The organism is Trueperaceae bacterium (assembly GCA_036381595.1).
Classification (GTDB): domain Bacteria; phylum Deinococcota; class Deinococci; order Deinococcales; family Trueperaceae; genus DASVCN01.
The window spans coordinates 1-57671 of sequence record DASVCN010000012.1; the positions used below are offsets into that span (position 1 = coordinate 1).

42 protein-coding genes, 3 tRNA genes, 2 other RNA genes and 1 riboswitch are annotated in these 57671 nt (G+C 65.8%); of the genes, 10 read left to right on the forward strand and 37 right to left on the reverse strand.

The genetic code is table 11. The features are described 5' to 3' along the window. On the forward strand, positions 1–405 hold a 405-nt coding region (locus tag VF168_02840; protein HEX7003107.1), incomplete at its 5' end, for an EAL domain-containing protein. A gap of 73 nt (positions 406–478) precedes the next feature. Here VF168_02840 and VF168_02845 read toward each other — a convergent pair. The 13 genes from VF168_02845 to ugpC form a co-directional block, all read right to left on the reverse strand. Further along, positions 479–553, reverse strand: a tRNA-Thr gene (locus tag VF168_02845). 47 nt (positions 554–600) lie between these two features. After that, a tRNA-Phe gene (locus VF168_02850) sits at positions 601–676 on the reverse strand. Positions 677–709: 33 nt separating this feature from the next. Continuing rightward, positions 710–785: transfer RNA gene (locus VF168_02855), tRNA-Asp, on the reverse strand. 131 nt (positions 786–916) lie between these two features. After that, positions 917–1465 (reverse strand): hypothetical protein, encoded by a 549-nt coding sequence (locus tag VF168_02860; protein ID HEX7003108.1) that lies wholly within the window; start codon positions 1463–1465, stop codon positions 917–919. Positions 1466–1469: 4 nt separating this feature from the next. Then, positions 1470–3395 (reverse strand): 1-deoxy-D-xylulose-5-phosphate synthase, encoded by a 1926-nt coding sequence (gene dxs / locus VF168_02865; protein ID HEX7003109.1) that lies wholly within the window; start codon positions 3393–3395, stop codon positions 1470–1472. Positions 3396–3482: 87 nt separating this feature from the next. Further along, positions 3483–4184, reverse strand: coding sequence for a hypothetical protein (locus VF168_02870; protein ID HEX7003110.1), 702 nt, complete (start codon positions 4182–4184; stop codon positions 3483–3485). Between the two features lie 98 nt (positions 4185–4282). Continuing rightward, on the reverse strand, positions 4283–5206 hold the full coding sequence (locus tag VF168_02875) for an SIS domain-containing protein (protein HEX7003111.1): 924 nt from the start codon (positions 5204–5206) through the stop codon (positions 4283–4285). 10 nt (positions 5207–5216) lie between these two features. Continuing rightward, the gene (gene purD, locus VF168_02880; GenBank protein HEX7003112.1) at positions 5217–6473 is read right to left on the reverse strand and encodes a phosphoribosylamine--glycine ligase; all 1257 of its coding nucleotides are present in this window, start codon (positions 6471–6473) and stop codon (positions 5217–5219) included. Beyond that, entirely contained in the window at positions 6470–7099 is a 630-nt protein-coding gene (purN, locus tag VF168_02885; protein HEX7003113.1) for a phosphoribosylglycinamide formyltransferase, read from the reverse strand. The genes purD and purN overlap by 4 nt, the downstream gene beginning before the upstream one ends. Beyond that, complete coding sequence (locus VF168_02890) at positions 7096–8046, reverse strand: MBL fold metallo-hydrolase (GenBank protein HEX7003114.1); 951 nt, start codon at positions 8044–8046, stop codon at positions 7096–7098. The genes purN and VF168_02890 overlap by 4 nt, the downstream gene beginning before the upstream one ends. 28 nt (positions 8047–8074) lie before the next feature. Then, entirely contained in the window at positions 8075–8836 is a 762-nt protein-coding gene (locus tag VF168_02895; GenBank protein HEX7003115.1) for a fumarylacetoacetate hydrolase family protein, read from the reverse strand. A gap of 45 nt (positions 8837–8881) precedes the next feature. Continuing rightward, the gene (locus VF168_02900) at positions 8882–10777 is read right to left on the reverse strand and encodes an ABC-F family ATP-binding cassette domain-containing protein (GenBank protein HEX7003116.1); all 1896 of its coding nucleotides are present in this window, start codon (positions 10775–10777) and stop codon (positions 8882–8884) included. Positions 10778–10913: 136 nt separating this feature from the next. Further along, positions 10914–12011 carry a sn-glycerol-3-phosphate ABC transporter ATP-binding protein UgpC gene (gene ugpC, locus VF168_02905; GenBank protein HEX7003117.1) on the reverse strand — a complete coding sequence of 366 codons (1098 nt, stop codon included), beginning with the start codon at positions 12009–12011 and terminating at the stop codon, positions 10914–10916. A 115-nt stretch (positions 12012–12126) separates the two neighbouring features. On the opposite strand from ugpC, the gene VF168_02910 reads away from it, so the two are divergent. Together VF168_02910 and VF168_02915 are read left to right on the forward strand one after the other, a co-directional pair. After that, positions 12127–12393 (forward strand): type II toxin-antitoxin system Phd/YefM family antitoxin, encoded by a 267-nt coding sequence (locus VF168_02910; protein HEX7003118.1) that lies wholly within the window; start codon positions 12127–12129, stop codon positions 12391–12393. A 19-nt stretch (positions 12394–12412) separates the two neighbouring features. After that, complete coding sequence (locus VF168_02915; protein ID HEX7003119.1) at positions 12413–12739, forward strand: type II toxin-antitoxin system RelE/ParE family toxin; 327 nt, start codon at positions 12413–12415, stop codon at positions 12737–12739. Positions 12740–13066: 327 nt separating this feature from the next. On the opposite strand, the gene VF168_02920 is transcribed toward VF168_02915, so the two are convergent. From VF168_02920 to ssrA, 3 genes are all read right to left on the reverse strand, one after another. Further along, a complete protein-coding gene (locus VF168_02920) occupies positions 13067–13516 on the reverse strand; it encodes a type II toxin-antitoxin system VapC family toxin (protein HEX7003120.1) in 450 nt (149 codons plus the stop codon). Beyond that, on the reverse strand, positions 13504–13737 hold the full coding sequence (locus tag VF168_02925; GenBank protein ID HEX7003121.1) for an AbrB/MazE/SpoVT family DNA-binding domain-containing protein: 234 nt from the start codon (positions 13735–13737) through the stop codon (positions 13504–13506). Before VF168_02925 ends, VF168_02920 begins: the two co-directional genes overlap by 13 nt. Before the next feature lie 93 nt (positions 13738–13830). Continuing rightward, positions 13831–14190: a transfer-messenger RNA gene (ssrA, locus tag VF168_02930) on the reverse strand. Positions 14191–14374: 184 nt separating this feature from the next. Between ssrA and VF168_02935 the strand changes: the two genes are divergently transcribed. Then, positions 14375–15892 carry an ABC transporter ATP-binding protein gene (locus VF168_02935; GenBank protein HEX7003122.1) on the forward strand — a complete coding sequence of 506 codons (1518 nt, stop codon included), beginning with the start codon at positions 14375–14377 and terminating at the stop codon, positions 15890–15892. Between the two features lie 30 nt (positions 15893–15922). On the opposite strand, the gene metX is transcribed toward VF168_02935, so the two are convergent. From metX to VF168_02950, 3 genes are read right to left on the reverse strand one after another with little or no spacing between them, the layout of a single operon-like run. After that, a complete protein-coding gene (gene metX, locus VF168_02940; GenBank protein HEX7003123.1) occupies positions 15923–17119 on the reverse strand; it encodes a homoserine O-acetyltransferase in 1197 nt (398 codons plus the stop codon). Continuing rightward, on the reverse strand, positions 17116–18435 hold the full coding sequence (locus tag VF168_02945; GenBank protein ID HEX7003124.1) for an aminotransferase class I/II-fold pyridoxal phosphate-dependent enzyme: 1320 nt from the start codon (positions 18433–18435) through the stop codon (positions 17116–17118). Before VF168_02945 ends, metX begins: the two co-directional genes overlap by 4 nt. A 2-nt stretch (positions 18436–18437) precedes the next feature. Then, positions 18438–19754, reverse strand: coding sequence for an O-acetylhomoserine aminocarboxypropyltransferase/cysteine synthase (locus VF168_02950; GenBank protein ID HEX7003125.1), 1317 nt, complete (start codon positions 19752–19754; stop codon positions 18438–18440). A 274-nt stretch (positions 19755–20028) separates the two neighbouring features. After that, a riboswitch (SAM riboswitch) is annotated at positions 20029–20152 on the reverse strand. A gap of 270 nt (positions 20153–20422) precedes the next feature. Between VF168_02950 and VF168_02955 the strand changes: the two genes are divergently transcribed. Beyond that, positions 20423–21568, forward strand: coding sequence for a DegT/DnrJ/EryC1/StrS family aminotransferase (locus tag VF168_02955; GenBank protein HEX7003126.1), 1146 nt, complete (start codon positions 20423–20425; stop codon positions 21566–21568). On the opposite strand, the gene VF168_02960 is transcribed toward VF168_02955, so the two are convergent. The 3 genes from VF168_02960 to VF168_02970 form a co-directional block, all read right to left on the reverse strand. After that, entirely contained in the window at positions 21562–23280 is a 1719-nt protein-coding gene (locus VF168_02960) for an O-antigen ligase family protein (protein HEX7003127.1), read from the reverse strand. The genes VF168_02955 and VF168_02960 overlap by 7 nt on opposite strands. Positions 23281–23326: 46 nt before the next feature. Then, the gene (locus VF168_02965) at positions 23327–24814 is read right to left on the reverse strand and encodes an O-antigen ligase family protein (GenBank protein ID HEX7003128.1); all 1488 of its coding nucleotides are present in this window, start codon (positions 24812–24814) and stop codon (positions 23327–23329) included. Between the two features lie 116 nt (positions 24815–24930). Then, the gene (locus VF168_02970) at positions 24931–25305 is read right to left on the reverse strand and encodes a type II secretion system protein (GenBank protein ID HEX7003129.1); all 375 of its coding nucleotides are present in this window, start codon (positions 25303–25305) and stop codon (positions 24931–24933) included. Between the two features lie 298 nt (positions 25306–25603). On the opposite strand from VF168_02970, the gene ffs reads away from it, so the two are divergent. Then, positions 25604–25700, forward strand: an RNA gene (gene ffs, locus VF168_02975) — signal recognition particle sRNA small type. A 143-nt stretch (positions 25701–25843) separates the two neighbouring features. Here the strand turns inward: ffs and VF168_02980 are convergent. The 10 genes from VF168_02980 to VF168_03025 all read right to left on the reverse strand — a co-directional run bounded on the left by VF168_02980 (position 25844) and on the right by VF168_03025 (position 37476). Then, positions 25844–26725, reverse strand: a complete 882-nt coding sequence (locus VF168_02980; protein ID HEX7003130.1) for a fructosamine kinase family protein — start codon at positions 26723–26725, stop codon at positions 25844–25846. A 5-nt stretch (positions 26726–26730) separates the two neighbouring features. After that, positions 26731–27216 (reverse strand): low molecular weight protein-tyrosine-phosphatase, encoded by a 486-nt coding sequence (locus VF168_02985; GenBank protein ID HEX7003131.1) that lies wholly within the window; start codon positions 27214–27216, stop codon positions 26731–26733. Positions 27217–27311: 95 nt separating this feature from the next. Further along, complete coding sequence (locus tag VF168_02990) at positions 27312–29501, reverse strand: bifunctional (p)ppGpp synthetase/guanosine-3',5'-bis(diphosphate) 3'-pyrophosphohydrolase (GenBank protein ID HEX7003132.1); 2190 nt, start codon at positions 29499–29501, stop codon at positions 27312–27314. A 119-nt stretch (positions 29502–29620) separates the two neighbouring features. After that, a complete protein-coding gene (locus VF168_02995; GenBank protein ID HEX7003133.1) occupies positions 29621–30754 on the reverse strand; it encodes an LptF/LptG family permease in 1134 nt (377 codons plus the stop codon). Positions 30755–30841: 87 nt separating this feature from the next. After that, on the reverse strand, positions 30842–32803 hold the full coding sequence (locus VF168_03000; GenBank protein HEX7003134.1) for a hypothetical protein: 1962 nt from the start codon (positions 32801–32803) through the stop codon (positions 30842–30844). A 9-nt stretch (positions 32804–32812) separates the two neighbouring features. Further along, a complete protein-coding gene (locus VF168_03005) occupies positions 32813–33529 on the reverse strand; it encodes a hypothetical protein (protein ID HEX7003135.1) in 717 nt (238 codons plus the stop codon). A 101-nt stretch (positions 33530–33630) separates the two neighbouring features. Then, complete coding sequence (locus tag VF168_03010) at positions 33631–34875, reverse strand: pitrilysin family protein (GenBank protein ID HEX7003136.1); 1245 nt, start codon at positions 34873–34875, stop codon at positions 33631–33633. A 7-nt stretch (positions 34876–34882) separates the two neighbouring features. Continuing rightward, on the reverse strand, positions 34883–36127 hold the full coding sequence (locus tag VF168_03015) for a pitrilysin family protein (protein ID HEX7003137.1): 1245 nt from the start codon (positions 36125–36127) through the stop codon (positions 34883–34885). Between the two features lie 124 nt (positions 36128–36251). Continuing rightward, positions 36252–37142: an indole-3-glycerol phosphate synthase TrpC gene (trpC, locus tag VF168_03020; GenBank protein ID HEX7003138.1), complete on the reverse strand. Its 891-nt coding sequence runs from the start codon at positions 37140–37142 to the stop codon at positions 36252–36254. A gap of 52 nt (positions 37143–37194) precedes the next feature. Beyond that, positions 37195–37476 (reverse strand): acylphosphatase, encoded by a 282-nt coding sequence (locus tag VF168_03025; protein ID HEX7003139.1) that lies wholly within the window; start codon positions 37474–37476, stop codon positions 37195–37197. A 111-nt stretch (positions 37477–37587) separates the two neighbouring features. Here VF168_03025 and VF168_03030 point away from each other — a divergent pair, with 111 nt between their 5' ends. Together VF168_03030 and pckA are read left to right on the forward strand one after the other, a co-directional pair. After that, the gene (locus tag VF168_03030; GenBank protein HEX7003140.1) at positions 37588–47523 is read left to right on the forward strand and encodes a translocation/assembly module TamB domain-containing protein; all 9936 of its coding nucleotides are present in this window, start codon (positions 37588–37590) and stop codon (positions 47521–47523) included. Positions 47524–47689: 166 nt separating this feature from the next. Continuing rightward, a complete protein-coding gene (pckA, locus tag VF168_03035) occupies positions 47690–49270 on the forward strand; it encodes a phosphoenolpyruvate carboxykinase (ATP) (GenBank protein ID HEX7003141.1) in 1581 nt (526 codons plus the stop codon). Positions 49271–49409: 139 nt separating this feature from the next. Here pckA and VF168_03040 read toward each other — a convergent pair whose 3' ends face one another. Next, complete coding sequence (locus tag VF168_03040; GenBank protein HEX7003142.1) at positions 49410–50768, reverse strand: S41 family peptidase; 1359 nt, start codon at positions 50766–50768, stop codon at positions 49410–49412. A gap of 115 nt (positions 50769–50883) precedes the next feature. Here VF168_03040 and VF168_03045 point away from each other — a divergent pair, with 115 nt between their 5' ends. Both VF168_03045 and VF168_03050 read left to right on the forward strand, forming a co-directional pair. Further along, positions 50884–52269 (forward strand): glycogen/starch synthase, encoded by a 1386-nt coding sequence (locus VF168_03045; GenBank protein ID HEX7003143.1) that lies wholly within the window; start codon positions 50884–50886, stop codon positions 52267–52269. Beyond that, positions 52262–53047, forward strand: a complete 786-nt coding sequence (locus VF168_03050) for a tetratricopeptide repeat protein (protein HEX7003144.1) — start codon at positions 52262–52264, stop codon at positions 53045–53047. The genes VF168_03045 and VF168_03050 overlap by 8 nt, the downstream gene beginning before the upstream one ends. A 7-nt stretch (positions 53048–53054) precedes the next feature. On the opposite strand, the gene VF168_03055 is transcribed toward VF168_03050, so the two are convergent. From VF168_03055 to glmS, 4 genes are all read right to left on the reverse strand, one after another. Further along, a complete protein-coding gene (locus VF168_03055; protein ID HEX7003145.1) occupies positions 53055–54131 on the reverse strand; it encodes a M24 family metallopeptidase in 1077 nt (358 codons plus the stop codon). An 85-nt stretch (positions 54132–54216) separates the two neighbouring features. Then, the gene (locus tag VF168_03060) at positions 54217–54462 is read right to left on the reverse strand and encodes a GlsB/YeaQ/YmgE family stress response membrane protein (GenBank protein ID HEX7003146.1); all 246 of its coding nucleotides are present in this window, start codon (positions 54460–54462) and stop codon (positions 54217–54219) included. Between the two features lie 68 nt (positions 54463–54530). Next, positions 54531–55619 (reverse strand): Gfo/Idh/MocA family oxidoreductase, encoded by a 1089-nt coding sequence (locus tag VF168_03065; protein ID HEX7003147.1) that lies wholly within the window; start codon positions 55617–55619, stop codon positions 54531–54533. 105 nt (positions 55620–55724) lie between these two features. Beyond that, the gene (glmS, locus tag VF168_03070; GenBank protein HEX7003148.1) at positions 55725–57548 is read right to left on the reverse strand and encodes a glutamine--fructose-6-phosphate transaminase (isomerizing); all 1824 of its coding nucleotides are present in this window, start codon (positions 57546–57548) and stop codon (positions 55725–55727) included. Positions 57549–57671: the final 123 nt, after the last annotated feature.

Below are 57671 nucleotides of genomic sequence, written 5' to 3' on the forward strand. Positions count from 1 at the left end.
GCCACTCTCGCGCGCCTGCAACGCCACGGCGTTCGAATCGCTATCGATGATTTCGGGACGGGCTACTCGTCGCTCGCCTACCTACGCGACCTGCCCATCAACACGGTAAAGATCGACCGCACCTTCATCAACGACCTGGTATCGCCCATGCGCGGTCCGCGCTTCGCCCACGCGCTGGTCGAGGCGATCATCCGCCTCGCCGCCCACCTCGAACTCGATGTGCTGGCCGAGGGGATCGAGGAGAAGGAACAGGCCGACCTGCTGAAGGAGTTGGGCTGCGGGCTGGCGCAAGGGTTCCACTACTCGCGGCCGATGGCGCCGAGTGAACTCGACGCGTTCATGCAGGCTCGCGACTCCTCGATCCGCTCGGATGGCGAGTCCGCACCGCTGCTGGGGCCGAGTTGACGCCACCGTCTGACTGAACAGGAAAACGGCCGAATCATACGTTCGGCCGTTTCCTTCTATTGAGAGATGCAAGTGGAGCCAACGGTCGGATTTGAACCGACGACCTGCCGATTACGAATCGGCTGCTCTACCTCTGAGCTACGTTGGCACGCGCTTGCGGAGGGCCGCCGATCGCTCGGGGGCACCTCCGCAGTTTGGTGGCCAGAGGCGGAATCGAACCGCCGACACTACGATTTTCAGTCGTATGCTCTACCTACTGAGCTATCTGGCCTCGCGAGGGAGTGCTAGAGCAATCCCTCTCGCGTGGCGGAGCCGACGGGATTTGAACCCGCGACCTTCTGCGTGACAGGCAGATATGCTAACCGCTACACTACGGCTCCACGCTTGGACTTGCTGGGCGGATCCATCTCTGGAGCCGCCCTTCCGCCGGGGCCACGGGCTCCGAGCGAAGGGCATGATACCCGACCGCCATAGGGCTGTCAATTCGAGCGGCAGCCCCTCCCCTACGCCCTCAAGCCGGTCCTGAACGGCGAAACTGTGCTACCACCCCGACCGCGGCGAGGACCGTGACGACCACCAGGACCCAGGGGGCGGGATAGTCGAAACGGACCGCCGGCGCATCGACGAACCCGAGGAGCCCGGCGCCCGCCGTGACGGTGAACCAGGCGCCACTGAAGGCCGTGAGGAGCACTATCATCACCCGCTGGAAGATCACCGCCAGGATCCCCAGCACGACCGCGGCGAGCAGAGCCAGCAGAACCGCGTCCGTGGCGCCTGCTGCCAGCTGGAAGCCTATGCCGGCGCCCCAGAGGAAGACCACCGCCCAGTAGGCGAGCCAAGCCAGTAGGCCCAGGACGACGGCCGCCACGAGCGCTGCGGCGAGCGCCATCCACGGCTCTACCGGACGAGCAGTCAGGGCTGTGAGCAGTGAAGGTCCGTAGGCGAAACCGACCGCTGCCCCTCCGAGCACCACCAGGAAGCGGAAGAGCGGAAATCCGAAGAAGAGCAGCAGTAACCCGAAGGCGAGCAGCAGGAGAAGTTGCAGGGTTCCCGGGTCCAACTGCCTAATCTCCTACGTTCGCGATCCGCTCACCCGCTTCGTAGCCGAACTCGGCGAGAAGGGTCCGCATAGCCTCGGGGCCGTAGCCGAATTCCTCGTGCTGTTGAGCGGGATTGCCGTGCGGTACGACGGTGCTGGGTATTCCGAGGCGCCGCAGGCGAACGTTCGAGCCGTGGTCGGTCAGGAACTCCGCGACGGCCGACCCGAGACCCCCGCTGAGCGCATGATCCTCTGCGGTGATGAGCAGGTCGCTGCGAGCCGCCAGCTCCAGCAACAGCCGCTCGTCGAGCGGCTTCACGAAGCGGGCGTTGACGACGCCTACCTCAGGGAGGTCGCGAGTCGCTTCGAGGGCGTACTCGACGGTAGGTCCCAGGCCCAGGACGTAGGCGCCTTCGCCCTCTTTCACGACCTCCCAGCTCCCCCATTCGATCTCGGGCCACCGGTCGACGCCCATCTGGGCGGGTCGCTCCACCTTCCCCCGTGGCCAGCGGATGGCCTTGGGGCCGCCCAGTCGCAAGGCGGTCTTGAGCATCGAACGCTGTTCCTCCGCATCCCTGGGCATGGCGATCGAGAGATTCGGCAGCGTTCGCAGGTAGGCGAGGTCGTAGATCCCCTGGTGGGTTGCTCCATCGCCGCCCACGATGCCGGCGCGATCGATGGCGAAGACGACGTCGAGGTTCTCGAGGCTCACGTCGTGAACGACCTGGTCGTAGCCGCGCTGAAGGAAGGTGCTGTAGATGGCAACGACAGGCTTCTCGCCCCTGAGCGCCAGGCCGGTCGCCGTCGTCACGGCCACGTCCTCGGCTATCCCCACGTCCACGTAACGGTCGGGATGGCGCTTGCTGTACTCGACCAGACCGCTCCCTTCGCGCATCGCCGGTGTTATCACCCAGACCTTGTCGTCGGCGGCGGCGAGGTCGCTGATCGCGTCTCCGAAAGCGTTCGACCAGGTGTAGCCCTTGCCGGACACGACCGGATTCTCGGGATCGAACTTGGAAGCCCCGTGCCAGGTGATGGGGTCGGACTCGGCGATCTTGTAGCCTTTCCCTTTGGTGGTGACGATATGGACCATCGTCGGGCCATCGAGCTGCCGTACCCGGTCCAGATAGTAGAGGAGCTCACCCAGGTCGTGTCCATCTATCGGTCCCACGTAGCGGAGCCCCATCGCATGGAAGGGATTGGCGCTCACCGGATCGAAGAAACGCCTGGCGGCCTTCTTGGCGCGCGAGCCGAGGTCCGCCAACGGCTCCCAGACGCCAGAGAGCGCCCTCTTCCCGGTGGCTTCCGCTCGCTGGAACCAACGCTGCACCTGCAGCTGGCTCATGTAGTGGTTTAGGGCGCCGACGTTCTCGGAAATCGACATCTCGTTGTCGTTGAGCACTATCGTCATCCGTGGTCTGAGGTGCCCGATCTGGTTGAGCGCGGCCAGCGCCATGCCGCCGGTGAGCGCGCCGTCGCCGATTACCGCAACGATCTCGTACGGATCGCGGCGCCTGTCGCGGGCGAGGGCCATTCCCAAAGCCGCCGCGAGGCTGGTGCTGGCGTGGCCGGTGGTGAGGGCGTCGTGCTCCGACTCGGTGATGGCCGGGAAACCGGCCAGTCCCCCCGGTTTCCTGATGCTGTCGATCCGGTCGCGCCTGCCGGTGATGATCTTGTGGCCGTAGGTCTGGTGCCCGACGTCCCAGATGATCCTGTCCCTGGGCGAGTCGTAGAGGCAGTGAAGGGCGATGGTGAGTTCGACCGCGCCGAGGCTCGAGGCCAGGTGGCCTCCGCCCAGGGAGCAGACGCGGATGATCTCGCTGCGCAGTTCGCCGGCGAGTTGCTCCAGCTCTTTTCGGGTGAGTGTCCTCAGATCGCCCGGGCTGACGATGTCGTCCAGTAAGCGCCCCGCCGCTGGCGAGTCGACTGCGGAACCGGCTTCGGCTGTCATCGCGCCGAGTCTACCAGAGGCTCCAGATCACGTTCGGTAGCCTCTGACCTGTAGATGGTGACGCCGGCACGGTCGAATGTGCGGCGGTTACTCCTCCTCGGCCCCCGCCTGTTCGAGGAAGTTCGTTTCCACCAGGTAGTAGCCGTTCTCGGTGCGAACCTGGCCAACGTAGGGCACGAACCAGGTCGTCTGGCTCAACTCCTCCAGCACGGTCCCCTCTTCGTCGACCGTCACGCTGTTGAAGTCGATCACATAGATCTCGAACTCCCCCGCCGGCACCGACGCTTCCCGCCGGTCCACGACCGTGTACTCGTAGCGGATGTCGAGCGACGCCGTCCGGTGCTCGGGAAGGGCTTCGGGGTAGGTGACGGTGGCCGTGGTTCGACCGCCCCAAGTGGCTCCTTCCGCCAGTTGCGACTGCGGCGGGAACTGCTGGACCGCCGGTTCGAAGTCGATTATCGAGCCGGGTTTCGTCGTGCGCCAGAGGAAGACCCCGTCGTTCCCATAGGTCCTGAAGTTCTGTTCGTCGATGCCGCGGCCAACCAGACGCGAGCCGATCATGAGCTGCCCTTCGATGATGGTAGGGCCCTGGATGACCTTGAGCAGCCGCGGTTCGTCGAGCTGAGCGCTGTCGGGCAGGTACTGCCAGGCAGCGCCCGTCTGCATGGGGTAGAAGCTCACCGGCTCGGTCAGTTGTTCGACGATGACCCGCGGACCGTCCTGGGTAGCCGGGACGCAGGCGGCGAGAACCAGAGCGATGAACATCAGGGGCAGAAGTCGCGTGAGCATGGGCCAATCTACCGCACGTCGACTGTCCGTCGCATGAACCAACTCATTCCCCGACGCGTCGGCCAGATCGATCCTTCGGGAGGTCGAACCAGAAGAGGTCAATCGCTCCGGCTCTCCCCTTGCGCTACCCGCCGGACCTCGTCGTAGACGCCGCTGTCGCCCGGGTCGAAACCGTGGAGGACGGCCAGGTAGGCGGCTACCCACACGGCCAAATACCAGATCGAGACGGCCCTGGCGACGGGATCGGCAGGCTCGTTCTCGCCAAGAACCGGTTCGAGGCCGAGCCTTTCGACCTGAGCTACACGGGTACCGAGGACCTCACGGGCGAGCTCGAGCTCCCGGTCGTCCGGTCCCACCACGAGCGCGAGTAGATCGTCCCCCAGGGCGTGGTTCCCCTCGAAGGCGCCGGTGACCAGCTCGAGTGGGTGCTCGCCGGTCGTTACCGCAAGCGACTTCCCGACCCTGGCGAACGCGCGCTGTACCAGCAGAGGAACGCCGCTGTTCGCCCGGCTGGCGAGGAGCAGCGGCGTCCTGTTCCAGAGCGTCCAGGCGAGCGCCTTCGCTGGATTCAGTTCGGTCGGCAGTTCCGGGCGGCTCCGTTCGGCGATGGTCCTCAGCGCCCCGTCGATCTCTTCGACGGCTCGATGGTGTCCGGTGGCGTGCCCCAGGTAGCTCACGAAAGTGTAGAGACTTAGCGGTCCCGGAGGAACCTCGAGGTTCGGTTCGAGGAAGCCCGTGCCGACCGTCACCACGTGGGCGCCCGACATCTCGGCCGTTACCGCCAACGGTCCTAGTTCGCCGTACTCGAAGCCGGCGGAGAGCAGGAACTGGGTGCCGCTGGTGACCAGAGGGCCGTCTATCCAGGTTCTCATGATGCCGCTCAGGGAGGCGGCCTCCCCGAAGCCGGTGAGTCCGTACGGACCCGGCTGCTCGCCATCGGGCCCCTCGTAGGAGCCGGGCAACCGTTCGAGTTCGCCCAGGAACGCCGGCTCGTCGGTTCGAAGCGCGTCGAGTTCCGTCATGGCTCCCAGTCTATGGCCGCCGCCCCAGCAACCTCGACCCGATGTCCTTCCGGTAATGGGCTCCCGGGAAGTCCACCATGGCCACTCCCTGGTAAGCCCGAAGCACCGCCTCTTCGGTCCCCTCGGCCAGGCCCACCACGTCGAGCACCCTGCCCCCGCTGCTGACCAGGCGGCCCTCTCTCCTCTCGGTACCGGCATGGAAGAGCAGCAGATCCTCGGTCGGCTCGTACGTCGTGATCGGTATCCCCCGCCGGTAGGCGGCCGGGTACCCGGGAGCGGCCATGACCACGCAGGCTGCGCTGCCTTGCCGCCAGCTCAGTTCGAGCTCGCCCAGGCGGCGCTCCGCCACCGCGAGCATGACCTCGACCAGGTCGGTATCGAGCAGTGGCACGACGACCTGCGTCTCCGGGTCGCCGAAGCGGACGTTGTACTCGAGCAGCCGCGGCCCGGCGTCGGTGAGCATCAATCCGAAGTAGAGCACTCCCCGATAGTCGATGCCCTCGCTCGACAACCCGGCGAGCGTCCGCTCGACGATCTCTCGTTCCACCTGCTCGCGGCTCGTTGCGTCGAGGAGGCCTACCGGAGCGACGGTCCCCATCCCTCCCGTCATGGGCCCCAGGTCGCCCTCCTCGGCCTGCTTGTAGTCCTGCGCGATCGGCATCGGGCGGTAGGTTTCGCCGTCGGTGAAGACCAGGTAGGAGAACTCCTGTCCCTGCAGTCGCTCCTCGATAACGACCCGGGGTTCGTGTCGTGAGCCGGCGAATATCCGCCGGACGGCTTCCTCGGCCTCGGCCTCCTCCTCGGCGACCGTGACCCCTTTGCCTGCCGCCAACCCCGAGTCCTTCACTACCACCGGCGCCCCCTTCAAGCGCAGGTAGTCGAGCGCCGACCCCTGATCGACGAAAGTGCGGTGTTGCGCGGTGGGAACGCCGTAGCGGGCCATGAACTCCTTGGCGTACGCCTTCGAACCCTCGAGCCGGGCTCCCGCCTCACCCGGTCCGAAAGCAGCTATCCCCCGCTCGCGCAGAGAGTCCGAGAGGCCGGCGACGAGCGGGGCCTCGGGACCTATCACGACGAGATCGACGGACTCCTCCTCGGCGAGCCGCAGGAGGTCGTCGGGGTGGGCGCCTCTGCCTGCAAGCCTGGCCACCTCGGCGATCCCGGCATTCCCGGGAGCAGCCACTAACTCCGTGACGCTGGGGGAGCGGGCGAGCTTCCAGGCCAGTGCGTGCTCGCGGCCCCCGGAACCGACGAGAAGGACCTTCACGACTCATCCGCCTGCGCCCGCGGCTCCGCTCGGCCGCTGAGGACCAGTCGCACCGCTTCCGGATAGGCTTCGTGCTCCCGTTCCAGGATCCGCGCCGTCAGTGTCGCCTCGTCATCCTCGGGCAACACCGGTACCCGGCACTGCAGCACTATCTCACCGGTATCCACCCCGGCATCGACGAAGTGGATGGTGCAGCCCGTCTCGGTCGCGCCCGCCTCGAGCGCCTGCCGTTGCGGGTGGAGCCCCCTGAAGCTCGGAAGCAGGCTTGGATGGATGTTCAGCAGCCGGTCCCGGTAGCGCTCGACGAACCCCCGCGACAGGAGCCGCATGAAGCCGGCGAGGCAGACGAGGTCGACTTCCCTCTCGTCGAGCAGCGCCGTTGCCTCGGCTTCGAACCGCTCACGGTCCGACCAGGCGATGTGTTTCGCCTCGACGCCGGCCTCGCGCGCCCGTTCCAGGGCTTTGGCTCGTGGCTTGTCGCTCACCACCAGCACCACCCTCCCCAGATCGTCTCGGGGACCGAAGGCGTTCAGCAAGGCCCGGAGATTACTGCCGCGGCCCGACGCGAAGACCGCGATCCTGGCCGGTCTGTCTAGCGGGAACGCTGGTCCGGGGCGCAGAGTCAATCGCGCGCCACCTCCTCGGGCCGCTTCTTCCGCCAGTAGCGCTGGAGCCCCATCCCGGTCATGCCGGCATCCGAGGTGACGCGGTATCGGGTCGCCATCTGCTCATCGAGTCCGGCCTGAGCGAACTCCCGCTCCTCCAGGATGCGGATCCTCTGCTGCAACTGGTCGAGCTCCTCGCCGGCGAGCATCCCCCGGCGAACCTCGTCGGCCCAGGCGCGGTTCCGCCTCGAGAGTTCCGAGAGGTGCTCATCGGCGTTCCTGACCTCACCGAAGTGCGTGAGCAGCAACCTCTCGGGGACGCAGGAGCGGAGCTTGGCGATCGAACCGTCCCACTGCTCCAGGTCGATCTCGGGGGGCGGCAGCGCGGGTCGGATGAGCGTCGCAGGCGGGAAGCGAACGCCAGCCGCGTCTCCGGTGAAAATGGTGTCGTCGTCGAGCAGGTAGGCCGCATGGTGGCTGGCGTGACCGGGCGTGTCCAACACCTCGATCCGGTGGCCGCCAAGTTCGAGTACGTCGCCGTCGTAGTGCGACCTGAGCTGCTCCGAAGGCACCGGCACCATCTCGCCCCACAGTTCGTCCATCGCGTCGCCGTAGATACGGCCGGCGCTCTCCATGAGCCGCGAGGGATCGGCGAGATGGGACGCTCCGCGTTGGTGGACGTGTACGAGCGCCCCGCTGCGACGTGCCAGTTCACCGGCGGCGCCGGCATGGTCGAGGTGGATGTGGGTGAGGAGCAGGTGTTCCAGGCCCTCGAGGTCGAAGCCCAGCTCGCGGATGCCGGCTTCGACCCGTTCGACCGTCGAACCCGGCCCACTCTCTACCAGGGTGAAGGCTCCTCCTTCGATCGGCAGGAGGAAGACGCCGATCGTACCGGCGATACCCCGGTGGTACGTGTCGAGGAGGTAGACGTCGCCAAGATCCTGCACCGCGGGGATCGAGTTCGTCACTGGGCACCTCGCTTCTCTTGCATGAACTTCATGCCCTCCGCTCCACCACGTTGAGCAGACTCCCTATCCCCTCGATCGAGACCTCGACCTCGTCGCCCACCTTCAACTCCCCGACCCCGCTGGGAGTGCCGGTTAGTACGAGGTCGCCAGGGCGCAGGGTCATGAAGTGACTGATGAACGAGAGGAGTTCGGGCACCGAGAAGATCAACTCGCAGGTGTTGCTGTCCTGGCGCAGCTCCCCGTTCACCTTCGTCTGCAGCCGCAGGGCGCCGGGGTCGATGTCGACCGCCAGCCACGGGCCCACGGGGCAGAAGCCGTCCGCCGACTTCGCGCGGGCCCACTGCAGGTCGGTGCGTTGCTTGTCCCGGGCGGTCACGTCGCAGGCGCACGTGTAACCCAGCACATGGTCGAGAGCCCGCTCGATGGGTGTGGCGTTCATCTCCCGGCCGATGACGACGGCCAGCTCCCCTTCGAAGTGGAGCTCATCCGTCCACGACGGGTAGGGGATCGGATCGCCGGGCCCGTTCAGCGAGTTGAGGCCCTTGAGGAAGATGCCCGGCTGAGCCGGGAGGTCGCCCGGGGCGAGGCCCATCTCGGCAGCGTGGTCGCGGTAGTTGAGGCCGGCGCACACGATGGAGCGGGGCTCACAGGGAGCCAGCAAGGTTACGTCCGAGAGCATGTCGCTCTCGCCGGTCGGTTGGCCCAGGAGCCCCGCCAACCGGCGGATGCGTCCACCGTCGAGTTGACCCCAGTGGACCCCGCTCTCGCTCCGATACCTCACGCGTAGCATCTCGCCTCTCCCTCCGGTCCCAGCCTCGCTTGCGGCGGCCGCATTCTAACCCCGCTCGGCGAGGCGCTCGCCCAACGCCTCCTGCGTCTCCTCCCAGCTCGCCATCGCCTCGATCAGCTCCTCCTCGAGTTCCTGGTGACGGCGGCCCGCCTCGGCGATCTCGCCGGCTGACAGCGAGTCCGGTCTGGCGAGCGTCTCGTCCAACTCGGCGATCCGCTCCTCGAGTCCGGTCACCCGTCGCTCCAACTCCTCCAGCTTGCGCTCGAGCTTCCAGCGCGACGGCCCGGGCGTCCGGCCGCTGCTGCGGGTATGCTCCGCCTCTTCGGTGACCGCACGGGGCTGCCGCCGTTCATCCCGCTTGCGGAGGTAGAACTCCAGGTCCCCCTCGTACTGCTCGAAGCTGCCGTCGGCGAGTTCCCAGATGAGGTTTGCCGTCTGCGAAACGAAGCGCCTGTCGTGGGAGACGAGCAGCACGGTGCCTTCGAACTGGACGAGTGCGGCCTCCAGCGCTTCGATCATCTCGACGTCGAGGTGATTGGTGGGTTCGTCGAGGACGAGCAGGTTGCAGTTCGCGAGGGTGAGCTTGAGCAGGGCGAGGCGCGCCCGCTCGCCTCCCGAAAGGTCGGCGATCCGCTTGTACTGGGCATCGAAGGGGAACAGGAAGTTGCCGAGCAGGTTGTGGGCTTCGGTATCGCCCACGAGCCGGATCATCTCTTCGATCAACGTCTTCTGCGGGTCGACCCCCGCCAGCTCCTGGTCGTAGTAGCCGACCCGCACCCTCGAACCGAAAACGACCCGGCCGCGGGGATCGTCGCTGGGCTCTTCCCCCAGCAGGATCCTCAGGAAGGTGGTCTTCCCCGCCCCGTTCGGTCCCAGCAGGGCAATGCGTTCCCCCTTGCGCACCGTGACGTCGACGTCCTCGAACAGGTCCTTGCCGAAGCTCTTGCTCAGGTGCGACGCCTGCAGGACGATCTCGCCCGAGAGACCGGCGTCGAAACGGAAGCGTGTCGTGCGCTCGCCGGGAGGCGCGTCCTCCAGCATCCCCGACTCGAACCGCTCGACACGCTTCTCCATCGCTTTGGCCCTACGGTGCAGCTTCTCGTTCTGTCCAGCCCACTGCTTCATCTGCCGGGCCGCGCTCTCGAGCCGTTCCAGTTCGCGGCGTTCGTTCGCCCGGGTGGCGGCTTCGATCCGCTCCTGCTCGGCCCTGGCCGCCCGGTAGCTGCTGGGGTTGCCGTCGTGCGTGCGCAACACGCCCAGAGATATCTCCGCGGTCGCCGAACAGGCCCCATCGAGGAAGGCCCGGTCGTGCGAGACGATGAGCGCGGCACCTGGATAGCGCGAGAGGTAGCCTTCGAGCCAGCCGCGCATCTCCATGTCGAGGTGGTTGGTTGGCTCGTCGAGGAGGAGCACATCGGGCTGGGTCATCAGCAGCCGAGCGAGGCCCAGCCGCGTCTTCTCTCCGCCCGAGAGGACGTGTGCCTCGTCGCCCTCGCGGCCCCGGAAGCCGAGGGCGTGCAGCACCATGTCGCGCCGCGCCCTCCTTTCGTAGCCGCCGCGTCGCTCGAAGCGCTCGTGCAGGGTTTCCCAGCGGCCGTAGGTCTCGGGATCGTCGAGGCCGAGCTTCTCGAGCTGCTGGAGCTGCGCCTCGAGCGCATCGAGGCCTGCGAAGGAGGCTTCACACAACTCGAGGACGCTCTGCCCCGGCTCCCCACCCGGGTCCTGTTCGAGCATGCCCAGCCCCACCTGTGGCCGTACGTACACCTGACCGCCGTCGGCCTGCTCGAGGCCCGCGAGGAGCCGTAGGATCGTCGACTTGCCTGATCCGTTCCGTCCGATGAGGGCGGTCCGCGCCAGCGGCCGCAGTTCGAGGGTCGCGTTCTCGAGGACCGTCTGCCCGCCGTAATACTTGTCGACGGACTGGAGCGCGGCGAGAACCATAACCCCGACAGTCTACGTGGCGGCCGCACCATGATGCGCGCGGCGTGGACCCGGCGGCCTTCCCTCCTCAGCGGACCCTGGATGCGAAAGGGCCCCCCGGCGCCGCGGCGAGCCCTTTCCGGTGTGAGCGCATCCCTCAGATGTAGCGGATGTTCTCCTCGGTCTCGAGATCGAAGGCGTGGAGTCCATCGGGCTTGGCCAGCAGCGTAACCTTGTCGCCGGTACGCACGTTGGCGTGGGCGTCCACCCGGGCCACGATGTTCTGATCGCCGCCGACGCTGGCGATGATGTGCGTCTCGGCACCCAGCGGCTCGACCACTTCTATGACCGCCTCGATGGCGTTGTCGGCCTCGGGAATCGTGGTGTAACCCTTGAGGCCGAGGTTCTCCGGCCGGACGCCCAGGTAGACCTTCTTGCCGTTGTACGCCTGGAGCTTCTGGGCGAGTTCGGCGTCGGGCCGCACGTCGAACTGAGCCGACTTGATCTTGCCGTCCTGGACGGTGCCGACCATGAAGTTCATGGCGGGGGAGCCGATGAAGCCGGCGACGAACCGGTTGACCGGCTTGTCGTAGAGGTTGATGGGGCTGTCGACCTGCTGGATGAGGCCGTCCTTCATGACCACGATGCGGGTACCCATCGTCATCGCCTCGACCTGGTCGTGGGTCACGTAGACGGTGGTGACGCCCAGGCGGCGGTGGAGCTTGGAGATGGAGGCGCGCATCTCGACACGCAGTTTGGCGTCGAGGTTCGAGAGCGGCTCGTCCATCAGGAAGACCTCGGGCTCACGGACGATGGCGCGGCCGAGCGCGACGCGCTGTCGCTGACCGCCCGAGAGCTCGCGGGGCCGGCGGTCGAGCAGGTGCTCGATCTGCAGGATGCCGGCTGCCTCCTGGACCCGGCGTTCGATCTCGGCCTTCGGAGTCTTGCGCAGGCGTAGTCCGAACGACATGTTCTGGTGCACATTCATGTGCGGATAGAGGGCGTAGTTCTGGAAGACCATGGCGATGTCGCGGTCCTTGGGCGGAACGTCGTTGACGACCCGGTCGCCGATCTTCAGGGTTCCCTCGGTGATCTCCTCGAGACCGGCGATCATCCGCAGGGTCGTGGTCTTGCCGCAACCTGAGGGCCCGACGAAGACCATGAACTCCTCGTCCTTGATCGTCAGGTTGAAATCCTGCACCGCGGTGACGGATCCGAACCGCTTGTAGACGTGATCTAGCACAACCTCAGCCACTGTTTCCTCCTCGGACGTTTTTTCGGCTGGCGCGAGCTTACCACGCCCCTGTTCCCCTCCCCTTGAGAGTTGACCTATTTGCGGACTATATTCGGTCCTACGAGCGGAGGTGCCCGTGAAGTTATCCGGTCGGATCCAACCGATCAGCTACCTCAAAGCGCATGCGGCCGAGATATTGCGCGAACTGGCGCAGACCGGTGAGCCGCTGATAATCACCCAGAACGGTGAGGCGCGCGCCGTCCTCCAGGACATCGCCAGCTTCGAGCAGACGCAGGAGACGCTGGCCCTCCTCAAGATATTGGCGCTGGGCAACCGGCAGATCGCGGAGGAGAAGCTTCAGGACGCCGGAGACGCGTTGGAGAGCCTGCGGGAGTCGGCGTGACGGCGGCGCTGGGGGACAGATGATGGAACTCCCCGTGCTGCTTACCGACGACGCCGCCCGCGACCTCGACGAGATCTACGCCCGCGTGAAGCTGCAACGCTCCTGGCAGGGGGCCGAGGAGGCGCTGGACGAGCTGTCCGCCGCATTCGCCGAAGCCGCTGCCGGACCGCTCGAACGTCACCCACCGGAACTGTTGGCGCTCGGGATCCGCGACTACCTGGAGGCGGGCAGCGGCGAGTTCCGCGTCATCTACCGCGCCGAAGCGCGCGCTGTCTACGTGCTGCTGATTGTCGACGGGCGCCGCGACCTGAGGTCGCTGTTGGAGCGAAGGCTGTTGGAGGCGTAGCGGCTGAAGGCGGGGGCTCAGCCAGCGATCGGTGCATCCGCCGTTCGAACTCGCTATGGTTCCTTCGGTCGGTGCCGAGAGGCCGACTATGCAGCGTATGGTGGTGGTCTTCCCCGCCCCGTTCGGGCCGAGTATGGCGAGAACCTCGCGGGCTTCCGCCGTGAGACTGAGTCGCTCTACCCCTGTGGTCCGGCCGTACCGCTTGGTGAGTTCGAGGATCTGGAGCATGAAGTGTGGACCGTGCTGACCTCGTTTTATCCGGTCTCGGCGATTACCGCGGCGTAATTGTTCGCGTCCGCTTGCCTGCAGTCGGCATCGTTTACATAGTCACTCGGTGGCGATCTCCTCGATCTGTATTACGTCGATGCCCAGGTTCGGCTGGGATACTCGCCGGTCATTGGTTATGAAGAAATCTGCACCGGCATGCTTGGCGCACTCGAGGTGCAACGCGTCGACGAGGGAGAGTGAGCTTCTCGAACGAAGGCGTGCTGCCTCAGTGATCATCTCACGTGACACGCTCCTGAGTAGCAGGTTCGGAAATCGAGGGATCTCTTCGAGGTAGCGGCTTACGACGTCATCGCGACCTAGCTTCAATGGTCTCACGATCAACTCGCCAAGTACCAGATCGGACGCTACAGCAGTTACGAGCGACCGTTCTACGCGAGCGAAAAGGTCAATAGCTACGCGACCGAATTTCGGATGACTCTCAAGCGCGTAAATAAAGATCGCCGTGTCGATTCCGACTCGACGACCATGGAGCACGTTTAGTCCCTCCACGTCGTTCGCTCACCGCGAACGTAGTCGAGCACGTCGACCTCCTGCCACACGTCTTCGTCCTGACCAAAAAGGCGACTGGTCGCCGACTCCTGTCGCCGCATTACGACCGTGTCGCCAACAACCGTTACCTCGAGGCGGTCACCTGGAGAAAGCCGTAAGGCCCTACGGGCATCCTTCGGCACCACAACCTGATAGCGCTCACCCAGCTTTACGCTTGTCATACGCTGATCGTAGCATGTCATACGACGTGTGAACCCAGGGTGGCAACCGCTCGAACGAAAAGGAGCAGGGCCGGTTTCCCGACCCTGCTCGTCTGGTGGAGGCGGCGGGAGTCGAACCCGCGTCCGGAACTCCCTCAGACCGGCGTCTACGCGTGTAGTCCTCGATCGATTGTCGGCGCGGGGAAGGCTCGAGGACGAGCGATCACCCCACGCTTACGCGCCTTTGGGTTTCGCCGCAGCCCAGCGCTAGAAGCTGGCGGCTAGCTCGTTTCAGGTCATCTGATCCGGCGAGCCACGAGCGGGGCTTCCGGGAGATGTCTGCTGCGGTTACGCAGCGAGAGCGTAGTTATTCTGGTTGCCAGTTAATGGCGTTGCAGCTTGTTGACGCGGCCAGCTGCGCCCGCGACGCGCAACCTGATCCTCGGCGAACCCCGTCGAAACCGTGTCGCCCCCATGGCGACTCATTGCCCTTGCCTTCGGGCCGTTCTAGTGGGCCGCGACCGAAGTCTCGGCTGTTCCCGGCGGAACCTACGCTATTCCGTCAGGAACAGTATTCTAGCACGTCTGCCCACCGTCGCTGAAGCCTGCCCGACACCGTTCCCGGGCATACCGGCCGCGCCTCTGTCATCATTGGCCCATGAGCAGTGCAGTCCGCATGAGCGACATCGTCAAGCGCTTCCCGTTGGTGTTGGCGAACGACCATGTAGATTTCGAGGTCGAGTGGGGCGAAGTGCACGCCCTCATCGGGGAGAACGGCGCGGGCAAGAGCACCCTGATGAAGATCCTCTACGGCCTGCAGCCTGCCGACGAAGGTGAGATCTACATCGACGGCGAGCGCGTCCACTTCCACTCTGCCCGTGATGCGATAGCCAAGGGGATCGGCATGGTGCACCAGCACTTCATGCTCGTCGAGCGGCTGTCGGTCACCGAGAACCTCGTGTTGGGCGCCGAACCACGTTCCGGAGTGGCGCTCGATTACCGGCGGGCGTCGGCGAAGGCGCGTGAGCTGATCGACCGATTCGGCTTCGGCATAGATCCCAACAGCGTCATAAGCGACCTTCCGGTGGGGAGGCAGCAGCAGGTCGAGATCCTCAAGACCCTCTACCGTGACGCGAAGATACTGATCATGGACGAACCGACGGCCGTGCTCACGCCTCAGGAGACACGGCGTCTCTTCGAGTTCCTGCGCGAGTTCGCATCCGCAGGGAACGCGGTGATCTTCATCTCCCACAAGCTCGACGAGGTGATGGAGATCTGCGACCGCATGAGCGTGATGCGAGACGGCCGGATGATAGGCACGGTGAAGCGCGCCGAAACCGATCAGCGACGCCTCGCCAACATGATGGTGGGCCGAGAGGTGATCCTCCATGTCGACAAGGGGCCGGCCCACCCGAACGAGGTGAGGCTGGCGGTCAACGGCCTGCAGGTGCGCGGCGATACGAGCGAAAAGCCCGTGGTCGACGGCGTGAGCATGGAGGTTCGCGGGGGCGAGATATTGGGCGTTGCCGGCATCGAGGGGAACGGCCAGTCCGAACTCGTCGAGGCGATCGCGGGGTTGCGGGAGGCCATCGCAGGCACCATCGTGATGGACGGTAGAGATGTGACCGGGATCGACGCCCGGGGCCGCCGGCAGCTGGGCCTCTCCCACGTACCCGAAGACCGCAACGAACGCGGACTCGTGGCCACCTACACCTCTGCTATGAACACCGTGCTCGGAGACGTCCACCGGCCCCCCTACTCGGGACCGTTCGGGCTGTTGGACAACGAGCGGATCGAGCGGCACGCAGAGGAACTCGTCGAGCAGTACGACGTGAGGCCACGATCGACATCGGTGCTGGCGGCCGCCTACTCGGGCGGTAATGCGCAGAAACTCATCGTAGCCCGCGAGTTGGAGCGCGACCCGCGGATCCTGGTTCTGGCGCAGCCTACCCGTGGCGTAGACATCGGCGCCATCGAGTTCATCCACGGGCAGATCATCCAAGCGCGTGATCGGGGCCTGGCGGTGCTGCTGGTCTCGGCCGACCTGAACGAGATCATGAGCCTATCCGACCGCATCGTGGTGATGTTCGAGGGCAAGATCATGGGTGAGCTGAGCCAGGACGAAGCGAACGCCGAGACGCTCGGGCTGCTGATGGCGGGGTCGAAGGCGGCCTGACCCGTTCCGGGCAGGGTCGGCGGTAGCCGGCTAGAGCTCGTTGAGGAAACGCCTCAGTCGGGCTGCGACCTGTGGGAACTCGATCAGGAAGGCATCGTGCCCGTGCGGTGAGTTGATCCTCGCGTACCTGGCGTTCGGCAACTCTTCGACCAGTCGCCGCTGCTCAGGTTCGGGGTAGAGCACATCGCTGCTGATCCCCATCACCAGGGCCGGTATGTCGATCCGCTTCAGCACATCCGAGAGGTGGCCGCGACCGTCGCTGAGGTCGAAGTCGTCCATCGCCAACGTGAGGTGGATATAGGTGTTGGCGTCGAACCGCTGCACCAGCTTCACTCCCTGGTAGGAGAGGTAGGAGGCGATCTCGAAGCTCTTGCTAAGCGCCTGCAGCCCGTTCGGCGCCGCTGCGCCATCGCCGCTGGCGCGCTCCCGACCGAACTTGGATTCGAGCGAGTCGAAGGAGCGGTAGGAGAGCATTGCGATGGCCCGAGCGAGTCCCAACCCCGTCTCGGGCTGCTCGAAGAGCGGGTAGTGGCCGTTCTGCCATGAGGGATCGGCCATTATCGCCCGACGGGCGACCTCGTTCAGCCCGATAGCCCAGGCGGAGTGGCGGGCTCCGACAGCGATCGGCACGATAGATCGGACCATCTCGGGGAAGCAGGCCGCCCACTCCAGCACCTGCATGCCGCCCATCGATCCGCCGACCACCGCAGCGAGCCTTGTGACGCCAAGGCGATCGAGTAGCATCTTCTGGGCCCGAACCATGTCCCTGATCGTGTAGCGGGGGAAGTCTATGCCGTAGGGGCGGCCCGTTCCCGGGTCGATGGAGGCGGGCCCGGTCGTCCCGTAACAGCCGCCCAGCACGTTCGAGCAGACGACGTAGAAGCGGTTGGTGTCGATCGCCTTGCCGGGACCGATGAGCGGATCCCACCAGCCGGGCACCTCCTCGCGTTCGTGGACGCCGGCAGCGTGAGCGGAGCCGGTGAGCGCGTGGCAGATCAGAACGACGTTGTCTCCCTTGGCGTTCAGCTCACCGTAGGTCTCGTAAGCCAGAGCTACGTGGCTCAGCGTACTGCCCAGCTCGAGCGGCAGAGGCTCGTTCGGTGTCGCGATGTCCACTACCCCTGTCTCGATCGGGCCGGCGCTGCCGGGGTGAGTGCCAGAGCTGCGCGCCAGGAGCGCGGCATGGTCACCCCAGGTTTCGTGGACGAGCGTTCGGGCCGAGGTCATCTCGCTGCCCTCAGCGCCTGGGCGAAGTCGGCCTTCAGATCCTCGACATCCTCCACACCCACGCTCACCCGGATGAGGCCAGGCGTCACGCCGGCAGACCGGCGAGCATCCTCGCTCATACTCGAGTGAGTTGTCGTCCACGGGTTGATGACGACCGTCTTCGAGTCGCCGATGTTGGCCAGGTGAGATGCCAGCCTGACGCGGTCGAGGAAGTCGCGTGAGCGTTCGATGGTGTCGGTCTCGAAGCAGAGTACGGCGCCGAAGCCGTTACGGAGCACTCGCCTGGCGGTCGCGTGAGACGGATGGTCCTCGAGCCCCGGGTAGACAACTCGTTCGACGCCCGGCACTCCTCGCAACCAGCGAGCCAGCTCGAGCGCCGAAGCGCACTCCTTCGCCACCCGCAGCGACAGGGTCTCGAGGCCCTGCAGGCCCAGGAAGGCATCGTGGGCAGAGAGGGTCATCCCCATCGTGAAGAGGCCGAGGTCGTAGACGCGGGCGGCCAGGGCTGCTCTGGCCCCCGACCCGACAGCGCTGCGTCCTCGCCCGTCGACCTTGTGGAAGGCCGGGAATCGCTCCTCGTCCCACTCGAACGAGCCGCCGTCCACGACCACTCCACCTATGAAGGTGCCGTGCCCGCCGATCCACTTGGTTGCCGAATGCACGACCGCGTTGGCGCCCTGTTCGAGCGGTCGGCAGAGGTAGCCGCATGCGCCGAAGGTGTTGTCGACTATGAGTGGCAGCTTCACCCTCTTCGTTGCCTTGGCGATCGCCGGGATATCGGCGACTGTTCCGCTGGGATTGGCGATCGACTCCACCCAAACTCCCACCGTCTCGTCGTCCACGGCTCCCGCTATCGCTTCTGCTGTCGGTTCCACGGCTTTGATCGAGCATCCCCATGGCTCGAGGATCTTTCGAGCAACGGAGAAGGTTCCGCCGAACACCTCCCGCGAGACGACGACGTTTGCGCCGGGGCGGGCGATGGCGAGGAGAGTGGCGGTTGTGGCGGCCTGGCCGGAGGAGAGCGCGACAGCAGCCTCTCCCCCTTCCAAGGCCTCGACCCGTTTGGCGAAAGCCTCCACCGTCGGGTTGTGCATCCTGCCGTACTGGTAACCAGGGGACGAGCCGGCGAAACGATCCGTCGCCTCCCGAGCGCTGCCGAAGACGAACGAACTGGTGAGGTAGATGGGCACGGCTCGAGCTCCCGTAGCCGGGTCTGCCACCTCCTGGGCCGCGTGGACCTGGAGCGTATCGAAACCGCGCTGCTTCGGTTCCGTGGCCTCGTCCTGATCCAATACCGCCTCCGGCTCGTCCTTCACGATCAGGCCGCTGCCAGCCGCCGAGCCGCCTCCAGAGCCTGGCTCAGGTCATCGATCAGGTCGTCTACGTGTTCGAGGCCCACGGCGATCCGGATCTGTCCTGGTGCCACGCCGGCCGCGCGCAGTTGGGCTTCGCTCAACTGGGAGTGAGTTGTGGACGCGGGGTGAGTGACCGACGTCTTGGCGTCACCGAGGTTCACCAGCCGCGAGGCCAGTTTGACGGAGTCGAGGAAGGCTCTGCCGGCACCCGAACCGCCCTCCAACTCGAAGGTCAGGAAGCCGCCGGCGCCCTTGGGGAAGTGCTTGCGCGCTCGCTCGTAGTAAGGGTTGCCGGGAAGCCCCGGGTAGTTGACCGAGACCACCTGCGGCTGCTGCTGGAGCCACTCGGCGAGCGCCTGGGTGTTCTCGATATGGCGCTCGGCTCTGAGCGAGAGGGTTTCAAGGCCCTGGAGGAAGAGGAAGGCGTTCTGGGGGCCGAGGGCCGCTCCGATGTCTCTAAGCCCCTCGACTCTCGCCCTTATGGCGAATGCGATGTTACCGAACGGGCCGTCCTTCCCGAAAACTTCCCAGAACCTGATCCCGCCGTAGCTCTGGGAAGGTTCGGTGAACACGGGGTAGCGGCCGTTACCCCAGTCGAAGGTGCCGGCGTCGACGATCAAGCCGCCGATCCCGGTGCCGTGTCCGTTGATCCACTTGGTCGCCGAGTGGATGACTATGTCGGCCCCATGTTCGATCGGCCGGTAGAGGTAACCGCCCATGGCGCTGGTGTTGTCGACCACGACCGCCACACCTCGCCCGTGGGCGTGCTGGGCGATCGCATCCAGGTCTGGCAGTTTGAGCGAAGGATTGGGGATCGACTCCAGGTAGACCCCCTTCGTTTTCTCGTCTATGAGCCGCCCGAACTCTTCCGGACTGTCGTCCGGATCGGCGAAGCGTACTTCGATGCCCAAGCGAGGGAGGGTCACCTTGAAGAGGTTGGTGGTGCCGCCGTAGAGGTTGGGTGAGGCCACGATGTTGTCGCCCGACTGAGCAAGGGTAGCGATGGTGATGAACTCGGCGGCGTGACCGGAAGCCACCGCGAGAGCGGCTGTTCCCCCTTCCAGCGCCGCGATTCGCCTTTCCAGCACATCGTTCGTCGGGTTCATGATCCGCGAGTAGATGTTGCCGAACTCCTGGAGAGCGAAGAGGCGGGCCGCATGATCGGCGTCGTCGAAGTTGTAGGCGGCCGTCTGGTAGATGGGGACCGCTCGGGACTTGGTGGTCGCCTCGACCTCTTCCTGACCGGCGTGGATCTGCAAGGTTTCGAATCGGTAGGACACTAGTTTGCTCCTCTGCTGCGGGTTCTCGGGTTCTCGGGTTATTGGTCGATGCGTCGATACGACGCCTACGGCGACGCGACTGGCGCCGCCGCGTCGAGAGCGAACCTAGCTGTGGCTGTCGTCAGCCGCTGCTAGGCCGCGTTCAACATTCGCAGCGAGAGGTGCTGAAGTGTCTTCGTAAGTTTTTCTTCGAACTGCATCTGCCGGTCGCCTCCTTCGCCCTCGTTTCGGGCTCGTTCGGCCCTCTGTCTGGGCCTTCGATTAGAGGCTTTCGCCCCTATCTTCCCGGTCGGCGCACCATCGTGGCTGTGCCACCGGCTGGAGTTAGCACCCGCCTGAATGGAGGCTGGTTGCTGCGGAGTCATCGGGCCAGATCCCTCGTCCGCTCTGGATAAGGTCCCGCTTGGCGCGCTCAACACGCTTCCGAGCAAGATCGTCATCGAGTAAAGCACGCCGGGTGGGCGTGTGGCAAGCAGCGGACGACAGGTGGCCGCCCAGGACATCGCTCATACGCGTGGAGGCGGAGAACCTGTCACCGTGGGAGACCTTCGTGACTCGTGGCAGTGTTGCAAGCATCCCCCGGTTCGGTTCCCGCCTACTCCCTGTATAGTTCTGCCGGGCAGTGAGTCGGAGTTGTCATGACCAGCGATCCCAAAAAGAAGATTCCCATGCTCGATCTCACGCAGGAGATCGACGAACTTTGGCCCGAGATCACCGAAGCCGTCCACCGGGTGCTGCGAAGCGGCAAGTTCATCCTGGGGCCGGAGGTCGACGCCTTCGAGCACGAAGCCGCGGAGTACCTCGGGGTCAAGCATGCCATCGGGCTGAACTCCGGGACCGACGCACTGGTCATCGGCCTGAGGGCTCTAGGCATCGGACCTGGCGACGAGGTCATCACCACCTCCTTCTCGTTCTTCGCCACCGCCGAAGCGATCGTCCTCGTTGGCGCCACGCCTGTCTTCGTCGACATCCGAGAGGACTCCTTCAATATCGATCCCGACCTGATCGAAGCGGCGGTAACCGAGCGAACGAAAGCGATCCTGCCTGTCCACCTCTTCGGTAATCCGGCGGCAATGACGAAGATCATGGCCGTGGCCCGGAAGTACGGGTTGAAGGTCCTGGAGGATTGCGCTCAGTCGTTCGGAGCCGTCTACTACGGCGACTCGGAAGGTGACGCCGAGGGGCCTGACACTGATTTGGTGGGCCTAAAAACCGGCGCTATCGGGGACGCCGCCGCCTTCAGCTTCTATCCGACCAAGAACCTGGGCGCCTACGGTGACGGCGGGATGTTGGCGACGAACGACGATGAGGTCGCGCGACTGGCGCGGATGTTGCGAAACCATGGCGCCTCGCCGGAGAAGCGTTACGAGAACCAGATGATCGGCTACAACTCGCGGTTGGACGAGATTCAGGCGGCGATATTGAGGGTGAAGTTGCCCCGTGTGGATGAGTGGAACGAGAAACGGCGGGCGGTGGCTGCTTCCTATACCCGTGCACTCGAGGCCCTCTCGCTCTTCTCGCCTCCTTTTGAAACCAGAGGCCATATCTACCACCAGTACACGATTCGAGTAACCGGCGATGAACGGCCTCGACTAAAGAGAACTTTGGATGGGATCGGGGTTTCCAGCGCCTTTTTCTATCCTAAGCCTCTCAGCTCACTGCTGACTTCTGGCTTCATGTCAAGCCCAACTCCGGTTGCCGAGATTTCGGCCCGGCAAGTCTTGAGCTTGCCCCTATGGAAGGGCATGAATGCGTCGGCGACTTCCGGCGTGCTGAGCGCCCTAATAGAGGTTGCGCAACAAGTATCTCAGTGAACCTCGTCTTCTCTGTCAGATGACGCTGTCGCCAGAATTGCGTTTGCGTCCTCTATCCACTGTGCGTACCTCTCCGGTGTCATGCGGCGCTCTCCGTACGGGTACTCGTCTGCAGGGAAGACCTCGAGTCCGGCATTAACAGCGGTTATGGCCTCCTCGTGTCGGCCGATTGCCAAGGCGGCGTTCGCCCAATCTAGATAGTTCTCCGGATGCTGATAAGGGAACCTGGAGGCGAACTCCCGAGCGAGAGCCAATCGCTCGTCGGGCGACTCGATATAACGCTGCTCTGCCCTGACTACCCACGAACTTAGAGGGTAAAGCTGTCGAGCCCTATGCAAAATCGCTAGTCTATCGGCAGGGCTGGCTCGCTCCAGCGCCGGTAAGACTTTGTAGTCGATCCCCAGGTACCGGTCTACGGAGCACATCACTCCATCGCATGGGAAGAACCACCATGCTGCCAACGACGCTCCAGTGATTACGGTCGCTACGCTCAGTGCTCGAGGCACAAGCCTCTGCCACATTGGTCGCGTCTGTCGATCAAGAGTTGTAAGCTTCGAATAGATGACGCCGAGCGACATAAACGCGAGCATCATGAAACTCGGGTAATAGGAAGTTACGTCGAAGGCCAGCGTCATCCAGAACCCACCTACGGCTAGGGCCCAAGGCCAGTCAGGCGAGAACCATACCCGAACTAGCGGTGGCACGAGCAGGAGCAACAGGAGCGCAAGCCGAAGCCAACCGCCCGTCGCCAGAGTCTCCAGATAGTAGTTATGCGGGCTGTTAGACCAGGTCATTGGGTACTTCTGGTAGAAGTGAGCAGTAGCTTGGTAGCTCCCAACTCCTGCTCCAAGCGGCTGATCCAGAACAACTGCGAGAGCCTGATCCCAGTAACGGAGTCTCTGGCTAAATCCACCATGCTCTGCCACGGCTTCAACCTGCGCCCCCACCGATGCCTTCTTTCCCATAGCAGTCAAAAGCGGCTGGTTGGGAATAACGCGATCGATTGATATTACTAACGACCCAATCAGCAATCCAACGAGAAGTATTGATCGCGGCCCCGTCTTTTTGATGCAGCGAACGACTAGGAGTACGAGCGCTACCGTAAGCGGAAGATAGACGGCCCTCGCACCCGATATCAGTGCCAGGTACAGACTAAGTAAAGATAGAAGAAACCACCCTACGGTCACGAGTGAAACACGTTTAGTTTGCAGCAGATTGAAGAGCGCAATGGGTAGCACAAGTAGGGATTGGGCACCAACCACATAGTGAACGGAACCCGACGTGTATCTTTGCAACTCGAATAAGTTCAATGGCAGTGCTGCCCAATAACCGTAAGCAAGCAGGATTACGTTAAGCGGAAGAATGAGTACCGGAGTCCGTAGGCCGACCAAGAACGAGGAGATGAATCCAAGTCCCCAAATGAGATAAACTGTGCTGTTGCCTGGAGCCGTGGACCACAGAAGCGTCAGCGCTCCGGCTAACCAGAACAACTGGACACGCCATGAAAAGGCATCGAGCCTAATCTGGTGCACGGCAAGAATCACCAGGCAAGTCAACGCAATCCACAGGCTTGGCTGCTGGTATGTAAAGTTGACTTCATCCCACATCCAGGACAAAAGCAAAACCATGGCCAGGCTGCTTGCGAATGCGAGGACAGACACGGCATTCAGCCTGTCGGACCAGGTGCGTTCACGGGACTCAAGGCAGTTCATGGAGAACACTATCGTGGTGGCCCAGTAGACCTAGAATCAACAGAGACTAAACTGCCTCTTCAGCGAGACGCTTCCGCCCGAGTTCCCTATGCGAGGTTCCGGCGGCCAATCCGGCCAAGCCGAGGAACATTGGATCCAGGTTGAACGTAGCAAACCAAGCTTGCGCGAAGATCGCAAACGTAAGTAGTGAAGCAGAAATCGCTAGCGCTTCGATCGACGGTGCTCGCATTACCGGCCTAAGAAGTAGGACCACGCTAGCAAGGAAAAGCAGCAATGCCGGTAGGCCATTGGCCAGTGCTAGATCGAGCAAGTAGTTGTGGGCCTTGTCGTAGTTCGCCTGTATCATTACCATTCGGCCCGCTTCGTCATCATATGCAGTCAGGAGGGTGCCCGCTCTAAAGACGTCATCGATAAGCCGGGCCGGAAAGAACTCCAAGTAGAGCTTCTTCTCCTGCTCCGGACTGGCGTAGTTCCAGACCGCCTCGGAAAAGAATCCTGGGCCGAAGCCCGTAAGAGGTCGTGCGGCGAGCGCCGTGAGGCCGACCTGCCAAGTTATCAGGCGACTCGAGAAACTCCTGTCCTGACCTCGACTGGCTTCTGTTAGCGAAGTGATCTGCGATCGACTCGCTGCGCTACTCCATATTGCTGTAAGGGCACCAGCCATCATGATCGTGGAAATCAGTACGACGAGGCGCCTCCTCCCCCCCTGCCCTTTAACGCAGCCGATTCCTGCTACCAGAATCCACGCCAACAACGCACCGATGATCGCGGCACGCCCTCCACCGAAGAAGACAGCCATGGTTAGAACGAACACAAGGCCGATTCGCCATGCGTGGATTCGCCCACGCAGCACAGTCCAAGTTGCAGACAGGATCAGGACGCCCGCAACCCATGCCGTGGCCAACGCAGGATGCCACAAGGACGCACTGGGTCGACCGGCAACTACTATCGCGGGATTAAGCAGCTCAAGTGGTTCCAAGCCGAACCCCTGGAGGCTCATCCAGATTGCAACAAGGCCTCCTCCGACTTCAGCTGCAATGAGCGGAAATCTTCGACTTAGCCGACTGCGCAGAGCTGACGCAAAGGCAAGCAGCGGAAGCGAGTACCAAAGCAACTGAACCAGTACGCCATCGAAGCGTGGTTCCCGTCCAAGAAGGACGAATCCGAGTGAGTTCGGAGTCAAGAATGCAGTGACGCACATCGTCACCAGGAAACCTACATACGCCTGTATTCCTGATGGCGCTCGAAGAAGTCTGTAAGGAGTGCTTTTGAGATCAAAATCCGAATAGGCGAGTAGCGTGCCGACCAAACCGATCAGCCAAGTAATGCTCAGAGCAATAATCTTCGGCATCGTAAAAGCGTGGAAGGAGCCGGTAGATTGCGGGCCCACGCCGAAGGGATTGATGATCACCGGATACACGGCAAGCAGGGAAATCCAGAACAAGGCCTGGCTTATCTTGCACGCTCGCTCGACCGAGAAGACCGCACGCGCCATTCGTTCCGTTTTGGAAAGATAGACTGCTTCTTGACTCACTACACTCGATTCCGAAAGGGCTGAAAAGAAGGTGACTCAGCGTCAGTCGTATCAATTAGGGATGCTACGCCTCCCGTTCGAAGGACGGAAGGCGTAGCACAGCAGACGTTGAGCTGTTAGTTGCCTATCGTGTAGGAGTCGCCAGCGGGGTTGGTGCCACCAGTGTAGCTAATTGTTACCGAGGTTACGTCGGCGGTATAGCTGCACCCAGTTGCATTGCCCCAAGGCTTCACTGTGTAGGCACCGAAGATGCCGTCCACTTCACAGCCAGCAGGAAGAGTATCTGCAGCCACGGTGTTGTTCGGGTCTTCGGCGATGTAAGCCTGACCGGCAGTGTAGATGTTCCGGGCATGAGACTCGGCAGCACGGTCAACAGCCACCTGACGGGCACGGAGCAGGTTCGGGATGAGAACCGCTGCAAGGATGCCGATGATCGCGATAACGATCAGCAGCTCGATCAGGGTGAAACCCTTGTTCTTCTTGTTGCGCATTGAGCGCTCCTCTCGATGTGGGCGGTCGATGAAAGATAGATGAAGTCGAGCGCCCGGTCTAGTTCTGGCCCAAGCCCTCTGCTTGAGCACGAAGGTAATTTTGCGCAGAACCTCTTACAGAACTCTTACAGGATTGTCACTTGACCTACATATGTTAGGTATTTCTCAACGGCCACAGCAGGGCGAGCGGTCAGGGAGAGGCCAGGCATCCCGGGGTCGATCGCCCAAGAAACGCAGCTCGAGCGCCATGTAGCACGCTCACCCGCCGTCCAGCAGCATGGTGGTAGCCTACGGAGTCCCGTCGGCTCAGCGCGGTGGCGACCCTCGAATCTGGTCAGGTCGGAAGAAGCAGCCATAAGAGGTGATCGTCAGGTGCCGCTGAGGCCCGGCGGGACTTTCTTTTCGGAGCAATGCAAAACCGACCGGCTGAAAGGATCAAGAGTCCTGAGCCAGCCGGAGACCGGCCGAAAGGATCGAAAATCCTAACTCAGCTCCCGAGCCGGGCCAGAGACCGGTCGAGAGGGTCGAAGATTCGAAGTCAGAAACCGAGCCGATCCAGCCTCTCCTCCACCCGACGCACGTATCCGGCCCCGAAAAGCGCCACATGAACTAGCAGCGGATACAGCTGATAGAGGTCTCGCGGCAAGCGGCGATAGTCCTGGTCCACCCCCCGCAGCTCCTCGTAGCGCTGCCAGAACCCGCGGCCGAACGTGGAGAACAGTTCGATGAACGCGAGTTCGACCTCCGGGTCCGCGAAGCAGATCGCCGGATCCAGGAACGCCGAGACCACGCCGCCCCGGAACAGCACGTTGCCGCTCCACACGTCGCCATGTATGAGCCCTGGTCGCGGCGAGTGATCGAGGAGTGACGGCAGGCCTTCGACAACAGCCTCCAGTCGGCCGGCGAGCGGAGGACCTATGTGTCCACGAGAAAGGCAGATCTCCAGCAGAGGTTCGAGTCGCTGCGAGCCGTAGAACGCCGGCCAATCGCTGTCCCAACGGTTCCTCTGCGGGAACGGGCCGATCAGCGTGTCGAAGTAGAACCCGAACGAGTCAACCGACGGCGCGACCCCGAAGGGAGGATGTTCCCCCGGCTGGAGCGAGTGCAAGCGGGCCAGGTGCTCGGCAGCGTTCCGTTCCTCCTGGGCGCGCGAGCCCGACTCTCCCTCGACGAACTCCATGATCAGCAGATCGTTGGAGTGTTCGACTACGGCCGGTACCGGTAACGCGGCCTGCGAACTCAGGAACTCGAGCATCCGCGCCTCGACCGAAAGTGGAGTTCGCTCCGAGGTCTTGACGACGAAGCGCCTCCCGTCGCTCAACTCGACGAGGCGCACCTCGGCGATCATGCCCCCGTGCAAGTCCACCAGGCGGGAAACCGGGCATCCCAGCTTCTCCGCTAGCTTGTCGCGAAGGTGCATCGGCGTCAGGCTGCCGGCACCCTCAGCTTCCCCTTGACGTCGGTCAACAGCCCCCTGGTGGCTTCCTCTATCAGGTCGAGGACCTCGTCGAAGCCGTCGTCGCCGCCGTAGTAGGGGTCGGGGACGTCACGAACCTTCTGGTCGGGGGCGAAGTCGAGGAGTCGGTGGAGATTGGCTTGGGGGCAGAGAGACTCGACGGTCTCGTAGTTGTTCGTGTCCATCACGATCACGTAGTCGTGATCCATGCAATCTCGCTCGGCAACCTGCCTCGCTCTTAGTGGCGAGAGGTCGTAACCGCGTCGCTTGGCCGCCTCCACGGCGCGCTCGTCAGGAGAGTGGCCCACATGCCAGTCGCCGGTTCCCGCCGAGTCTATCCGCACACGGTCGGTCAACTCGGCTTCCTCGACCAGGTGGCGGAAAACCGCTTCCGCGGTCGGAGATCGGCAGATATTGCCCAGGCACACGAAGAGTACGGATACCTTGTCGCTCATAGGTAGCAACGTTAGCAGGCATCGCGGATCTCCCTGAAAGCTGGATTACCGTGTTGCCCAGCGGCTAGCAGGGGGTCGAGGAGGATCGGCCTGGTCTACGCCTTGAGGCCCGGCTTGCTCCGGTAGATGCGCGTAACGTCGGCGATCCGCCGCACGTTCTCCTTTATGAAGTCGATCTCGGTCTGGTCCTTCACATCCACCCTGAAGTGGATCCGAGCGCTCGAAGCGTCCTGCACGTCGGCCGTAACTCGGCTGGCGGACTTGTTCATCGCGGCGATCACGTCTAGCACATCTTTCAGCAGCCCTGGCCTGTCGACAGCGATGACCTCGAAGTCGACCGGGAACACCTCGCCGGAGGGGGCGTCCCACGTCACGTGGATGAACCTCTCCCCTTGCTGGTTCATCAAGTGCTTCACGTTGGGGCAGTCGACGCGGTGGACCGTTACTCCTCGGCCACGGGTGATATAGCCGATGACCTCGTCGCCGCGCACCGGGGAACAACATTGTGCGAGCTTGGCCGGTGAGTCGAGCCCCTCGACCAGCACGCCGGAGATGCTCTTGCCCGGCACCTCCGCCGGCCGGGACGGCTCCTGCCTGGAGACCTTCTCGGGGGCCAGGAACTCGAGCACCTGTCTCGCTTGAAGTCTCTTGGCAGCCAATGCCAGATAGAGGTCATCAACGGAATCTCCGTCGATCAACCGGTTCGTGGCCTGCTCCAGCTTGGCTTTCGTCGCGTAGGTGCCCATGGGCATCTGCCGCCTCTTAAGAGCCCTCTCGAGCGTCTTGCGGCCGGCCTCGAGCTGGCCCGCCCGCTCTTGCTGTCGGAAGTAGTGGCGGATCTTCTGCTTCGCGCTCCTGGTGACAGCGAGATTGAGCCAGTCGGGTGAGGGCCCGTACTGAGCCGAGCGGTTGGTGAGGATCTCGACCCGGTCGCCTGTCTGCAAGCGGTAGGAGAGCGGCACGATCTCGCCGTTCACCCGCGCCCCGATGCACCTGTGACCTACCTCTGTGTGGACCTGGTAGGCGAAGTCGATCGGAGTCGAGCCTCGAGGCAGGTTCAGCACGTCTCCGGCAGGCGTGAAGACGAGGACGCGCTCCGAAAGCAAGTCGCTTTTGACGGCGTCCACGAAGGCGTCGGCGCTTTCGGTGGTGTCGTCGACGTCGAGCAGCTGCTGCATCCACTCGAGGCGCTGCTTGATCTCCTCGGTGTCCTCGATCCCCTGCTTGTAAGCCCAGTGCGCGGCGACGCCGAACTCGGCGACCTCGTGCATGCGGCGCGTGCGTATCTGCACCTCGATCGGCTGACCCAGGAGCCCGATGACCGTCGTGTGGAGCGACTGGTAGCCGTTGTGCTTGGGAACGGCGACGTAATCCTTGAAGCGCCCCGGGATCGGAGTCCAGAGGCTATGTACTATGCCCAGTGCCCGGTAGCACACTGCCTTCTCCTGATCCTCGCGGGAGAGGTCGGAGCCGTTCGACGGCTCGATGATGGCTCTGATCGCCATCAGGTCGAAGATCTGGTCGAGGTTCTTGCCGTCGCGCTGCATCTTCCGGTAGATGCTGTAGAGGTGCTTGCTGCGGCCTCCGAGCTCGAAGCACAGGCCGTCGGCGCGCATCTTCTGCTCGAGCAGTTTTATCGATTCCTGGACGTAGGCCTCGCGCTCGGCGTGGCGCATCCGCACCTGGCGCTGCAACTGCCTATAACGGTCGGGCTCCAGATAAGAGAACGCCAGGTCCTCTAGCTCGTTCTTTATATGGTTGATACCGAGCCGGTGTGCGAGCGGCGCGAAGATCTCCTGGGTCTCGCGCGAGATCCGTTGCTGCTTCTCGGGGGAGAGACTGGAGAGGGTGCGCATGTTGTGAAGCCTGTCGGCCAGCTTGACCAGGATGATGCGAACGTCGCCGATCATCGCGAGCAGCATCTGCCTCAGGTTCTCGGCCTGCTCATCCTCGTAGACGCGAACTGCCAGCTTCGAGATCTTGGTCTCGCCTTCGACTATGCGCCGCACGGTGGCGCCGAACTCCTGCTCGATCTGCTCGAAGGTGACCTCTGTGTCCTCGACGGTGTCGTGGAGGAGGCCCGCGATGAGGGCGTCGGCGTCGAGTCGCATCTCGGCGAGGAGGGCCGTCACCGCCACGGGGTGCACGATGTAAGGCTCGCCCGACTTGCGCATCATGCCGCGATGCGCCCGTTCGGCCACCTCGTACGCAGCGTTGACGCGCGCCTTGTCGGCTTCAGATAGGTAGTCGATGCTGGAGGCGAGACTAGTGGTCAGGGCTTCCATCTAGACCTCGTACTGTACCACCCAGACGCGATTTTCCCCGATAGTGACGTAACCCCGGGATCGGAAGGTGATGTGACGGTTAAGGCCAGCAGAGATGCAACTCACCGGCAGAGGTACGTTCACTTGGGAACGACCTGTCGCGAGAGGAGGTAGAGGCCGGCCGCGCCCAGCACTATGTTAGCGAGCCAGACGCCCAACCACACCGGCAGCTCGCCTGTCTGTCCCAGAAGCTGGCCCAGCGTGAGCAGCAGGTACCAGGCAAGGGTCACCACCAACGAGAGGCCGAAGGCGACGCTGCGGCTGCGGGCGTAGGTGAGCGAGAGCGGTAGGGCAACCAGGAGGAGGACGAGGCTCGCGAAAGGTTCGGCCAGCATCCGGTGGAAGAGCACCGCCGCGCTGCGCTGCTCCCGGACGGGGAGCGCCCCGTCATTCGCGTCCGCGTAGACCTCGCTGATGGAGCGCGGGTCTATGAACCCGCCCTGGCTGAAGCGGGTGACGAGCTCGTCCGCCCCGCTCTCCATCGTGAGCAGCAGGCTGCTGTCGGGATCAGCGGCGCGACCCGAAGCCCTTACTAGCTCCTGGAGCGTTTCGGACGGTTCGGCGGCGTTCGAACCGGATTCGATCGCCGAGAGGTCGAGGGCGAGAGTGCGGTAACCGTACAGCCGCAGCCCGCTCTCCACGAACTCGGCGCGATCCGCGAAGATCAGTCCGACCTGGCGGTCGTCCCAACGTTCGATCCGCACGTCGAAGATCTCCTCGGTTTGCCGGTCCACCCGCTCGAAGTTGAGGGTGAAGCCCTCGACCGGTAGGCTCTGACCTGCGAGCCGGAAGAGACCACTCCCCCCGGCCGTCATCTCCCAGTAGAGACTGCCCACTCGCGCGTTGGTAACCGGCAGCACCCACTGGTTGAGAGACAGGGCCGCGAGGGTTGCGATCAACCCCAGTACCACGAACACACGGCTGATGCGCCCAAGCGGGACGGCACCGGCCTGCATGGCCAGCAGTTCGTTGTCGGTCGCCAGCCGACCGAACGCCAGGAGCACCGCAAGAACGACGGCGATGGGCAGGGTCTGGACGATCGCCAGCGGGTACTGGAGCCCCAGCCACACGGCCACGTCCGCGATCGGCGCACCGACCAGCCACTGGAGCCGTGAGAGCGTCGCGCTCACGACGGCCAGCGTGCTGTAGAGGACCAGTCCGAACAGCAGCGGCGGCAGGCTCTCGGCCAACAGGTAGCGATCGACTCTCTTCACGACAAAACGGGCCTGATGCGGCCCGGTGGGCCACTATACCGTGAGGTTCGGCGACTCGCGTACCTGGCTCCAGCGGTCCTGAAACCCTCAGTGCTCCAGCGCCAGGCCGAACGAGGTCGAGAAGACGCCCTCCTGTTGACGGTAGCCGAGTCTGACCGTCCCGCAGCAGGAGGCCCAGGTGATGTTGATGCCGTGCCCGGAGACCCTGGGCAACTCGCTGTGCTCGATGAGCGGCACGAAGTCCAGAGCCAGGAAGGGGGTGATCGTGCTGTTGTCGAACTCGATGGGCACCGCGGCACTTACCTCGAGCAGTCCGAGGCCTCGCTCGTCAGGTCGCAGGTCGTAGCGGAAGCGGCTGCCCGCCTCCCACTCACCTTGGACGGCCCTCGCACTCGCCGCGAAGTAGCCGTCGCGGTCGCCACCCGGATCCGGATCGAGCAGGCCCGCCAGTTCTATCCTGCTCTCGAACGTTATCGACCAGAGTCCCGCCGGGTAGCTGACACCGAACCCGGCTCCCAGCACCTCCAGGCCGCCGGGATCGCTTTCGGCCGACCTGAGGAGGTCGTAGGTGAAGTCGATGTCGAAGCGGCCGTCCGCTCCGCCGGCCAGCCTTCCGGCAACGACGATTGCTGCGTCCAGGCGGCTCGAAGGGGTAAGGCGATCGAGTTTGGCGCTGAAGGGTGACCCGGAATCGGTCCACAACCTGTTCCAGCTGACCGAAACGGTGAACGGCGACCGACTGTAGCTCCAGCTGGGCCGCAACGATACGCCGTACTGGCTCGTCCCCAAGGCCGGATAGGTGGTGCTCTCCCCTTCCAGCGCCAGTGCCAGCGTTCCCGCCCCATCGAGGCTCGTCTGGGCCCTTACGCCGCCCCTGACGCCCAGCCTGGGCGACAGCACGCTGCGACCCGAGATGGTCTGCGAGCTGGCAGCCGAGAACGCCGCCCCGTGCCAATCGAGCTGCTGTCCCGAGCCGAAGACGAACGGACCCGGCGCCGCCCGAAGCGAGACCACTCCCTCGTGCAGGAAGTCGCTCTCGGGGTAGTGGCGGTTGCGTACCGAGAAGACGGCCTCGACTGCGGGCGAGATCTCGCGCACCAGTTCGAAGTCGGCCTGCGGGCCACTCCGGGCGCGTCCGACGCTGAAGCTCGCCCCCTCCTCCCGGTAGTGCATGAGAGCGTAGGCGAGGAGCGGAGTGAAAGGATCGAGGCCGAGGATCCCCATCTCGAGCGAGAAACCCTCCTCGAGCTCCAGTTCAGGGATCACCACGCCCAAGCCAGTACCCTGGTTCGGTTTGTACTCGAGGGTCACCGGCGGCGACAGCTCGTCGATCTCGTCGCTGCTCAGTTCGACCCGTTCGGCCAACGGCACGCTGATGCCTGCCAGCTCCAGCTCACCATCCTCGATGGCTATCACCTGGGCCTGCAGGTCGAGACTCGCGGAGCCACCGCTCACCGTGTAGAACGGTTCGCCCGGGCAGGTGCAGGTGGTGACGGTGACACCCCGTAACGACACCAGGTCACCCGTCAGCAGCGCCTCCTCTGCCGCCAACCTGAAGCTGTCTCCCAACACCCGAACGTCTACCGCCCTGGGGGTGCCGGCCGCCGCCTCGATGGCCAGCACGCCGGCGCTCCCCATGACTCCGCTGCCACTGAAGGTAACGTCGGTCAGTTCCAGTACCTCGCCGTCCGATTCGAGCAGCTCGGCCTCGACCCGCCAGCCGTCGAATAGGAGGGTGGCATCGGCTATCTCGGCCCGCAGCTCGTCATCGGAGCGAAGGCCGGCCAAAGTCGCACGGTCGGCGGTGATGGTCCACCTCCCGCCTTCCCCGACGATGCAGACACTGCCGCTGAGCTCGGCAGCGGTCCCCGCGGGGTCCGTTTCGAACTGCTGGAAGTGAGCGGTCCCGAAGCCGGCGATGCTGAGCGTGACGGGATCGTTGGACAGGTCGCACTGCGCCGAGGCGAGGGCCGTGACGCAGAAGAGAAGTAGTGCCCCCACGACCTGACGGTAGCGGCGGGAGGCGTCGTCCAGGCACCGCTTCGTCACGTCGGGAGGTCAGGGTTGCGAGTTCTGGTCGGCAACCTCGCTCTCCTCGGTATCGCCCAGGTACCGCTCGAGGCGCTGCTGCACTTCGCGGGTCACGCTGCTCGAGGCGACCAGGCCGCCCTCCTCCGTTGGCGTCAGCGCGAGCAGGGCGCCTTCGCGCTCCGAACTCAGTTCGAACAGGGCGTCCTGGTACCGGTAGGGCGCGGCGAGCACGAGAACTCCCGAGGTGCCGTCGAAGTAGGCGCTCGCCGCCTCGAACTCGGCTCCTACCCCGGTCACTGGTCCCTCGAAGCTCACGACGCCGTCATCCGGGTAGTAGTGGAGCGCCCCCGCCGCGAGCCCCAGGTCGTCGCGCTCGTAGCGCACCTGGCCGCTGGCATCCAGCCGTCCCGCGGCGAGGTCGATACGTACCTCGTCTGCGTGCGCTGTACCGAACTCGCCCGTGACCTCTACGTCCTTGGCGTCCACGAACTCGCCTTCCCGGTAACTGATCCACTCGGCGGTGAGGGTGATGCCATGCTCCCGGTCGACTATCTCGCCGCCCTCGGGCAGAGTCGTGACGCCGGTGAAGATGTCGAAGACCTGTTCGCCGTGCGCGATGACGGTGAGCCCGGCGAAGGCTTCCTCCTCGAGGGGGGCAGAGTTGGCTTGCGGTTGGGCGGAGAACCCGACCGGTGCCAGGAGCAGTAGGAGCAGGAGGGACAGTGGGAGCCGAAGAGACAGCATGCCCTTCCGCCCGGCGCCCGTTCCCGCGGACTCGATCACAGGTAGCCCTGACTGACGCGCGGGTTCACCGGTGGCCCCGACAGATGCAGGCGACGGGCCCCTCAATCACCTGAAACTCCGTTCGGCCCCAGGCTGAAGGTGAACAGCCGTTCGAAGACGCCCTGGTCGAGCAGTTCGAGCGCCTGTTCGCGGGTTGCTCCCATCACTCGCGCGAGCTGCTCGTCCTGACTCTGATAGACGCCGTTGTAGATCCACGAGTTGCCTAGCGACATCAGCCTGCCGAACGGGGTCTCGCTGCTCAGGGTGAGCGCCGTTGCCAGCTTGTGGCGCGCCCGTTCCCACTCCTCGTCGGTAGGTGGTTCGCTCCGGGCAGCCGTCAGCACCGATCTCACCGTTGCCACCACCTCCGCCGCTCGTTCCGGCGCGGTAGAGGCGTAACCCATGAACGCTCCGCCCCGGTCGGCAGCGTCGTGCCACATCTGGGCGGCATCGGCCGTGCCCTTGTCGACGAGTGCCCAGTAGAGCCTGCTGCCGCTCGAGTCACCGAGTACGCTGGCGAGCAGAGCCGCGGGATAGCGCATGTCATCCTGCGCGCTGGGGCCGGGCGCCCAGAAGCCGATGTGGACGCGCTTCAGCTTCTCGTCGACGAGCTGTTCCAGGCCCGTTGCGGTTGCGAGCTCGGGGTAGGCGCGCTCGACCTGCTGCGGTTCCCAGCTCTCGGTCGCCGCCTGGACCTGGGCCAGAGTGGCGTCCCAGTCGTAGGCGCCTGCCAACGTGAGGACGAGATTGTTGGGAGCGTAACGGGAGCGGAAGTAATCGAGCATCTGCTTCCGGGAGAGCGGGCCGATGGTCTCGGGAGTGCCCAGCACGCTGTTGCCCAGCGGGTGCTGGCCGAAGAAGCGCTTGCTGCCCAGTTCGAACACACGTAAATTCGGACGGTCCTGGTACATGGCGATCTCCTCGAGGATGACGTTCTTCTCCATCTCGAAGTCGTCCTCGCGCAGTGCCGGTCGCATCATGTCGCTCAACAGGTCGATCAGGCGCTCGCGTTGCTCCGGCAGGACCGCGCCGTAGTAGACGGTGTGCTCCTCGCTCGTGTAGGCGTTGCTGCGTGCGCCGAGTTCGTCGAACTCGCGGTTTATGTCCTCGGCACTCCGCCGTTCCGTCCCCTTGAACATCATGTGCTCGAGGAAGTGGGAAACGCCGCTGATGCCGTCATGCTCGTCTCGTGAGCCGGTATTGACGAAGTAGCCTGCCGCCACGCTCTGCGCCGACGGGTTGTGTTCGCCGATGACGGTGAGGCCGTTCGGCAGGCGTGCGTGGTCGAAGCGGAAGTTCGTGCTCATCTTCACCTCAGGACGGAGCAGAACCGTTGGGACCGAGCGTCAGGACCGTCGGCCGTGGCGGACTCTGCATGGCCAGGAAGGAGTTTACGTCGTTGAGGGAGACGGTCGAAACCATCGCCTTGATCTGGGCGAGGCTTCGCGGCTCACCGCGGAGGTACAGGTCGTGCGCCAGAGCGGCTGCACGGGCACCGCTCGACTCCCCCTGCATCACCAGGTGCGAGAGGATGCCGGTGCGGGCTCGTTCCAGTTCGTCGGCGTCCACCCCCTGTCCCAGCCGGGCGATCTCGTCGAGCATCACGTCGAGCGTCTCGTCGGCGCGTTCGGGGGTCGTGCCCGCGCGCGCGACGACGTAGCCGTAGCCCCTCACCGCCCTGGCCCCCGCGTGGACGCTGTAGGCGAGGCCGCGCTTCTCGCGGACCTCGGAGAAGAGCCGGCTCGCGGTTCCGCCCGAGAGGACGTTCATCGCCAGGGTGTGCCGGTACCAGTCGGAGTGCTGGGGAGGCAGCCCGGGATAGGCGAGGCCTATCTGCACCTGGCTGGTTTCGGCCGCCACGTGGTGACGGCGGGGCGTCTCGACCTCTACCGCTGGCATCGCCGGCGGCGATCCCTGCCAGCCACCGAACGCCTCCTCGGCGAGAGCCGACAACTCCTCCCAGCGGACACCGCCCGCGGCGGCGATGACCGCACCTTCCGGGGCGTAACGGCTGCGGAAGTCTTCAGCGAGGCCGGCCGGATCGAGCGACTCGAGCCCTTCTCGAGTGCCGTAGGCAGAGCGGCCGTGGGCCGAGGTGAAGTAGTGGGCCGAAAGGAGTTCTCCGAGTCGCTGAGCTGGGCTGTCGTCGAGCGAAGCGAGCTCCTGGAGGGCCAACTCGCGGGCGCTGGCGAACTCCCCCTCGTCGAGTTCGGGTCGCCGGACCATGTCGGCCAGCAGAGGCAGCGCCTCGGGCAGTGCCGAAGCGAGCATGGAGGCGGTGAAGTTCGTCGTCTCGCGACCCGCTCCGCCGCCTCGGCGCACGCCGAGCGTGTCGAGTCGATCGTTGAACTCGCGTGAATCCATGCCGCCGGCGCCCCGCGAGAGCCAGTCGAAGAGGACGGTGGCACTGCCCTCCCTGCCTCGTGGGTCGGTTACCGAGCCGACGGGCAGGAGTAGCGCCAGGCTGAGACTTCGAAGCCAGGGCATGGGCTCGAACACCAGCGTCACGCCGTTGTCGAGGCGCCGAGTTCGAATACTGCTGTTGGTGTCGACCGTCATGGCAGCGAGTATATCGGCCGTTGCCGGCCCTCCGGGTGGTGCAGGTGGCCGTGCCGGCTCTGGCAGCGACAAGCGGGGAGTAGCCTTCTCGGACAGACACCGGAGGGCCCGAAGCCGATGGCACTCACCCTGATGGGCGGGCACTGCGGGGCAAGAGCTCGCGCAACGCCCGCTCGAGATCATCGGAGCCGGCGAGACTCGTACCCACCAGTACTGCGTCGGCAATCCCGTCGAGCGCTTCGAGCTCCTCTCGGCGACGATAGCCCGACTCCGCCACCAGCAATCCCTCGTAGCCTCGGCGGCGAGCCAACCGGCACAGCTGGGGCGCGGTCCCGGTGTCGATCTCGAGCGTCCTCAGGTCGCGGTTGTTGACACCGACGATCTGGGCACCGGATGCCAGCGCGACCTCGAGCTCCCGCTCATCGTGGACCTCGACGAGCGCGTCGAGCCCGAGGGACCGGGCGAAGCGCAGGTAGTCGGCGGTTCGTTCCCCGCATAGTGCGACGATCAGCAGTACCGCCGACGCGCCCGCCGACCGGGCCTCGAGGAGTTGCGCCGGGTGAACGGTGAAGTCCTTGCGGAGGATGGGGAGGTCAACGGCCGCACCGACCTGCTCGATGTGCGCCAGCTCCCCTCCGAAGTGCCTGCTCTCGGTCAGTACGCTCAACGCCGCTGCTCCGCCGGCGCGATAGGCCCTCGCGGCCGCCACCGGGTCGAGAGGTGCGATCGCTCCCTGGGAGGGACTGGCCCGCTTGACTTCGGCGATGACCGAGAGGCCGGGGGCGGCTAGAGCGGCGGCGAAGTTCGGGTGGGCCCGAAGCCCGGAGGGTAACGACTTCTGTTCCGCGGAACTAGCTGCTCTACGGTCCTCCGCGACTGAGCCAGAAACCTCTCCGAGCGGGTCGGTAGAGCCGCTGGTTGTCGGCGAGAGAATCTCTCCCGCCGAGCGCTTCGCCTCGGAGCCCGAGTAGTCGGAGTGCCGCTCGCGGGCGATCTGCCCGAGCACTCCCGGCACCCTGTCGAGGCGTTCGAACTCGAGTGGCGCCGGCTGTGCCGGTTCGGCGGGTTCAGTAGACGTAGAAACCCTCCGCTCCTCCGCCCTCGCCCCAGTTCACCTCGATGTCCTCCACCTCGGCATGGGTGGGGCCCATCCTCAGCTTGACGAGCAAGAGTTCGAGATCCTCGCGGTCTCCTTCGGCGACCACCTCGACCCGTCCGTCGTCGAGGTTCTCGGCGTAGCCCGCGAGGTGCAGGTCGATCGCGTTCCGTCTGATGAACTCCCTGAAGCCCACCCCCTGAACGCGGCCCGAGACGAGGGCCGTCAATCGCGTTCTCTCCGCATCGCTCACGCCGCATGGTAACGCGATTCACAGGGGTGCCGGTGGTATCCTTGCCTGTGAGCGCGAGCCTCTTGACGGTCCACTCATGCACTTAGTTGCCCCCGGAGTTCCAATCCTTTGATGCACCTGCGCCGCTGGCTGCTCCCGGGGGTCCTGCTGACCCTGTTCGCGGCGGCAGTCATCCTTCCAGCCACCGATCTGGGTCGGGAATGGCTGCTCGAGCGAGCGGTCTCCCTGGCCGAGGAGCTCGGTTACGAGATCGACTACTCGCGCTCCAGCGGCAACCCCTGGTTCGGGGTCGACCTGAACGACGCTACCGTGGTCGGACCTGGCGTAGACCTCGGCGTCCGGAACCTCTCCATCGACTATTTCCTGCCTTCTCTCATCACTGGCGACCTGCCGCTCTCGATAGAGCTGTCCGGCGTACGCGGAAGCGTGGACCCGGGGGCCTTGGCGGCGCTCGGGGGTGGCGGCGGCAGTAGCGGGTGGCTCATCACCCCGCGGTTGCGGGACCTTGCCGTCAGGGACGTCGCCGTCGAGGTAGACGGCACGCCCTGGACCCTCCCGGCGGTCGACCTGCAGGATGTGATGGTGGGGCGAACCGAAGGCGCCATCGGCTTCGCCGTCACGGTAGTCAGCCCCGAGGGTGAAGCGCGCCTCGAGGGTGATGTGGCCACAGATCCGTGGCGGCTCGAACTCGAGATCGAGAAGGCCGACGTGCGCCTGGCCCGCCACTGGTGGGATGGAGCGATAGCGGGGACCCTCGAGGGCAGGTTGGTGGCCGATAGCGACGGCGTGACGGGCACCGGGCACGTGAACGGAGGGGAGATCCGCTACCTGGGGTCGCCCGTCGAGTCCATCTCGGGCCCGGTGCGCTACGGGGGCGGGATCGTGGAAGCGAACCTGGCCGGCCGGGCGCTCGGTGGCCCGGTCACGGCCGACATCGAAGTTAACGTTCCCGCCACCTACTGGGAGGGGACGATCCAGGGGACTCCCGATCTCGCCCCCCTCGCCGGCTGGCTCGCGATGGGCGAGTTCGACACCGAAAGCCTCGGCATCACCGGCACCGCCCGAGTCGAGCTGCACGGATCCGGTTGGACCGAAGTCGCTCTGTCGGGCAGAGGTGCCGGCGACGGAACGCTGCTCGGCTACCCCCTCGACGAGCTGATCGCCAACTTCGGTTACGCCAGCGACAGCGGAGTGAGCGTCGAAGCCAGCGCCACCCTCGCCGGCGGCCCGGTCGTGATGACTCTGCGGCCGAGTGACGGAAGCAGCCGCCTGCAGCTGGCCGCGCAGGCCGTGGGCCTCACCGACGGTCTGGAAGCCGAGTGGAGCCTGGCCGCTGACTTCACCGAGGAAGGCACGCTAGGCAGCTTCGAGGGCACTGTCGAGGGAGCGCTGGCAGGACGGGGTCTCTCAGTTGAGGCAGACGGCAGCCTCGATGAAGACGGCCTCCAACTGTTCGTGCGAGGCGAAGACGAACTCGGGGCCACGGCCGAGGGAGCAGCCGTGCTGGTCGAGGGATCGCTCGAGGGCCGAGTGACCGTCGAGAACCTCAGCCTGCCCGCCTTGGCCGGGCCGGTGGACCTGAGCCTTGGCGCGAACGGCCCGCTGGAAGCCCTGCCGTTGCAGCTACGGCTCGGGGGAGCCGGCACGAGCCAACTGGCCGCCTTCGGTATCTCGGTGGACGAGGAGTTCTCGGGATCTGCAAGCGGCGTGCTGAGCGACGGTTCGGTGCGAAACCTGGCCGGCACGTTCGGCCCCCTTACCCTCAGCGGCGAACTGGATCTCTCCCCCATCCGGTTCGATGGGAAGTACCGTCTGGCGGACGTGGAAACGAGCGGCGCCGTCGAAGCCCGGCTCACGAGCGACGGCACGGTCGCCGCCACGGCCGAGGAGGTGCACGGGGAAGGGGGCGTGCAGCTCGAGCGCTTGGCAGCAGCAGGGGTGGTGCTGGGCGAAACGGCGCTGACGATCGAGGCGAGCGGCAACCCGGGTGGGGGGCTCCTGCTGGCACTCGAATCGACCGCGACCGGTGACCAGGGCGAGCCCAGACTGTCGCTCGAGCTGACCGAGGACTCCTTCGCACTCGAAGCGAACGAGCTTCGCCTGACCCTCGCCGGGCGTCCCACCACGGTAGCGGGATCTGTCGTCGTGCCATCCGGTGGCACTCCCAGCGCTGATGTCACGGTTCGCTCGGAGGAGCTGCTGCTGAGGCTGCAACCCTCGCCCGGGGCGCACCTGATCCAACTGAGCGCCGCTCCGGGGCTCGACCTTGGTGGCCTGACCCTCCGCCGGCCGCTCGAGGCCTCCGGACGCGTGAGCGACGACCGCGCCGCCGGCCGCCTCCAGGGCACCATCGCCGGCTCTGCGTTCGCCGCCGGCTTCAGCCGGAACGGGGCCACGGTCAGCGTCGACGCCACCCTCGGTGGGTCAGAGGGGTTCGGGCTCGAGTACGACCTCGGTTCGGGCGCCTGGGCGTACTCGGGGACGCTCAGCCTGGAACCGGTGGCCGAAGCCGTGGGAGTGCCCGTCGAAGGCAGCATCGCCGGCGAGATGACACGCGACCATGGTTACTCCGGCCAGCTGAACGCCGATGTCGTCATCGCCGGCGTGCCGGTCGAGCTGCGCGCGCGGGGGAACGGGGTGGGCCTCGATCTCGAGGGGGCCGCCCGGATCGCAGACGTTCCCTGGCAGCTCACGGGTGACCTGCAGGCCGACGCGGAGCCGCTCGACGCCGCCCACCTCACCCTCACTTCCGGCCTCGGCTCGATCCGCCTCGACGGTTCGCGGCTCGAAGGGTCGGGCCGCCTTCCGCCACGTATCGGTCCACTCGCAACGTCCGGCGATGAGTGGTTCCTCCAGGGCGACCTCGGGGACGGCCGCGTGACCCTCGCTACGCCGGGCAGCCGGGCCGTGCTCGACTGGAGTACGGGAGCAGGGATCGAGGCAGAGATCGACGAGGCCTTCGAACTTGCCGGCATCCCGGGATCCGTCGACGCCAGCGTCAGATGGAGGGAGGGCCAAGCGGGAGATGTGTGCGGCACCCTCCGCCTGGCCGGCGAGGAGCTGGCACTGTCCGGCGACCTCGACGATCTCGCCCTTAGCGGCACATTGGATGCCTCCACCTTGGGCCGGCAACTGCTCGGTTCACCGCTCCTCAGCGGCGTCATCGAGGTCAACGCTTCCGTTCCCACGGCCGACCCGACCTCGGCCCATGCAAGGTTCGACTGGCGTGCCGGTGAAGCCGTTCTGGAGGGGAGCATCTCTGCCCACGAAGTGACGGTCGGCGGCGCGGGCCTGCAGGCGAGTTACAGCTCGGGCCGGTTCGCTCTCGATGCTCAGGGAGCGCGGCTAGACCCCTTCCTGGCGGCGTCGCTAACGGGCCTCTCCGTCGACGGGGAGTTGTCGCGCTCGACGCGCGGCGGGTGGGAGGGCGAACTCGACCTGCGGGGAAGTCTGCCGCTGCCGGGAGCCCCTACGGCAACCGCGACACTGACCGGTACCGGCGGAACGCTGGCGCTCCGTTCGGAGGCGGCGTCCACGAGCTACACGGTACGGGCAGAGGGCGCTCTGCTACCCGCACTCGACCTCGCCGTCTCGGGGTCGGCCGCAGAGGGCACTCTCGTCCTCGCCGGAACCGCCAGTGGAACACCGGCCGCGCCCACCTTCGAGGGCCTCCTCGAGACGGAGCCGCTCGAAGTCGGTCCGCTGGGCCTCCCCGGCCTCACGCTGACCGTCGAACGTACGGCCGACGGCCGTATCACGTTGAGCGGTGACCGAGCCAACCTGCAACTGGCAGGTGGTCACCTGGCCGGGGAGCTGACGCTGCCGTTCGAACTGGCGGGCGAACCCCACGAGCTCGCCGGGACGGTCTCGGGCACGGCCTCTTCGCCCCGACTCGAGATGCGCATAGGCGGTCCACTCGCCAGCGGATCGGCGGTCTGGGAGGACGAAAGCGGCAGCGCCGTCATGACCCTGCTCGCCGACCCCTGGTTGCCGGGCCCGATCTCGGCTCGCGAGCCCACGCAGCTCGAACTGACTGTGGACCGTTCACTCGACTGGATCGCAACGCTGACGGCTCCGTTGGAGGCGGCGGATGAACCGCTGGTACTGACCGCCCGGGTGAACGGCAGCCGCCTCAGCTACCGGGGCCGGGCCGAGCTGGTTCACGCAGCGCTTCCGGCCGAAAGTTCGCTACTGATCGGAACGGCGTTGGAAGGCAGAGGCGACCGCTGGCAACTGACCTCGGACCTCGCAGCCACCGCTCCTGCTGCCATAGCCGAGTTCCTGCCGCTGCCGTCGCGACTCGCAACGTCCGGCAGCCTCTCCGTCGCACCGGGCCCGCTCATCACCGTGGACGGTGAGCTGAGCGGCACCCTGGACGGCCGGCCGCTCACGTTGAGCCTCGACGGGGACTCCGCGGGCGCGGTGAGCGTGACCGGGTCGTACGCCGGGACGGGCATAGAAGGCAGGGTCCGAGATACCGGCATCGAGCTCGCGGTGACCGGAGCGCCCGGCCTCGACGTGCGCGGCCGGCTCGGTTGGCGCGACGGCCTCGACCTGGCCCTCGAAGGCGTCGCCGAAGGCGCGGAGGTCGAGGCCACCGGCAACTACGATCCGGCCACCAGGAGCGGGCGGCTGGAGGCGACCGTAGCCGGCACGAGAGTGCAGGCGCTCGCCCGTCCGGCGGCCGAGCCGGCCACGCTGGAAGTGACGGCGAACGTCAGCAGGCCGGCCGGGAACGGTGAGTACCGAGCAGAGACCGACATAGAGTTGGGCCCTGGGGGTGCGTTCGTCGAGTCGCTGATGGTCGACTGGGGCGGCTGGCAGGCCGAAGCCGCCGGACCGCTCCTGCCCGCACCCGGCCTGAAGGGCGAGTTCTCCACGAGCGAGGGCCTGCTGGGCTCCAGCGTCGAGGCCACTTTCCAGCTGACCGGCCCCTCGCTGTCCCGGCCGAAACTCCGCGTCACGGCCGGTGATCTGGTGCTACTCGCCGAGCGTGCCGAAGAGGGTTGGCGAGCCGCGATCAGCGGAAATGGCGAGCTGGCACGGAGCCGCATCTCCGCCGACCTCGCCTGGCGCCAGGCGACCGGCTTCGCCGGGACGGCCAGCTTGCGCATACCCTCCCGAGCGATCGTTCCGGAAGCCCCCGCATCCCAGATCGACGTCGAGCTGAGCGGAAACGGGCCGCTGAGCGCCTCGTTCGCGCTCCACGCGGGGACGGCCGAGCCGCTGGCGACGGGCACGATCCGACTGGGCGAACGTCCCTGGCGTGATCCCACGATGAGCGGGGGTATCGCCGTAGCGACCGACGCCCAGACCGTCTGGCCCGACTACCCCGGCGAACCGCTGGCGTTGAGCGCCGACCTCACCATCGGCGGCACTCCCTGGAAGCCGGTCGTGACCGGCCCGTTGGCCATCGGCGGCGCGCTCGAGGGGACCGGACGGATCGGTTGGGAGGTGGATGAGGGTGCGCTCGAACTGGCCGGTGACTCCTTCTCCCTCACCGCGAACGCCACCAGCAGCGGAGGGTTCGGCGCCTCACTGAGCGTCAGCGCACTCGAACTGGGAGCCCTCTGGCCGGCCGCCGCGGGCGCGCTAGTCGAAGCCGAGGCGACCGTGAGTAGCGGTCCGGGGGGTCACCTGAGCGGTGAACTGACCACCCTCGAAGTGACCAGCGGTAGCAGCCGGATCGTGGGGAGCGCTAAGCTGAGCGATACTCTCGATGCCCGGTTGCGCCTCGACCTGAACCTCACCGACCTGCCGGTCGCCCTTACCGACCTGAGCGGAACGCTCGCCGGCACCGTCGAACTCGCGGCCTCGTCACTGGGATCGTTGACTAGTGGGACGTTGCGAGGAGACCTCCAACTGGCCGAAGCGACCGTCCCTGGAACCGACACCCGCCTCTCAGGGCAGGTCGAGCTGTCCGGAGAGGCGGGCGATCCGGCCCTCGAACTCGATCTGGACGCTACCGGTGGGGCCAGCGGCGACCTCCTTCTGGCGGCCCGGCCAGCGCAAGGCAGCCTCCGCATAGACAGCGACCTCACCTGGGGCGAGATCGCCAGCCGCTTCGAGGTGGAGGCGACAACCGAAAGTCTGAGCGCAGCGGGCGCCGTCACGCTGCCCGCCGGCGAGTTCACTTTGAGTACGCCCGGCGACAGCCGCGAGCTCCTGCTCGAAGGTGAAGGCGCCTACCGCGACTGGTTCGTCCGGTTCGACACCGACACCTACTCCCTCGAACTACATGCCGACCTCTCGACCCTCGGTGTCGGAGCCAGCGGCCAGATAAGCGCTTCGGCCTCGCAGGCGCAGGAGGGACCCTGGCTGAAGGGGATAGCAGCAGGTCTTGCCTGGGGTGGCCTCGAAGTAGGTGATGTCACCTTCACTAGCCTCGCTCCGACCGCGCCCATCCACCTCGAGGGAGAGGCCGTGGAAGCGAGGTTCGATCCGTTCTCAGGGCCCGAGTGGCGCGTGGGGAGACTCGAACTCCCCCTCCCCAACGGGCTTCGCGTGAGCGGCAGCGGCGCCGGCTCCGGCTCGGAACTCAGTGCCCGGCTGCTCGTAAGCGGCGGGATCGCCGGCGCGCCGGTAGAGCTTCCCCTCCACGTCGAGAAGCAACGAAGCGGACCCCTGACGTTCGCCGGGAGCGGAGCCCTGCTCGAGGGGACAGTGACTGTCGAAGGATCGCTGAGCGAGAACGGCTGGCAAGGGGAGATCGGCGCCACCCGACTGCAGGCGGGCGGCCTGGACGTGGACCTGACCGGCCTGCTCTCGGGAGACCTCTACTCCCCCACCCTCGCCCTCGAGGGCAGCGGCGAGGCGGCCTGGGCTTCGCTCGACGTGCGGTCGACACTCTCCGCTGTCGGCTGGTCGCTCGACGCCCTCGTCGTTTCCCCCTACCTCGAGGACCCCGTCACCCTCGAGGGGAGCAGCCAAGGCGGAGGGTCACTCGCCCTCGCAACCGACTCCTCCAGGCTCGAGATCGCTGATCTCGCGGGAACGCCGACCGCGACCGGTGCGCTCGCTCTCGATGCCAGGGGCGTGCGACTGGCGGCGCAGGGAACTCCTTCGAACTCCCTCGAACTCCGCGTCTCGGTTCCCGCCCTCCCCGGTTTCACCCTGGCGGCGACCTTAGATCGCTCCCGCCTGGGCGACTTCGCTTCCCTCCGCCGCTCGCCGGTGACCTTCGCCGGACGCTCAGCCACCAGTGGGACGGTAACCGTCGAACTCCCGCAACTGCAGGCGACGGTGAACGACCTCGGCTACGTGGGGCAGGCGTTCGGTTTCGAGTTGGCCGGGTTGGTAGGGCCCACGGCCGCCACCGACCTCAGCGGGACCATACTCGTCGACGGAAGCGGTGTAGGCCTCTTCGCGAGCCTGCCCGACGAGGTCGAGATCCCCTTCGTCCTGGGGTACTCCCAGGAGTCGATCGAGTTCGCGAGCGGCGGGGAACTGGGCACGGCACGGCTGCTCCTCGACCTGGCGGCCGGCTCCGGCAAGATCGACGCCGACCTCGAGCTGGGGGCGGGCCACCTGCGCGCAAACGTCGACTTCCTCGAAGGCAGAGGCCCCGCCGGCTCGATCAGCGCCAGCGGCCTACCCCTTCTCCTCCTCGCCGACCAGGAACCCCTGCTGCTCACCGGAGAGTTCGACGTGTCGCCGGAGGTAGTCGATCTGAACGCCCAGCTGCAGGCGGCGGGCGGTTCGGTTCTGGCGAACGGCACAATCGGACTGGGGCTGTTGCTGCCGGACCGCTTCGCTCCATCAGGCACCACCGCACGGAACCTCGAACTTCAGCTGGGCACCTTCGACCTCGGCAACATCCCCTGGGTAGTGGGGCGCCTGCCGCACCTCCGAGCCCCCCTCAGCGGCTTCCTGCAGCTCTTCGGCAACCGGGTCGTGGGCCGCGTCGTCGCGCCCGACATGGCGGCGGCCGGTGACCCTCTGCCCCTCTCCATCGACATCAGCGGCACCACCGAAGAGGTGACGATCAGCGGCCTCCTCGCGGGCAGCCCCATCCAGGTGACGGCCAACGAGGAACGGGTCGGCGCGCTCTTCACCTTCGAGCGGTTCCCGCTCCATCTGCTCGCCCAGGCCGCGACGGGTCCACACGACGTGACGGCAGAGGTTACCGGGGTGGGACGGTTCGAACTGCCTCTGGCGGGTGATGAGGGACCGGTCGTCGAGATAGCCACCGAACTGGTGCGGCTCGAACGAGCCGGGGTAGTCACCACCGGGAACGTGAGCCTCACCTTCGTCGACGGGGAGCTGTCGGTGAACGAGGCGCGATTCTCGGGAGGCGGCACCTGGCGAGCGAGCGGCGCCATCAGGAGGGACCGACTCGACCTGCGTCTGAGCGCGACCGACGCCGACTTCGGACCGCTGCTGGGGCTCGTCCCCCTCTTCGCTCAGTACGAGGTGGGCGCCAGTGGCTCGCTGGAACTGGTCACCTCCGGCACCCTCACCGATCCGGTCATGACCCTCACGACCGCCGGCCTCGACTTCGAGATCGCCGGTTCCAGCTACCGGCTGGTCGGCGGCCAAGCCTCGCTCCGGGACGAACTGCTCGAGCTGACCGCCACGGTCGAGGGGATCCGGCCCTTCACCGGCCGTTTGCAGGTTGCAGGCTCAGGCCATGTCGACCTGCTGCCTCTGAGCCTGGGCGACGCCAGCTTCGAGGCGACGGGCAACGCACTCGTGCCGGGACTCGGCGAGATCGAGGCGTTCGAGGCGACTCTGACCAGCGCACCCGGGGAACCTCTTCGCATCGAGGGCACAGGAAGCCTCGGAGAGCAGTTCACTCTGGTGGGCACGCTCGTGCCGCTCGATCTCACGCTCGAAGGGGACGACCTCGCAATCCGCCTCCCCTACCTGCTGCTCGCGTCCGCTCAGGTGGATGCGCGGCTTCGCATGCAGTGGCTCGATTCGCTGCGCTTCTCCGGCGGCATCGGTGTCGATCAGGCGCTCTTCGAACTGGGGATCCGGCCGCCCACCAAGGCGGAGTCGTCCGGCCCCAACCCGGTCGCCCAGCAGGTGGTGTTCGACGCAGTATCCATAGAGGCGCCCGGTCGCGTTCGCTTCATGGAGAACTTCGGCTCTGCCGAGACCTCTCTCGACCTGGTGCTCGACGGCTCGGCGGCACGGCCCACCCTCAGTGGCACGGCGCAGGTCCTCCGCGGCACAATCCGCTTCTCCGGCAGGGACTTCGATATCACTGCGGCGCAAGCGAGGTTCGATCCGTCGCGTGGCCTGCTGCCGATAGTCGACGTTACGGCGGTCACAAGCTTCGACGTGGACGAGGTCATCCCGGCCGACGGCAGCGTCCGGTTCGTTGTGCCCGAGGAGGGCAGGAGCTTCCAGGTAGTCCTCAGCTTCACCGGTGAACTGGAGTCGACCGCCGGTGCCGAACCTCCCTTCCGGCTCGACCTGACGCCCGCCCTCACCTCGGAGGCGCTCATCCAGGAGGTGCGGGCCGACGGTAGCACCACACCGCCCAGGCCGCTGACCGAGCCCGAACTGCTCTCGCTCATCACGCTCGGCCGGCTCGACCTGGGGGCCCCGCTGGCGAGCGAAGCCGGACTGGCCGGCGCGGTGGCAGAAGGAGCGATCGACACCGCCGTCGACCTGCTGCTGGTATCCGAACTCCAGAACGCGCTGGCCGAGGCGCTGGGCGTGGACCTCGTCGAGATCGACACGACCGCCATATCGTCGATCTTCGGACGCTCGCCCACGGCCGAACCGTTCAGCGTCTCGCTGCGATTGGGTGGTTACCTGACCGACGAGGTGTTCGCCTCCTACCGGATCGGCACGTTCGACGACGTAGAGGGGTTGTACGCGCTCACCAACGAGGTCAACCTGGTGTACGACCTTGGCCCCGTGGAGATCGACCTGGCCGGCCGCGTGAACTTCGAGGACAGTGACTCGCCTACCCCCGACGCTGAGGTGAGCGCGACGGTTCGCTACGACTTCAGTCCCCTCACGGCTATCGAGGGCGGCATAGACCTCTCCGACGAGCGGCAGCAGGTGAGGTTCGGCGTGACGTTGCGTTGGTGATCGTTGCCGAGCCGGCCGCCACGGCGGTGACCGGGGGGACTCGACGCGTGCCGGTGTACCCCGGAGCCTGACCTGCACAGGAGGAGCGGAGCGCTGCTGCTATCATCGAGGGTCGAAGCATCGCCGGCTTCCGCACGCCACAGACATAACCGAAAGCAGGTATCGAATGCGTGAGACAACCACCGAGGCACGGAGCCATCTCGACCTGGAGGGGGCGGAAATGATCCATGACTCCAGTCCGGCAGCCCTCTACGAGTTCGCTCTGGCCAGAGGTGAGGCGAGGCTCGCGCGCCACGGCCCGCTGGTGGTCGATACCGGACGCTTCACCGGACGCTCTCCTCGGGACAAGTTCATCGTCCGAAGTGGCGAGGCGGCGGAACGCATCGACTGGGGCGAGGTGAACCAACCGATCTCCAGGGAGAAGTACGAGACCCTGAAGCGCGACATGGAGGAGTTCGCCAAGGACAAGCAACTGTTCGTCCAGGACCTCTTCATCGGAGCGGATCCCCGCTACCGCCGCAAGGTCCGGGTCATCACCGAGTATGCCTGGCACAGCCTGTTCGCGCAGAACATGTTCATCCGCAGCAGCGAAAGGCACGATAAGCCCGACTGGACGGTCCTCGACCTCCCCTCGATGAAGGCGCAGCCGACGCGGCACGGCACGAGGAGCGACACCGCCATCGTCATGGACCTCGAGGAGGGGGTCGTGCTCGTGGCGAACACGGAGTACGCCGGCGAGATCAAGAAGTCGGTGTTCTCCGCGATGAACTTCGAACTCCCCGGCAACGGCGTCATGCCCATGCACTGTTCCGCCAACAGCGGACGTGATGGCGACGTGGCCCTCTTCTTCGGCCTCTCCGGAACCGGCAAGACCACCCTCTCCTCCGAACCGAGCCGAGTGCTCATCGGCGACGACGAGCACGGCTGGTCGGCGGATGGGGTGTTCAACTTCGAGGGTGGCTGCTACGCGAAGGTCATCGACCTCGACGCATCGGCCGAGCCGGAGATATTCGCCACGACTAGACGGTTCGGGACGATCCTCGAGAACGTCGGCATCGACCCCGTCACCCGCGAAGTGGACCTTAGCGACAGAAGCCTAACCGAGAACACGCGGGCGGCCTACCCCATCGACTTCATCCCGAACGCCAGCGACAGCGGCACGGGCGGGCACCCCCGCGCCGTCATCTTCCTGACCGCCGACGCCTTCGGTGTTCTGCCGCCCATCAGCAGGCTCGACGTGGCGCAGGCGAAGTACCACTTCCTGTCGGGCTACACGGCCAAGGTAGCCGGCACCGAACGAGGGGTCACCGAGCCGCAGGCGACCTTCAGCACCTGCTTCGGGGCCCCGTTCATGCCGCTGCACCCGAACCTGTACGCCGAGATGCTGGGCGAGCGCCTGGAGCGCCACGGAACCCGAGTCTGGCTGCTCAACACGGGTTGGACCGGGGGCCCGCACGGGGTGGGCAGGCGGATAAGGCTCCCCTACACGAGGGCGATGGTGGACGCTGCCCTGAGCGGTTCCCTCGACGACGTTCCCACTCGGCGAGACCCGATCTTCGGGCTGCAGGTTCCGGTGAACGTCGCCGGAGTGCCTCAGGAGATCCTCGACCCTCGTTCGACGTGGGACGACCCGAATGACTACGACCGCCAGGCGTGGAAACTCGCCGCCATGTTCCGCGTGAACTTCGAGGAGTTCGAGGGCAGGGTAGCGCCAGAGGTTCAGGAAGCCGGACCCGCTGCTCCCTGACTGAACGCCCGCCTGGGCGCGCCGGCGCGGTCGGACGGAGTGCGCATCCGATCCGAGCGTCAACTTCGCGCGAGGGTCTGACACGAGCGCGGGCGGGACCTTGGTCCCGCCCGCGTCGCTTCACCCGGCAGAGGTCAGCTCAGTTGGCCGCCGCGGCGCCCTCCTGCGCGACCACCTGGTCGAGCAACACCTCGTGGGCCACCTGCAGCGCCTGATCGTTCTCGAGATCGACCAGCGCCTGCCCCTGTATCGGGCTGTATCGGGGCCGCGGACCGGTCGTGACGAACTGGAACTCGCCTTCCTCGTTGGCTGTGGTCGAACCGACCGTTTCACCATCGACGACGATCTCGAGCGTCTGGCCGGGGCTCGCGCCCTGACCTTCGAGGGAGATGACGTTGGGGAAGCGGGTGTCCTCGACCTTCACGTCAGGAGTGATGCCCTCTTCGTTGATCGAGGTCCGCTCCGGGGTGAGCCACTCGAACGCCATGTAGACGAGTTGGCCGCCATCGGCGAGCGACACGACGTTCTGAGCCACACCCTTGCCGAAGGTCTTCTCACCGACCACGAGCGCCCGGCCGTTCTCCTGGAGCGCGCCGGCGACGATCTCGCTCGCCGAAGCGGAGTGCTCGTTCACCAGCACCACCATCGGCATCTCGACGGCGTGAGGGTCGGCTGCGGCGATCCGTTGGGTCACCCCGCGCGAGCGCTGGAAGACGATGTCGCCCTGGGACAGGAACTCGTCGGCGACGAGGATCCCCTGGTTGAGGAAACCGCCCCCGTTGTCGCGCAGGTCGAGGATCAGCGAGGTAACCCCCTCCTCCTTCAGCTCCGCGATCGCATCCACCAGCTGATCGTGCAACTGCTGATTGGCGAACGTCGTCAGGTGGATGTAACCGACGTCGTTAGGCAGTACCGCCGACTCCACCGAGACGATGCTGATGGTCCCGCGGGTGATGTCGAACTCGACAGGTTCCTCGGCGCCGGGCCGGCGCATCTCCAGGTGCACCACCGTGCCCTTGGGGCCACGCACCAGATCGGCGACCTCGGTGGGCGTCATCTCCTGCACGTCCACTCCGTCGACACTCAGGAAGATATCTCCCCGCTCCAGGCCGGCTTCGAAGGCGGGTCCGCCGCGGTACACGGTGAGCACCTCTACTCCGGTACCGGCCTGGCGATTGAACGTCGTCAGTACAGCGCCGATGCCCTCGAACGAGCCGGACTGATCCTGCATGTCACGCGCCGCGGCTTCCGGCGTCTTGTAGTAGGAGTAAGGGTCCTCGAGCGACTCGAGCATGCCGTTGATGGCACCTTGGATCATCTCGGTCTCGTCCACGTCCTCGAGGTAGTTCGACTTGAGCGTGCCGTAGGTCTGTATGAGGGCCCGGCCGGCCGCGGACTCCACGAATTCTGTCGAGTAGTCCCGCGAGAACTGGGCGTCGACCACCATGAACGACGTACCCAAGGCCACCAGGACCAGCATTAACCATCTACGTTTCATCGAACCTCCCGGGGGAAAAGTCCCGGAACCAAGTATAGGGTCGACCGGGTGACGGCGCAGTAAGTCGCGGAACCAGCCGCCGGGCAAACCGCGGCAGCCTCCTTATACTGTGGCCGTGCGCGTGCTCTTCGTATCCAGCGAGGTCTTTCCGTACAGCAAGACCGGCGGTCTGGGAGACGTAGTGGGTTCCCTCCCGGGCGCCCTTGCCCGCCTCGGCCATGAACTTCTGGTCATCTCCCCCTGGTACGCGACCCTCGTTGGCGAACCCGTCTGGGCCGGCGACGCCGAGTTCCCTGGCGGGGAGGAGGAACGCGCCGGGGTAGGCATCCTCGAGGCGGGCGGCGTGCGGCAGGCGTTCGTGGGCTTGGACGACTTCCGCCGTGAGTCGATCTACGGCTACGCGGACGACGTGCGGCGCTTCTGCCGCTTCTGCCGGGCTGTGCCGCAGGTGGCCCAGCTGCTCGGTTTCCGCCCCGACATCGTCCACGTTCACGACTGGCACAGCGCCTACCTACCCGCACTGCTCCGCTTCGGGGACGGTTCGCCCGAGGGGTTCCGTGCTACGCCCACGGTGCTGACTATCCACAACGCTCAGTACCAGGGGGTTTCGCAACCGGCCGAGGCCCTCTCCTGGCTCGGCCTCCCAGCCGAGGTCGCGAGCGACCACATCCTCCTGAACGGGGACGCGAACGCACTGCGGGCCGGTATCGGGCTGGCCACGAAGATAACCACCGTGAGCCCGACTTACGCGCGGGAGATCCTGACGCCCGAGTACGGGTACGGTCTGGAGGCCGTGCTGCAGGAGCGAAAGGATGACCTGAGGGGCATCCTCAACGGCATCGACACGGCCACCTGGGATCCGGCCGTGGATCCCCATCTGCCCCAGCCCTACTCGCTGGCTGACGCTAGCGGCAAGCGGCAGGCGAAAGTGGCCCTGTGCGAGCGCGCAGGCCTGGACCCGGCGCGGCCGCTCATCGGCGTGGTATCGCGGTTGGCCGAGCAGAAGGGGATCGATCTCCTGCTCCAGGCAGCCGAGAGCCTGAAGGCACAGGGCTGGTCGATATTCGTGCTGGGCACCGGTGATCCGCAGCTGGAGCAGCGAACCCGCGAACTGCGCTCTCAGGGCGTCCTCGCGGCAGAGCTGGCGTTCGACGAGGGACTCGCCCACCTCGTCTACGCCGCGGCCGACGTGCTCGCCATACCGAGCCGCTTCGAACCGTGCGGCCTCAGCCAGATGGTGGCGATGCGGTACGGCACCCTGCCCCTGGCTCGCGCGACCGGAGGACTTCGTGACACGATCGTGCACGGCCGAACCGGGTTCCTCTTCGAAGAACCGGACCCCGCGGAACTGGTGGAGGCAGCTGCCGAGGCGATGCGTTGCCACGGCAGCAGCGATTGGGCGAGGATGATGCTCGAAGCTATGGCTCAGGATTTCTCCTGGGACCGCTCGGCGGAGAGCTACGTCGATCTCTACCGCCGGATCGGGAGTGACGATGACTGACACGACTACCCTCCTCGGCTGGCGTGAGGCGCTGGATCGCGGGCGATTCGACGATGCCTACCGGATCTACCTCGTCTCGGGCGCCGAAGAGAGCGATTCGGAGGCCCGCGAACGGCTGCAGGTCCTCTCGGTGCTCGCCGACGTCCAGCGGTTCGTCCGCGAGCGTTCCTGGGAGCGGGCCAGGCGCCAGCTTCAGCGCCTCGATGAGCCGCTCCCGGTGGTCGACTGGGCGGCACTGGGCGAGGAGCTGGAGCGTCTTCAGCGCAGCTCCGAATCGCTCGAGCAGCGCGAGGCCGAGGAGGCGCTCGGGCTGCTGGGGGAGCGAGGTCTTCGCTGGTTCGAAGCCGAAGCCTGCAACCAGCGCGGGACCGCTCGGGTCTACCTGGGCGATGTCGAAGGGGCGGAACGGGAGTTCGAGCGGGCGGTGGAACTGGACCCCCGACACTTCAGGGCGCTTACCAACCTCGGCAACGCCCGCCTCGAGTCGGGCCTGGTCGCCGAGGCGATCGGCTGCTATGAGCGCGCTCTGCAGGTCAACGACGAGTTCGCCAACGCCCACCACAACCTGGGCGTGGCCTACCGGAAGCAGGGCAAGATCGGTCTGAGCGTGAAGCATCTGCGGCGCGCTCAGCGGGTGCAACAGAGGGTCGAACGTGAGCGGGCCCGCGAACGCATAGGAGCGTCGGGTGACGCGGGACTCAAAGCGCTCCGCTGGAGCCTGATCGGCCTCGCAGCGCTGGCGCTGTTCGTGATCCTGCAACGCCAGGGCCTGATCTAGCGGTTCGTCATCCGCGCAGCAACACCTCGGGCCGCTCCACTCCCTCTACTTCGACCTTCGGCCAGAGGGGATCGTAGGTCAGCAACTCGAGCCGCTGGTGGGTGAGCAGCACCGTGTCCTCCACCTTGATGCCGGGCAACGAGGGGTTCCAGGCGTAGGCGGCTCCGTCGACGACCACACGCTGCTCCACGCCCGTAGCGAGGAAGTCGCGGGTGAAGTAGCCGGTGGGACCGCCCTGGTGGTGGTGTTTCCAGGCGAGCGGGTGGTGGTGTTCGGCATAGGCGTTCTGCAGGGCGAGCAGCACATCGCGCATGAACCGGCCGTGGCGGGTGGCCTGCAAGGCGGCAGCTTCGATCTCGAGGAGGGACGCGTAGCGCCTCGCCTCCTGCGGTCCCAGTGGGGTGAAAGCCGCGATCCGGCTCAGGTTGGCGTAGAGGCCGTGGCGCCGTGCGCATACAACGACCATCACCCGCTCGTGGACGGCTTCACCCGACGGGATCGGGTGACGGTAACGTTTCAGCCGCGCGTCCGCGCCGACGAGCAGCAGCGCCGGCTGGATGCCGCGCGACCGCAACGCGACGGCGACCCTGCCGGCGATCTCGTGTTCGCTGGGCCCGGGCTCGAGCTCTCGCATCACGTCCCCAACCGCCTGCGCGGCGTCCGCTCCTAGGCTCCGGTAGCGGTCGAGCTCCTCGGGCAAAAGCGGCACCCGCAGCTGCCAGAAGTCGTGTAGTCGGGTTCCCGGGGCGCACTGATCGGTGAGGGTACGAGCAGGATCGGCCAGCGCCTCTCTCGCCTCGTTCAGGGCGTTGGGCTCTTCCCATGGGAGGTAGGCGCAGGTGAGGCCCGCCGGCATCTCCTCGTTCTCGAGCCGGTCACGTTCGAACTCGGGCATGAACAGTCGTTCCTGATCGCGGGTCACCAGGATGCTCGCGACGGGCGGATCCGTGAGCGAGACGAGGGGATCGCCTCCGCAAAGGAGCCAGGAGACGTTACCGCTCGTGGTGAAGAAGGCGGCGTCGGCGTCCCGTTGGTGCAGGAGCCTGCGTACCCGCTCGAGCTTCACTTCAAGTTCGCCGGCCACGCTCAAGGATACAGGGTCGAAGTAGCACGTCCCGGCCGCGCCAGGAACGCGCGGCCGGGACGGCTGTCGGGGCGGTCGAAAAGGGTCAGGCCCTTCGAGCCGCCTTCACTATCCAGAGCAGAACGATCGCCCCCAGGATCGCCACCAGCAGGCTGTAGATGTTGAAGCCGGTAACTCCGGCGGCACCGAATGCCCGGAAGATGAAACCGCCGATGACGGCGCCTATGATCCCGACGATGATGTCGAGGAGCAGACCCTGGTCCGTTCTCACGATCATGCTGGCGATCCAGCCAGCCAAGGCCCCGAAGATTATCCACAACAGAATTCCCATCGTGTCCTCCCCTCGCGGCCGATTATAGGGACGGGTGCGACCATCACACCCGCCTGCGACACGATTAGTCAGTCGTGACCGATAGGGAGTTCACGCCCCTCCACCGCCGAGCGGTAGCAGGCGTCGATGATCTTCACCCGCCTCAGGCCCGCCAGTGCGGGAGCATGATCGACCTTCTCGGCCTGGGCGGCGGCGACGAAGTTCCGGACGACGGCCCGGTGGCCCTCACCCTTGCGGACTTCCGGGCTCAGCACCGCCGGCACCCCAGCGGCGTCGGTGTAGATGCGCAGGGTGTCCTGCCAGTTGTAGTTGCGAACGCGAATTTCGGCCCCGCCCTGGGTACCGAACAGCGTCACGCCGAAGTCGTCGTTGGAGCCACCGTATACGGCCCAGCTGGCCTCCAGGTTGACGGTGCCGCCGTCGCCGAGTCGCAGGAACGCCGTAGCCAGGTCCTCCACCTCGTACGCCGAGCCGACCGTCATCTTCTTGGTCCCCGAGAAGCCGCGGCCGCGCGGCCCGAGCTCGGCATAGGTAGCGGCGCTCACCGTCCTCACCTCCGGCTCGTCGAGCAGGAAGAGGGCGAGGTCCAGAACGTGTACGCCCAGGTCTATGAGGGGACCGCCGCCGGCCATCTCGCGTGAGGTGAACCAGGAACCGAGTCCGGGGATGCCACTCCTGCGCATCCAGGTGGCCTTCACGTGATAGATGCGTCCCAGCTGCTCCTGGTCGAGGAAGCGCCTGAGCAGCTGGACGTCGCCGCGCTGCCGGTGGTTGAAAGCAACGTGCAGAACCTTGTCGGCCTCCACCGCGGCGCGCACCATCGCTTCCGCCTCGCCGGCATCACGCGCCAGCGGCTTCTCGCAGAGTACGTGCTTGCCGTTCTCCAGCGCTGCGATCGTGATGGGCGCGTGCAGGTGGTTGGGGGTGCAGACGCTCACCGCGTCCAGTTCGTCGAGCGCCACGAGGTCTCGGTAGTCGCTGAAACGGTGAGCGATCCCGTACTCGTCGGCCAACTCCTGAAGGCGGTCCTCCTCGAGACCGGCGAGGCCTTTGATCTCGACCTGCGGCAGCTGCCGGTAACCGTCGAGGTGCTGCTCACCTGCCCAGCCCAGGCCCACGACTCCGACTCGCAGCTTCCGTTCGTGTGAATCACCCATCACGCCTCCAGGTCGAGCGGCTCTTCTGCGCCCCAGCCGCCGACGGTATCACAGCCGAGGCGCCGGACCGCCACCTGCACGGGAGGCCCGTCGCCTCTTCGCCGGCTACTCCACCGTCACGCTCTTGGCCAGGTTCCTGGGCTGATCCACGTCACGGCCAAGCCGGCAAGCGGTCTCGTACGCCAGGAGTTGCAGCGCCACGACGTTGACGATCGGCGACAGCAGTTCGTGCGTCTCGGGCACCGTTATCAGATGGTCGGCATGGGCTCCGATATACCGGTCGTTCGGGTTGGCCAGCGCTATGACGATTCCGTCGCGCGCCCGGACCTCCTGCAGGTTCGAGACCGTCTTCTCGTAGAGGGTCGACTTCGTCGCTACTGCCACCACGGGGATGGAGGCGTCTATCAGCGCGATCGGCCCGTGCTTCATCTCGCCGGTGGCGTACGCCTCCGCATGGATGTAGGAGATCTCCTTCAGCTTGAGCGCTCCTTCGAGTGCTGTCGGGAAGTTGATCCCCCTCCCCAGGAAGAGGTAGTCGCGCCTGTCCTTGAACGCCTCGGCGATCGCTGCGATCTGCTCTCGAGCCGTGATGGCCTCCTCGACGAGCGCCGGCAGCCGCCTCAGCTCGGTGATGATCTCGGCCGCGCCCGGCCCGCTCAGCGTGCCTCTTCGCCTGGCCAGCCAGAGCGCCAGCAGCTCGAAGGCCGCGAGCATCGCCGTGTACGCCTTCGTGCTGGCGACCCCGATCTCGGGCCCGGCATGGATGTAGAGGATGTCGTCCACCTCGCGGCTCATGGAGGAGCCTTTGGCGTTGAGGATCGCCAGGGTCCTCGTCCCGCGCCGCTTCGCTTCGCGGAGCGCCTCGAGAGTGTCGATCGTCTCTCCCGACTGCGACACGGCTATGCAGAGTGTCCGCTCGTCCACCACCGGTTCCCGGTAGCGGAACTCGGAGGCGAGCTCCACTTCTACCGGGAGGCGGGCAAGCCGCTCGATCAGGTACTCGCCCACCAGACCGGAGTAGTATGCGGTACCGGCAGCCGTGATGACGATCCTGTCGATGCCTATCGGGTCGAGGCCCAGGCCCAGGTCGACGTCGCTGTCTCCCGCTACGATGCGCCCGCCGATCGTGTCCTGCAGGACCCTCGGCTGCTCGTAGATCTCCTTGAGCATGTAGTGCTCGAAGCCCCCCTTCTCGGCAGCCTCGGCATCCCAGTCGACTCGCGCTACCTCCCGCTCCTGCGGTTCCCCGTCGAGGTCGGTGATGGTCACGCCCTCGGGCGTTGCCAGCGCCATGTCGCCGTCGTGGAGGAAGATCATGTCGCGCGTGTAGGGGAGCAGCGCGGGCACGTCGGAGGCGAGGAACGTCTCCCCCTCCCCGAGGCCCACCACCATCGGACTCGTCGACCTCGCCGCCACGATCACCCGGTGATCGGCGTGCGACACGACCACTGCGAAGGCGCCGGAGACTTCGCCGAGCGCCGCCCGCACCGCGGCTACCAGATCGCCCTCGTAGTGCTCCTCGATCAGGTGGACCAGCACCTCGCTGTCGGTTTCCGAGCTGAAGCTGTGCCCGGCGGCCTGCAACCGCTCTCGGAGGTCCAGGTAGTTCTCGATGATCCCGTTGTGGATGAGCGCGAGCTTGCCGTCCTCCGAGAGGTGGGGGTGGGCATTGCCGTCGCTGGGTCGTCCGTGAGTGGCCCAGCGAGTGTGGCCGAGGCCCAGCGTCCCGGCCGGTGTCCTCTCGCCGAGCGCTTCGCGTAAGGCGCCCAACTTCCCTGCGCGCTTGACGACATCGAGTCTCGCCGACCCGTTGCCGCCCGCGACGACCACGCCTGCCGAGTCGTAACCCCGGTATTCGAGCCGTTGCAGACCGTCCATGATCACTTCAGCCGCCTGCCGGTGACCTACGTATCCAACTATTCCGCACATCGTCCTGGTGTCGCTCCAGTCGTTCCGTTCGTCCCGGAGCTACTGCCCGGGACGTCGTCGAGACGCCGCGCCGACGCGTACACGCCGGTGCGTCGCGTCGCCTCAGCCTCGGTCTCTGAGGAC

Excerpts from the sequence above, each read along its gene's own strand:
- dxs (HEX7003109.1), bottom strand. The coding sequence starts at position 3,395 with ATGACAGCCGAAGCCGGTTCCGCAGTCGACTCGCCAGCGGCGGGGCGC.
- VF168_02870 (HEX7003110.1), bottom strand. The coding sequence starts at position 4,184 with ATGCTCACGCGACTTCTGCCCCTGATGTTCATCGCTCTGGTTCTCGCC.
- VF168_02875 (HEX7003111.1), bottom strand. The coding sequence starts at position 5,206 with ATGACGGAACTCGACGCGCTTCGAACCGACGAGCCGGCGTTCCTGGGC.
- VF168_02895 (HEX7003115.1), bottom strand. The coding sequence starts at position 8,836 with ATGCTACGCGTGAGGTATCGGAGCGAGAGCGGGGTCCACTGGGGTCAA.
- VF168_02900 (HEX7003116.1), bottom strand. The coding sequence starts at position 10,777 with ATGGTTCTCGCCGCGCTCCAGTCCGTCGACAAGTATTACGGCGGGCAG.
- VF168_02915 (HEX7003119.1), top strand. The coding sequence starts at position 12,413 with ATGATGGAACTCCCCGTGCTGCTTACCGACGACGCCGCCCGCGACCTC.
- VF168_02925 (HEX7003121.1), bottom strand. The coding sequence starts at position 13,737 with ATGACAAGCGTAAAGCTGGGTGAGCGCTATCAGGTTGTGGTGCCGAAG.
- VF168_02935 (HEX7003122.1), top strand. The coding sequence starts at position 14,375 with ATGAGCAGTGCAGTCCGCATGAGCGACATCGTCAAGCGCTTCCCGTTG.
- metX (HEX7003123.1), bottom strand. The coding sequence starts at position 17,119 with ATGACCTCGGCCCGAACGCTCGTCCACGAAACCTGGGGTGACCATGCC.
- VF168_02955 (HEX7003126.1), top strand. The coding sequence starts at position 20,423 with ATGCTCGATCTCACGCAGGAGATCGACGAACTTTGGCCCGAGATCACC.
- VF168_02960 (HEX7003127.1), bottom strand. The coding sequence starts at position 23,280 with ATGAACTGCCTTGAGTCCCGTGAACGCACCTGGTCCGACAGGCTGAAT.
- VF168_02970 (HEX7003129.1), bottom strand. The coding sequence starts at position 25,305 with ATGCGCAACAAGAAGAACAAGGGTTTCACCCTGATCGAGCTGCTGATC.
- VF168_02980 (HEX7003130.1), bottom strand. The coding sequence starts at position 26,725 with ATGCACCTTCGCGACAAGCTAGCGGAGAAGCTGGGATGCCCGGTTTCC.
- VF168_02985 (HEX7003131.1), bottom strand. The coding sequence starts at position 27,216 with ATGAGCGACAAGGTATCCGTACTCTTCGTGTGCCTGGGCAATATCTGC.
- VF168_02990 (HEX7003132.1), bottom strand. The coding sequence starts at position 29,501 with ATGGAAGCCCTGACCACTAGTCTCGCCTCCAGCATCGACTACCTATCT.
- VF168_03005 (HEX7003135.1), bottom strand. The coding sequence starts at position 33,529 with ATGCTGTCTCTTCGGCTCCCACTGTCCCTCCTGCTCCTACTGCTCCTG.
- VF168_03010 (HEX7003136.1), bottom strand. The coding sequence starts at position 34,875 with ATGAGCACGAACTTCCGCTTCGACCACGCACGCCTGCCGAACGGCCTC.
- VF168_03015 (HEX7003137.1), bottom strand. The coding sequence starts at position 36,127 with ATGACGGTCGACACCAACAGCAGTATTCGAACTCGGCGCCTCGACAAC.
- VF168_03030 (HEX7003140.1), top strand. The coding sequence starts at position 37,588 with ATGCACCTGCGCCGCTGGCTGCTCCCGGGGGTCCTGCTGACCCTGTTC.
- pckA (HEX7003141.1), top strand. The coding sequence starts at position 47,690 with ATGCGTGAGACAACCACCGAGGCACGGAGCCATCTCGACCTGGAGGGG.
- VF168_03040 (HEX7003142.1), bottom strand. The coding sequence starts at position 50,768 with ATGAAACGTAGATGGTTAATGCTGGTCCTGGTGGCCTTGGGTACGTCG.
- VF168_03050 (HEX7003144.1), top strand. The coding sequence starts at position 52,262 with ATGACTGACACGACTACCCTCCTCGGCTGGCGTGAGGCGCTGGATCGC.
- VF168_03060 (HEX7003146.1), bottom strand. The coding sequence starts at position 54,462 with ATGGGAATTCTGTTGTGGATAATCTTCGGGGCCTTGGCTGGCTGGATC.
- VF168_03065 (HEX7003147.1), bottom strand. The coding sequence starts at position 55,619 with ATGGGTGATTCACACGAACGGAAGCTGCGAGTCGGAGTCGTGGGCCTG.
- glmS (HEX7003148.1), bottom strand. The coding sequence starts at position 57,548 with ATGTGCGGAATAGTTGGATACGTAGGTCACCGGCAGGCGGCTGAAGTG.